This is a genomic window from Sphingobium sp. Leaf26, from assembly GCF_001421665.1.
In the GTDB taxonomy this organism is placed as follows: Bacteria; Pseudomonadota; Alphaproteobacteria; order Sphingomonadales; family Sphingomonadaceae; genus Sphingobium.
Genome location: NZ_LMKV01000033.1, coordinates 1 through 56,990, shown reverse-complemented (window position 1 = coordinate 56,990; position 56,990 = coordinate 1). Strand labels below are relative to the sequence as shown.

Here is a 56,990-nt window from a genome sequence, read left to right as displayed (position 1 = left end):
CACGCCTTCCGTTTACGTCAATGTCAGGGCTTCACAAGTCCCTGCAACACTGCGGCATTGCCGTCCGACGCGACAGGCGTCACGCCGAGCAGCCGCGCCAGCAAGGGATAGACGTCGACATTGGCGAAATTGGGCGAAGGGTGAAATCCGGTATTGAAGGCAGGGCCGTTGGCAATGAACAACGCCTGCATTTCCGGCGCCCGGTCATCCCAGCCATGGTCGCCACCCGTGATGGGTTTCGACGGAGTGGTGCCCTGAAATACCCAGCCGGTTTCCGCGAGGCAGAAATAGGGCGGGATACGGCGATGCGTACCATAATGGAAACGGGCCGGAATTTCGCCCTTGCGCCAGCACTGCATGTGATCGCGCGGCCTGAACAGCGCTGCTTCCAGTGCCTTTTCATGGCCGGGAACAGCGACCAGACTGGCATAGGGGCCGGTTTCGACGGTGCGATAGTCGGCCGGATCGGCGATCTTGTCGATCGCGATCACCCGGTCGTTCGCCTTGGCCGCCATGCCATGATCGGAGACGATGACGATGTTGGCGTTCTGGCCCATCGCCTTCAATCCCGCGATGAGATCGCCGATATGCGCGTCGACGTCGGCCACGGCCTGGGTCGTCTGTGCCGCATCCGGGCCATTGATATGGCCGGCGGTGTCGACTTCATCGAAATAGAGGGTGACAAAGCGCGGCCGGATCGTGGCCGGGCGGCGTAGCACATCCAACACGCCGTTTACCCGTTGCGTCGGACTGACAGCCTCATTGAACTGCGCCCAGTCGCTGGGGCGCGATCCGTTGCTGATCGTGTAGGGCCATTCGGCCGCCCTGGTGCCACCCCATGCGACGTTGGAGCCGGGCCAGAACATGGTCGCAGTGCGGACGCCCTGTTTCTCGGCGGTGATCCAGATCGGTTCGGCCTCGTTCCACCAATAGGGGTCGTCGCTGGCCATGGTGAACTTGTCCTTGGGCCGGCTCTCATCTTCCATATTGTTGGCGACGATGCCGCTGCGATCGGGGCGGTCGCCGGTGACGATCGCCCAGTGATTGGGGAATGTCTTGGTGGGGAAGGACGGGCGCATCGACGCCTCCACCCCAGCCGCCGCCAGCGCGTTGAGATTGGGGGATACGCCGCGGGTCAGGTAATCGGGGCGGAAGCCGTCGATCGACACCAGCAGGGTCACTGGGGCACGGTGCTCTGCCTGCACTTTGGGGGCGGTGCGCTGCGTATCGACGGTAACGCAACCGCTGAGCGTGGTGACGGCGAGAAGGGCGGAGGCGAGATTACGGATCAGCATGGCGACTCTTGTTTTTGCTCTGTGCAATAAAAGTCGCTTAGCAGCGATGCCATGACGGTAAAGTGACGTTTTGGTAGGCTTTATGCCAGTGGCGCGCGCAACGCCATCCAGGCAGCCTTCTTCGCCTCGCGCGACAGGCTGGCATAGGCGCCGCTGGACGAGGGCAGGTCGATCAGCGCCAGCCCCGGCCGGTCGCCCAACTGGCGTCGTCCGTGCAGGGCGGCTGTCTTCCCGTTGAAGCCGATCGCCCTAAGCGCGGGCAGACGATCCACGAACAGCCCCAGGTCGCGCAATTCCGCCCCCTTGATGCTGCTGTCCAGACTGCCGGGCCGCTCCGCGCTTTCGATCACGTCCCACAGGCCGACGCCAAGCGCGCGTAGCCGTTTCAGCCGCATGGCATAGGGCTGGCCGCGCAGGTCTTCATCCAGGACATCGCCCAGCAAGTCCCAGAACGCATTGCCGCGATGGGCATAATATTCGCCCTGCCTGATCGAGGCATCACCGGGCAGGCTACCCAGGATCAGCAGGCGCGTATCTGCGTCGATGCTGGGCGGGAAGGCGGCCTTGCGCTGCGCAGGCATCTGGCCAAGGCGCAGCGCCATCGGCGATCAGACGTTGAAACGGAACAGCATGATGTCGCCGTCCTGCGTTACATATTCCTTGCCTTCGGAGCGCCACTTGCCCGCTTCCTTGGCGCCGGCTTCGCCGTTGAACTGGACATAATCCGCATAGGCCATGGTTTCGGCGCGGATGAAGCCCTTTTCGAAATCGGTGTGGATCGCGCCGGCGGCCTGCGGGGCCTTGCTGCCCCTGGCCACAGTCCAGGCGCGGGCTTCCTTCGGTCCGACGGTGAAGAAGGTGATGAGGCCGAGCAATTCATAGCCGGCCCGGATGATGCGGGCGAGGCCAGCCTCGGTCAGGCCCAGCGCTTCGAGATATTCGGCGCGTTCCTCGACCGGCATGGTGATGAGTTCCGCCTCGATCGCGGCGGAGACGATCACGGCCTTGGCATTTTCGGCCGCCGCCTTCTCGAAAACGCGGGCCGAATGGGCGTTGCCGGTGGCGGCGCTTTCTTCCTCGACATTGCAGACATAGAGGACGGGCTTGGAGGTCAGCAACTGCGCCTGCGCGAAGAGGCGCTCTTCCTCGACATCCTTGGGCACGGTCAGGCGCGCAGGCTTGCCGTCGCGCAGCAGGTCGAGTGCCTGTCCCAGCACGGACGCGGCGGCCTTGGCTTCCTTGTCGCCCTGCGCCGCCTTCTTGGCGAGGTTGGGGACTCGCTTTTCCAGGCTTTCCAGGTCGGCGAGCATCAGTTCGGTTTCGACCGTGTCGGCGTCGGCAATGGGATCGACCTTGCCCTCGACATGGGTGATGTCGCCATCCTCGAAGCAGCGCAGCACATGGACGATCGCATCTGTTTCGCGAATGTTCGCCAGAAACTGGTTGCCCAGCCCTTCGCCCTTTGAAGCACCGCGCACCAGACCGGCGATGTCGACGAAGCTCAACTGCGTTTCGATGATCTTCGCGCTGCCGCCAATCTTGGCGATCGTATCGAGCCGGTCGTCGGGCACGGCAACGCGGCCCTCATTCGGCTCGATCGTGCAGAAGGGATAGTTGGCCGCCTGCGCCGCCTGCGTTTCGGTCAGCGCATTGAACAGGGTGGACTTGCCCACATTGGGGAGGCCGACGATACCGCAACGAAAACCCATTTGACTGCCTTACAAGATCGGAAAGAAGGATTGCCGCGCCGATAGCGCTTTGTGCATGGAAAGGCCAGCCTTGGGCGAAAGCGAGGGTAGGACAAAAGGCGCAGTTGATTGGCGCGGGGGCGATACGACATAGGGAGGATGGCTGGAGGCGATATGGATCAGACGAGCGACACCCACTGGATCGACCAGAATGGTCGTGCATGGAAGAAGCGCCCGGCGCATGAAACCGGCGCGCTGGGCCGCTGTCCGCGTTGTGGCGAGGGGCATATCTTCACCGGATTCCTGACGGTGCGCGACCATTGCGAGGTTTGCGGGCTGGACTACAGCTTTGCCGATCCCGCCGATGGCCCAGCCGTGTTCGTGCAACTCTTTGCCTGCGTGCCGGGCGTCGTCTTCATCGTGATGCTGGAGATCATGGCGCGACCGGGCCTGTGGGTGCATCTGGCGGTGGGCGTGCCCGTGCTCATCCTGACAGCGATCCTGCCGTTGCGCCCGATCAAGGGCTGGCTGATCGCCGCCCAGTTCACCACTCGCGCGCAGGAAGCCGGCACTGCCGCCCTGTGGGCCAAGCTGCATGGCGGCGAACCGCGCGGTTAGGGCTTGGCCCTCACCTTAATTTCGAACAGTTTCGGCCAGTTCTTGCCGGTGATGAAGACGCGGTCCTTTCCCGCATCATAGGCGATGCCGTTGGCGACCGCCTCGCTATCGGTCACGCCGGCGGCCTTGCGCAGGGGGGCAACGTCGATCCAGTCGATCACCGCGCCGGTCGCGGGATCGATGCGGGCGATGCGGGTGTCGTACCAGATATTCGCCCAGATTTCGCCGCGCACATATTCCAGTTCGTTGAGCCGTTCGATTGCGCGACCGTTCCACGTCACGGTGATGCGGCGCTGCTCGGCCAGGCTGTCGGGATCAAGGAACCGCAATTGCGCGGTGCCATCGCTCATGATCAGGCTGCGGCCATCCTGCGTCAGGCCCCAGCCTTCGCCTTCATAGCGAAAATCGGACAGGGGCGTGAAGTCGGTCAGGTTCCAGACGAAACCCCTGCGATGACGCCATGTCAGGCTGACCAGCCGGTCCTTCCAGTTGACGATTCCCTCGCCGAAATAGGGCGGTTCGACTGTCCGGCTTTGCAGCACCTTCCCGGTCTTGAGCGCGACCTTGCGGACTTCGGACTGGCCCTCCAGACCGGTGCTCTCGTAGAGAACGCCGTCGAGATAGAAGAGTCCTTCGGTAAAGGCCTGCGCATCATGGGGATAGGTCTTTACCAACGTCCAGCGCGTGTCGGCGGCGGCGGGCGCACTCAGGGTGAAGGCGCAAAGCAGCGCCAGCGCGATGCGCTTCATTCGGCTGCCTGGCCTTCGATCGCGGTGGCGAGCCACGCAGGCAGGGCGTCATGGTCGATCGAGTCCACACGGTGCAATTCGATCGAGAGGCCAAGGTCGGTCAGGGCGGCGCGCTGGCGCTTCTCATCCGCCTGCGCCAGCGGCACCGCGATGAGCCGCCGGTTCACCTTGTTTCGATAGTGCATGCGGGCGGTATTTTCCTGTCCGACATAGCAGCCCTTGTCATAATCGACGCCGTGCAATTCCTCCGCATTGGTTTCCAGCCAGAGCGTCTGGTCCTGCCCCAGTTCGCCAGCGCCCTCGAACACGCCCAGCGACAGGCGGTGGGCGCGGAAGGCGGCAGAGGCATCGCCATCGGTGACCCGCGCCAGCCAGCGATGGCCTAGCGCGGGGAGGCGGGGGTCTAGCGGGCGGTCAGTTGCTTCGAGCGACCAATGCACCGCCAGATCGTCCTCACGAGCGATCACGGCCTTGCGGCGCAGACGGTAGAGGGTCAGCCTTTTGGCGAGAGCGTCGGCCTGCGTGGCTTCGCAGTCGATCAACACATCGTCGCCGTCTGTCCACAGGATGAAGTCGAACAGCGCCTTGCCCTGCGGCGTCAGCAGCGCGGTCCAGCGCGGCTTTCCCTCCGCCAGTGTCAGGACGTCGCGGGTCAGCAGGCTCTGAAGCAGGGGCCTCACATCTTCGCCGGAAAGTCTCAGGATCGCGCGGTCGGTCAGGGTGGTGCCAGTCATGGCCCCTAAATAGGAGCGCCACGGCATTTAGCCAAGCCTTATGCCGCCGCCATCCGGCTGCGCCGCGCCGTGGCGATACCGTCGCCGGCGAAGAGGAGGAGGCCGATCCAGATCAGGCCGAAACTGGCCATCTGACCGCCGCTCAGTGTCTCGCCGAAGAGCAGCACCCCGCACAGAAACTGGAGCGTGGGGGCGACATATTGCATCAGGCCGAGCGTCGCCATCGGCAGGCGCTGGGCCGCCATGGCGAACAGCACCAGCGGCACGGTGGTTACCGCGCCGGAAATGATGAGCAACGCCGTAGTCGGCCCGTCCTGCCCGAAGCCCGTGCCGCCATGGCTCAATTCCCAGAGGAGATAGGCGATCGCGAGCGGCGTCAGCAGAGCGGTTTCGACGCCCAGACCGGTCATCGGCGCAACCGGCGTCAGCTTGCGCAGCAGGCCGTAGAAAGCGAAGCTGAACGCCAGCGACAGGCTGATCCAGAGCGTCGTCAGCGCCGACGCGGCGAGGATGGCGACGCCGACCGAAGCCACGGCGATCGCCAGCATCTGCGGCCGGCGGAGCTTTTCCTTCAGAACCAGAACGCCCAAAGTCACGTTGACCAGCGGGTTGAGGAAGTAGCCCAGACTGGCGGCAACGATATGGCCTTCATTGACGGCCCAGACATAGGTCAGCCAGTTGATGCCGATCATGATCGCAGACCCCGCGAGCGGCAGGACCAGCCGTCGGTCGCGGAGCGCCGTGACGAAGGCGGGCAACCCCTTGCGCACGGCGACGATGGTCAGGATCAACAGCAGCGACCAGAGGATACGCTGGGTGACGATCTCGACCGGGTCGACATGGTGCAGCAAGCGGAAGAAGAGTGGCAGCAAACCCCACAGGCCATAGGCACCCAGCGCCGCCAACAGTCCCTTACGCGATTCGAGATGATCCTGCGTCAGAAGATACCCCCGCCCAGGAACAGCCGCAGCGCGCCGAAGGCTGCGACGATCAGGCAGAAATTCCGGCCGCCATTCTTTGACGATATCATGCCGATGAGGGCGCCGAACAGGGCCAGCGGGATCAGGATCCAGTTGAGCGCACCCAGAAACGGGAACACCGCCGGGATCATCAGGACGAGGGTGACAAGGCCGATAAAGCCTGACAGGATATTGAGCATGGGCCGACCATGGCCTTTCATCTGTCCCGGATCAAGACAGTGGGACGAGGCCAGTCGATCCTGACTGGCTATCTGCGCAAAAATCGGCAGATTCACCAAAAATCCTAACGCAATATTAACCTCTGTTCTTCAGGGCTTGTTTACGAAGGAGTGAAGGATGGCGCGTTTCCGGTCTGTTGGTATGATGTCCCTGGTTCTGGCGCTGGCCGCCTGTGGCAAGGGGGACAAGGATGCCAGCCTTGCGTCGCTCGACGCGCAACTGACCGACAATGCGACCGATCCGGCGCTGAAGGGCGCGCTGGCCGATCCGATCGTGGTCGATCCGCAACTGGTGGGCCAGTCCAATCGCAATGCCGTGCGCACCGCCGACAGGCCCGCCAATGGCGCGGTGCCGGTGCTGACCGGCGATGCCGGTGCGGCGCAGGCGGAGGCGGTGAAGCTGGCCGGGGGCAAGTTGCTGAGCGCACCGGCCGCGACGCAGGGGGAGGCGCTGGCATCCACCGTGACGCTCGGCGCGGTCGCGCGCGATGGCGCTGGCAAGGGCAATTGCGCCAAGAAGCTGAATTACGGCATGGAATGGGCGCAGCGGCTGCCCGAACCTTTCACTCTCTATCCCGGCGCGCAACTGACCGAGGCTGCTGGGGCGCAGGCTGACGGTTGCACGTTGCGCGCGGCCAGTTTCGTGACGCCGGCGCCGCGGCAGGGCGTGATGGACTATTATTACACGCTGGCGCGCCGCGCCGGCTATGATGGCGAGCATAAGGTGATGGGCGGCGACCATGTGCTGGGCGGGACGCGCGGCGCCGATGGCAGCGCCTATTTCATCCTCTTCACCGATGCGCCGGGCGGTAAGACCAGCGTGGACATCATCGCCGACAATGGGCGCTAAGCCGGTTTTGCGACAGCGAGTTGGACAGTTGTTACGCATCAAGCGATTTTAAGTCGCTGTAATGTTTGTGTTTTTCTCCGCCTTTGCGTGACGTTGTCGCGCTGGCATCCTATTTGTCTTTACAATCAATCACTTGCCGCTGGTCAGTGGCGGAAGAACAGCGTGACCGACGCGACATGGTTGATGCGCGTGTTGCCGGCGCGCTGGTTCACCAACTGGTTCAGATAGCCGACCTCCAGCGTCGATGCGCCGGGCAGGCCGATCTCTGCGCCGATGAAGCTGCGGAGCTGGTCGAAGCCGGCGCGGGCGCCCCAATCGGTGTCGTCGAGCGCGGCGAACCCTTCCGCATAGACCAGCGCATTGACGGCGTCACTGCCGGGCTTGAGCGGCTTTTCGTAGCGCAGCATCTCGCGCAGGCGCCAGCCCATGTCGTCACCATCGGAGCGCCAGCGCTGTTCCAGCCGGGTGCGGGACGACAGTTCGCCGCCCCATGGCTTGCCCAGCGTCCAGTTCAATTGCTGAAAGCTGCGTTCTTCATTGAGATCCTTGCCGCCTTCGATCGGCACGACGACATGGGCATAGCCCTGATAGACGGTCATGGTGGGCGACAGTTTCCAGCCCAGCGCGCCACGGAACAGCGACTGGTCCACCCGCGACATGCCGTCGCCGATGCGCGGCTGGATTTCCGCGAAATAGACCAGTTCGTCCTTGATCGAGCCCATGGCGGTCAGGTTGAGCCAGAATTGTTCGTCTTCGCGGGTCGCCGCATCGGCCGGGCTGGAGGCAACGGCAAGGCAAGCGGACAGGCAAAGGGCAAGACGGCGCATGATGGTCCCTGAAACAGAAGAGGGGGGCAGGCAGCCGGTATCCGGCTTGCTGCCCCCTTAATGCGCGCGCATTGCTATCCTGTGTCCCGACCGTGAGTTTGTGTCCGGCACGACCATGGTTTGCGCCGGACCTTGGAGAAGGTCAGGTGATGACGCTGGGCTTGTCCATGCCGGTATGGCCGCTGATGTCGGCGACCTCCTGCGCGGCGGCGATGAGCGGGGCAAGGGCGTCGCCTGTCTCCAGCCCAAGATCGCCGTCCGGTCCAACGTAACGCTCGATATAGACGCGCAGGGTCGCCCCCTCCGTGCCGGTGCCCGACAGGCGGAACACGACGCGCGATCCATCCTCGAAAAGGATGCGGATGCCCTGATTGCGGCTGACCGACTGGTCGGTGGGATCGGTGTAGGCGAAATCGTCGGCGCTCTTTACCGTGCCGCCGCTGTTGCTGGTGCCCGGCAGGGTGGCAAGGCTGTCGCGCAGCGCCGCCATCAGCGTGTCGGCCCGGTCCTTGGCGATCGCCTCATAATCATGGCGGGCATAATAGTTGCGGCCATAGGTCGCCCAATGGTCGGTCATGATGGCGGCTACGCTCTGCTGGCGCACGGCCAGGATGTTGAGCCAGAGCAGCACCGCCCAGATGCCGTCCTTTTCGCGGACATGGTCCGATCCGGTGCCGGCGCTTTCCTCGCCGCAGATGGTCGCCATGCCGGCGTCGAGCAGGTTGCCGAAGAATTTCCAGCCGGTCGGCGTCTCATAGAGCGGAACGCCCAGCTTTTCCGCGACCCGGTCGGCCGCGCCGCTGGTCGGCATGGAACGGGCGATGCCCTTGAGGCCGCCCTTATAGCCCGGCGCCAGATGCGCATTGGCCGCCAGCACAGCGAGCGAGTCCGACGGCGTCACATAGCTGTGCCGGCCGATGATGAGGTTGCGGTCGCCATCGCCATCCGACGCAGCGCCGAAATCGGGCGCGTCGGCGGCCATCATCCGGTCATATAATTGCTTGGCGTGGACCAGATTGGGGTCGGGATGGTGATGGCCGAAATCGGGCAGGGGGGTGCCGTTCATCACCGTGCCGGCGGGGGCGCCCAGGCGGCGCTCGAAAATTTCCACCGCATAGGGGCCGGTGACGGCGCTCATGCTGTCGAAGGCAAGAGTGAAGCCGCCGGCGATCTGCGCACGGATGGCAGGAAAATCGAACAGGCTTTCCATCAGGTCGGCGTAGAGCGCGACGGGATCGACCACCTCGACGGTCATGGCGGCCAACTGGGCCGTGCCGATCATGTCGATGTCCACATCGGCGGCTTCGAGGATCTTGTAGCTGTCGATCACCAGCGATCGCGCGGCGATGGCATCGGTCACCTTTTCCGGTGCCGGGCCGCCATTGCCGATATTATATTTGATGCCGAAATCTTCGTCCGGGCCGCCGGGATTGTGGCTGGCCGACAGGATGAGGCCGCCGAACGCGCCGGAGGAGCGAATGAGGTGTGAGGCGGCGGGGGTGGAGAGGATGCCGCCCTGGCCCACGAGCACGCGGCCAAAGCCGTTGGCGGCAGCCATCTTGATGACGATCTGGATGACTTCGCGGTTCAGATAGCGACCGTCTCCGCCGACCACCAGCGTCTGGCCGGCAAAGCCGTCGAGGCTGTCGAACACCGACTGCACGAAATTTTCCGCATAATGGGGCTGCTGGAAAACCCGGACCTTCTTGCGCAGGCCGGACGTGCCGGGCTTCTGGTCGTTGAACGGCATCGTGGAAACGGTCTGAATCACCCAAAATCCCCTGAACTGTATTTCAGCGGCCTTATGGCCCGGCAATGTCGCCATGCGCAATCAGGTTGCGATATCCTGGCGGGGGAATGTCGGCGTGTATCGACCGGCAGCCGTAACCGGTTGTGCCCCGGCGACGGCCGGGGGCCGGTTCCGGTGTCTCGACTGGACCCCGGCCTTCGCCGGGGAACAGCATGACTATCGCGATGAGGCATTGTCATCGCGCTTGGGTAGACGATGTTTCAGCAGTTCAATCCGCCAGCCGCAGCGCCACTTCGTTCATGAAGCGGACGTCGTCATTCTTCGCCAGCCATTCGGCCTCCGCGCCGATCGCGCCGAGCATGTCGGCCAGCGCGTCCATCTCGCTCTTGGCATAGTTGCCCAGCACATAGCCATGGACCTTGTCCTTATGGCCCGGATGACCGATGCCGATGCGGACGCGGCGGAAATCATTGCCGATATGGGCGTCGGTGGAGCGCAGGCCATTATGCCCTGCATTGCCGCCGCCGCGCTTGACCTTCACCTTCATCGGGACAAGGTCGAGTTCGTCGTGGAAGACCGTCACATCCTGCGGCGTCAGTTTGTAGAAGCGCATCGCCTCGCCGATCGAGCGGCCGCTTTCGTTCATGAAGGTCGCGGGCTTGAGCAGGATGACCTTGTCCGTGCCGATCCGCCCTTCCTGAACCCAGCCCTGAAACTGCTTTTTCGCTGGGGAGAAGCGATACATATCCGCGATCAGGTCCGCGACCATGAAGCCGACATTGTGCCGGTGCATCGCATATTGCTGCCCCGGATTGCCCAGGCCCGCCCAGATTTGCATCAATATCCTCCAGAAAAGCAAAACCCCGTTCGCCCTGAGCCTGTCGAAGGGCCTTTCTGCTTCCAAGTAGGGAAGGAGCAGGCTTCGACAGGCTCAGCCCGAACGGGGTTGAGCCAATAGCGTATCGCTCGAAAGGCTTATTCGCCTTCGGCAGCTTCCTCGGCATCCGCTTCGCCTTCGGCGCTCTTGAGAGCCGACGGGGCGACGACGGTCGCGATCGAGAAATCGGTGTCGGCATGCAGGGCCTTGCTGCCCTTGGGCAGGGTCACGGCGCTGATGTGCAGCGAATCGCCGACTTCCAGGCCGGTCAGGTCGACCACGACTTCTTCGGGAATGTTGGCGGCGTCGACTTCCAGTTCGATGTCGTGCGCCACGACGTTCAGCACGCCGCCCTTCTTCAGGCCCGGCGATGCGTCTTCATTTTCGAAGCGCACCGGCACATGGACGTGAACGGTGGCATGTTCCGAAACGCGCAGGAAATCGGCGTGCAGCGGACGGTCACTGACGGGGTGGAAGGCCACGTCCTTGGCGAGCGTGCGGACTTTCTTGCCGCCGACTTCGACCATGATGACCGAATTGAAGAAGTGGCCGGTGCCGAGCTGCTTGTTGAGGAGCTTTTCCTCGACATGGATCGACAGGGGTTCTTCGTTCATTCCATAGATGACGGCGGGTACGCGGCCCTCACGGCGGAGGGCGCGGGAGGCTCCCTTGCCTGCCCGATCGCGTGCCTCGGCCGACAGCGTAAGCTGCTCGCTCATAGCGTGTCTCCAAAAGCAAAATTGATGTACGTTCCCGCCACGCCTCCAGGGATGACCATCGCGGGAAGGCGGGCCTTTAGCAGAAAAGGGCGGGAATGCAAGGGTGGGGCTATATCGAATTTAGCAGTCGAAGGCCTCCCATGGCTTCTTCTTCCCTTCGTAAGTTTATCCAATTCCGTTCGCGACATGAGCGAACCGCAGGAAGGCAATTTTCTAGGATCGTCACGGTCACGATTTTCTCCGCCTCGTAGGCGGAACCTAATTCGGTATGAATCTGCCTATACCGCTTGTTCGGATTTCCGTGCCATGGCAGCCCCTCGATCATACGACGAACATTGTTCGGATATGCTGCAATGCGTGACTCAAGCTTGTTTGCTTTACCAACATAAAGACCGACGCCTTCGATGCGCCATTCGTAAATTCCCGCTCCATTCAAATCAAATGAAGACGGATTTACCATTTTGTACCAGCCAGACCTTAGCCTCAACGGCATCTTACTGCACCCGCGTTACAGTAAATCCCTTGGCCTTCAGCAATTCGATCAGGTTTTCCCGGCCGGTCAGGTGCCCCGCGCCCACCGCGATGAAGGGCTTGCCCTGCATCGGTTCGATCGCCTTCGCCCAGTCGCGGTTGCGGGCGACCAGCACGGCTTCCTCGACCACCGGGTCGGGCTGCTCGCCATTCTGGTCTTCCTTCGCGATCGCCTCCATGTCGCCCTTGCCCCACGCGGTGAGGATGCGGTCGTACAGCGCCTTCATCCCCTTGGCTTCATGGATGGTCTGCACCAGCAGCGCCGATTGCGCGCTTTCCGGGAGGGTGTCGAACGCCGCGAACTGCCGCTCCACCGTCTCCAGCCCGCCGATCGGCTTGCCGGCCTTCTTGTACGCGGCGATCAGTACCGGCTCCACGCCGTCGCTCTGGCTGACGCCCAGATCCTGCTGGCTGGCGGCGGACAGCAGCATCGCAGCGGCCCAGCTTTCATAGCCGGACAGAAGCTGGCTGTTCGTGCCGCCATCGGCCAGAGCCTTGCCCAGCGCCGTCTTCTCGTCATCGGGCACGCGCTTTTCCAGCGGCGGCAGGTTGGGGCTGCGGCCCATCTTCTCGAACAGGGCAAGCGTCTTCTGTTCGTCCTGCAAGTCGGCCGCTTCCAGGACCAGCCGGTCGGATGCGCCCATGGCGTCCCTGATCGCCGGCGTCTCCCACGCCAGCCCCTTGGGCAGGACATGGATGGTGCCGAACAGCCAGCCGTCGAAGGCGCCGCGCTGGACCTGCCACAAAGCGGGGCCGCCCTCGACCTTGGCCACGGGCTTGCTGTCCTGTCCGCAGGCCGCGACCAGCGTCAGCGCGAACAACGCCAGCAGGCGGGTCAGGATAGGCTTCATGGCTTGACCTCCTGGAGGCGGCTGGCGCGGATGCCCAGCGCCTTGAGTTGCTCCTGTACGCTGCCCTTGCCGGCCAGATGGCCCGCGCCGACTGCGACGAAGACGGTGCCCGGCTGAGCAAGGCGGGCCTTGATCCACTTGGCCCAATTGGCGTTGCGGCCGGTCAGCAGCACTTGCGCCAGTTCCGGCGTCGCTTCCAGCGACTCGTTCATGGACTTTGCGAGTTTGTCGGGCTGACCCGCCTGCCAGTGGCGCAGCAGGTCGCCAAATTCCTTTTCCATGTCGGGCAGGCCATCGACCGTGGCATTGAGGAACTGCACTTGCTGTTCCATCGGCAGGCTGGCGAAGAAGCCCACCTGCTGCTCCACCGTCTCCAGCGCATCGACTGTCTTGCCCGCGCCGGTGGCGGCGCTGCGCAGGATTTTCTCCGCGCCCAGGTCATTCTTGTAGCCCAGCTTCTCCAGCGGCGCGACCGACAGGGCCAGACCGCTCATCCACGGATTGAACATGTCGAACGGCCGCCAGGGCAAGCTGTTCGCTTCCATCGCGGCCTGATATTTGACGCGCGCTTCGGGCGTCAGTCGATCGGACAGCTTCACCCCGTCCTTCGCCATCGCCATGCCGGCCATGGTTGCGCCGATCGCGTTTGGATTGTCCGGCTCGATGATTTCCAGCACCAGCGTGTCGGACCGGTCGAAGGCGCGCTTCACGTCGCCATGGAACCAGTCGATATCCGGTTTCATCACATGGACGGTGCCGAACAGATAGATGGTGGTATCGGCATCCTTCACCGCCCACAGCGCCGGGGTGGCGGTGACGGGGGACGCCGGGGCAGGGCGGGCCTGCGCACCGGCGCCGACCAGGAGCAGGGCGGCCGCGAAGGTGCGGGCGATGGAGCGGAATAGGGTCATGCCCCTTCAATGGGGAGGGCGCGGCGCAAGGGCAAGCCGCTTAACCCTGTTTGCCGCAGCCATACCCTTGACCGTTTCGACCCCATGCGCCAATGCGCGGCAGAATATCGCCATAGCTTATATATAAGGGACTATCCGTGGCCGAAGGCAAAGTGCTTTCCTTCCAGGACTTGATCCTGACCCTGCATGCCTATTGGGGGAAGCAGGGCTGCGTCATTCTCCAGCCGCTTGACATGGAAGTCGGTGCGGGCACCTTCCACCCCGCGACCACGCTGCGTGCGTTGGGGCCGAACGCCTGGAACGCCGCCTATGTCCAGCCCAGCCGCCGGCCCACGGACGGCCGCTATGGCGAAAACCCCAACCGGCTCCAGCATTATTACCAGTATCAGGTGATCATGAAGCCGTCGCCGGCGAACCTTCAGGAACTGTATCTGGGGTCGCTGGTCGAAATCGGCATCGACCCGCTGGTCCATGACATCCGCTTTGTCGAGGATGACTGGGAAAGCCCGACGCTGGGCGCCTGGGGGCTGGGCTGGGAAGTGTGGTGCGACGGCATGGAAGTCACGCAATTCACCTATTTCCAGCAGATGGGCGGATATGACTGCAAGCCGGTCGCGGGCGAACTGACCTACGGGCTTGAGCGCCTCGCCATGTATATTCAGGGCGTCGACAGCGTCTATGACCTGAAATTCAACGATGCCGGCGTCACCTATGGCGACGTCTTCCTCGAAAATGAGCGGCAGATGTCGAAATGGAATTTCGAGGTCGCCGACACCGAAAAGCTGTTCCGCTGGTTCAAGGATTGCCGCGCGGAATATGAGCAGTGCATCGCCAATGGCGTGCCGCTCGCCGCATTCGAGCAGGCGATCAAGGCGTCGCACACCTTCAACCTGTTGCAGGCGCGCGGCGTGATCTCCGTGCAGGAACGCGCCAGCTATATGGGCCAGGTGCGCGACATGGCGAAGGGCAGTTGCGAGGCGTGGATGGACGTGAACGGGTGGGCCGCGTGAGCGCACAATCCGTCCTGCCCCGATCCCCGTTCGTGCTGAACTTGTCGAAGCAAGTACGCAACGACTCCTCCTCTCGCGCCCTTCGACAGGCTCAGGGCGAACGGACTATGGTACTGACCCATGACTGATTTCCTCCTTGAAATTCGCTGCGAAGAAATTCCGGCGCGGATGCAGTTGAAGGCTTCCGACGACCTTGCCCGCCTGTTTACCGAAGAACTGGCGAAGGCCGGGTTGACGCCTGCCGCCATCGACAGTTTCGTGACGCCGCGCCGGCTGGCGCTGATCGCGCGTGGCCTGCCGCTGGAAACCGCAGCCGTCAGCGAAGAGTTTAAAGGCCCGCGCACCAGCGCCCCGGCGCAGGCGCTGGACGGGTTCCTGCGCAAGACCGGCCTCCGCCAAGATCAGTTGGAAGATCGCGACGGCGTCTGGTTCGCCGTGGTGAGCAAGCCGGGCCGTGCCACCGCCGATGTGCTGGCGCAGGCCGTCCAGGCCGTCATCCGCGCCTTCCCCTGGCCCAAGTCCATGCGTTGGGGCGCGGCCAGCCAGACGACCGAAAGCCTGCGCTGGGTGCGGCAGCTCAAGGGCATCGTCGCGATCCTGGGCGAAGACCTTGTCGCTATCGAGATCGAGGGCGTGCGGTCCGGCTATGCCACGCTCGGCCATCGCTTCCACCATGCCGGCGAGATCACCATCGGCGGCGCGCATGATTATGTCGAGAAGTTGCGCGCTTGCCATGTGATCGTCAGCCATCAGGAGCGGCAGGCGATCATCGCGGCAAAGGCGGACGAAGCCGCTGCCGCGCACGGCTACAGCGTGATCGAGGATAAGGGGCTGATCGCGGAAAATGCGGGGCTGACCGAATGGCCGGTGCCGCTGCTGGGCGATTTCGACCCGGCCTTCCTTGAGGTGCCGCCTGAAGTCATTCAGCTAACCCTGCGGATCAACCAGAAATATTTCGTGCTGCGGGATGGTGAGGGCAAGCTGGCGCCCGCCTTCATCTGCACCGCCAATATCGAGGCGAAGGATGGCGGCGCTGCGATCATCGCCGGCAACCGCAAGGTGCTGGCCGCACGGTTGAGCGACGCCCGCTTCTTCTGGGAGCAGGACCGCAAGACGGCGCTGGAAGACCATGCGAAGAAGCTGGAGCGGATTACGTTCCATGAGAAGCTGGGCACGGTTGCGGACAAGGTCGAGCGGGTTGTTAAGCTGACGCAGTGGCTTGTGGAGCAGGGGATCGTTCAGCCTGAGGAAAATACTCCGCAGGCTGAAACAGCACTTTTTAACGATGCTTCGAATGCGGCTCGTCTGGCCAAGGCGGACCTCGTCACCGAAATGGTCGGCGAGTTTCCTGAGTTACAGGGCGTGATGGGCGGCTATTACGCCCGCGCGGAAGGCCTGCCCGATGCGGTGGCCGACGCCATCCGCGACCATTACAAGCCGGTCGGGCAGGGCGATGACGTGCCGACCGCGCCGGTGACGGTGGCGGTGAGTTTGGCGGACAAGCTGGATACGCTTGCCTCGTTCTTCGCTGTCAATGAAAAGCCGACTGGCTCCCGCGATCCATTTGCATTGCGACGGGCTTGCCTGGGCGTTCTCGAAGTTATCTTCGCGAATGGACTGCGTTTGCGATTGGCCCCAACATTGCTGCAATCAGCTTGGCCTGCTGCTTGGGCAGGTATTTTAGCAGACACTGAAGCCAGCACGTCAAGTGTGTTGAAATTGCTGGGAGACATGCGGACCGACGACATGCTGCCCAAATCGTTGGCAGATGAGGTTCTTCTAAGTGTCCCTCTCGCACTTCAGACTCACTCGACGACCATTGTTGATACAGCGATGGCTGCTGTCGAGCAGTTAAAGGCATTCTTCGCCGACCGCTTAAAAGTCCAGCAGCGCGAAGCCGGCGTCCGTCACGACCTGATCGACGCGGTGTTTGCTCTCGGTGGCGAGGATGATCTCGTTCGGCTGCTCGCGCGCGTTCATGCGTTGCAGTCGTTCGTCGCGACCGACGACGGCACCAACCTGCTCGCCGGTTACAAGCGCGCGGCGAATATCCTCAAGAAAGAAGGCGTCGATACGGCGGAGGCGATTTCGCTGTCCTACACGCCCGAACCCGCCGAAGCTGACCTGCTCGCCGCGCTCGATGCGGCAGAGCCGCGGGCGGCGCAGGCTGTCGCGGCCGAGGATTTCGAGGGCGCCATGGCGGCGCTCGCGACGCTCCGCGCGCCAATCGACGCCTTTTTTGAAACCGTCACCGTCAATGACGCCGATCCGGCGAAGCGCACGACTCGCCTCGCGCTGCTGGCGCGGGTGCGTGCTGCGGTGCACAACGTGGCGGACTTTTCGAAAATTACCGGATAAGGACATTAAATTCCGAAACGTACGGGAAATATGCGAAGTTAAGCGCGTTATTTCCTATTCTATTCTATCATAGGTCGCTATTTGCGACACTATTATTGCAATGCACAATTCACGGCAATCAGTGCAGGGAGAGCCGGATTTATGGTTACGACACAAGAGGTCATCATGAACAGCAGCGCGACCCGTTATGTCTATCGTTTCGGCGGCGGCGTCGATGATGGCGGGCAGGGCGACCGCAATCTGCTGGGCGGCAAGGGCGCCAATCTGGACGGCATGGCCGCGATCGGCCTGCCGGTGCCGCCGGGCTTCACCATCACCACGGACATGTGCACCCGCTATTATGTCGATGGCGGCCAGTATCCCGAAAGCCTGAACGCAGAAGTCGCCAGCGGCATCGCCCATATCGAAGGTATCACTGGCAAGCGTTTCGGAAACCCCGCCGATCCGCTGCTGGTGTCGGTCCGGTCGGGTGCGCGCGCGTCGATGCCGGGCATGATGGACACGGTGCTGAACCTTGGCCTCAACGACGAAACCGTCATCGGCCTGGCGAACACGTCGGGCGACGAGCGTTTCGCCTGGGACAGCTATCGCCGTTTCATCCAGATGTATTCGGACGTCGTGCTGGAACTGGACCATGGCGCGTTCGAGGAAGCGCTGGAGATCGCCAAGGAAGATAATGGCTATACGCTCGATACTGAGCTGACCGCCGACGACTGGAAGGGTCTGGTCGCTGAATATAAGGCGCTGGTTCTCAAGCTGTGGAACAAGCCTTTCCCGCAGGATGTGCATGACCAGTTGTGGGGCGCGATCTCGGCCGTGTTCGGATCGTGGCAGTCGGAGCGGGCGAAGGTCTATCGCCGCCTGAACAATATCCCCGGCGAATGGGGCACCGCCGTCAACGTGCAGGCGATGGTGTTCGGCAATATGGGCGAAACGTCGGCGACGGGCGTGGCGTTCACCCGCGATCCTTCGACCGGCGAAAACGCCTATTATGGCGAATATCTGATCAATGCGCAGGGTGAGGACGTCGTCGCCGGCATCCGCACGCCGCAATATCTGACCAAGGCCGCGCGCGAGCGGGCCGGGGCCAAGCCGCTGTCGATGGAAGAGGCGATGCCCGAAACCTATGCCGAACTGGCGAAGGTGTTCGAAATCCTCGAAACCCATTATCGCGACATGCAGGACATCGAGTTCACGGTGCAGCAGGGCAAGCTGTGGATGCTGCAAACCCGTTCGGGCAAGCGCACCGCCAAGGCCGCGTTGAAGATGGCCGTGGATATGGCGTCGGAAGGCCTGATCACCGAAGAAGAAGCCGTCGCCCGCGTCGATCCCGCCGCGCTCGACCAGTTGCTGCACCCGACGCTCGATCCCAAAGCGCCCCGCGATGTGCTGACCAAGGGCCTGCCGGCTTCGCCGGGCGCTGCATCGGGCCTGATCGTGTTCGACGCCGACACCGCCGAGCGTCGCGCCGAACTGGGTGATGCGGTCATCCTGGTCCGCGTCGAAACATCGCCGGAAGATATTCACGGCATGCACGCGGCCAAGGGCATCCTGACCGCGCGCGGCGGTATGACCAGCCATGCCGCCGTGGTGGCGCGTGGCATGGGCCGACCCTGCGTGTCCGGCGCGGGTGGCCTGTCGATCGACAATGCCAGCAAGATATTGAAGATCGCTGGCCGCGAGTTGAAGGAAGGGGATATCCTGACCATCGACGGATCGACCGGCGAAGTCATGGCGGGCGAAGTGCCGACCGTGCAGCCAGAACTGGCCGGCGATTTCGGCGTGCTGATGGTGTGGGCCGACAAGGTCCGCCGCCTGAAGGTCCGCGCCAATGCCGAAACGCCGCAGGACTGCAAGGTCGCGCGGGAGTTCGGCGCGGAAGGCGTGGGACTTTGCCGCACCGAACATATGTTCTTCGACGCGGCGCGCATCACCGCCGTGCGCGAGATGATCCTGGCCGACAGCGAGAAGGGTCGCCGCGCCGCGCTCGACAAGCTGCTGCCCGAACAGCGGGACGATTTCGCGCAGATCTTCATGGTGATGGCCGGCCTGCCCGTGACCATCCGCCTGCTCGATCCGCCGCTGCACGAATTCCTGCCGCATGGCGAAGCCGAATTCGAGGAAGTGGCCAAGGCTGCGGGCGTCGGTGTCGAGGCGCTCAAGCGTCGTGCCGCCGAACTGCATGAGTTCAACCCGATGCTGGGCCATCGCGGTTGCCGGCTGGGCGTGACCTATCCCGAAATCTACGAGATGCAGGCCCGCGCCATCTTCGAGGCGGCGCTGATCGTGAAGGCGCGGGGCGGGGATGCACCGATCCCCGAAGTCATGATCCCGCTGGTCGCGACGAAGAAGGAACTGGAGTTGATGAAGGCGATCGTCGATCGCGTCGCGGCCGAAGTGTTCGAGGAGCAGGGCAGCAGCGTCGACTATCTGGTCGGCACGATGATCGAACTGCCGCGCGCCGCGCTGAAGGCTGGCGAGATCGCCGAAGTGGGCGAATTCTTCTCCTTCGGCACCAACGACCTGACCCAGACGACCATCGGCATCAGCCGCGACGACGCCGGCCGCTTCCTGACGCAATATGTGGACAAGGGCATCTTCGCCCGCGATCCCTTCGTCAGCATCGACGTGGAGGGCGTGGGCGAACTGATCGAACTGGCGGCGGAACGGGGTCGTAAGACGCGCCCCGGCATCAAGCTGGGCATCTGCGGCGAACATGGCGGCGATCCGGCCTCGATCGCCTTCTGCGAGCAGACCGGCCTCGATTATGTCTCGGCATCGCCCTATCGCGTGCCGATCGCCCGACTGGCCGCGGCGCAGGCGGCGCTGGCGAAGAAGTGACAGGAAAAGGGCGGGGCATCAAACCCCGCCCTTTCTATTTTTGCCGGTTTGTTCCTGGCGGCGGGCGTTTAGCCGAACAGGCCGCGCTTTTTACCATGGGCCAGATCATCGGCCTGCTGGCGCCAATTTTCATGGCCGATCGTACCCGGCTTCAGGCCCAGCCGCGCCTCCAGCGTCGCTTCCTGCTCGGCGTTGAGCGCGGCGATCTGGCCGTAGCGATGATAGCCCGCCTCGTTCAGCGCCACTTCCTGCGCCTGGCTGATGCCGCTGATACGGCTCAGGTCATCGCGGCCGTGGACTGCGCCGGCCACGGCCGTAGCGGTGCCGGGGCCGATCGGCCCGGCCGACTGCCGTTCCAGTTCCGCGATCCGGCTATTGGAAGCCTCGATCCGCGCATCGCGATCCTTGATCGCGTGCCGATGGGCAATCTGCTCGTCGCGCCATAGCTGGCGATATTTGCCGCGACCGCTCATCATCAGGCCCAGCAGCCAGCCAATCACCAATGCAATCAGCAGCAGCGCTGCCTCGTTCAGATTGAAGCTCATCATCGAATCCTCCTGACCGCCTCAACGAAAAACGGGGGCTAAAAGTTGCCGGGACATAAAAGTGGGGGAAAGGCGAAAAAGGGGCTTGCCCAATCCGCTAAGCGCTTCTATCTGCGCCTCTCCAACGCACCCGTAGCTCAGCTGGATAGAGCATCAGACTACGAATCTGAGGGTCGGACGTTCGAATCGTTCCGGGTGCACCATTGGAAATATCGTGATAGGTCAGGGCTTCAAGCTTTTGCCTTTGCAGTGAAAAGTGCACCCGTAGCTCAGCTGGATAGAGCATCAGACTACGAATCTGAGGGTCGGACGTTCGAATCGTTCCGGGTGCACCATTCTCCTTCATGTGGGAAAAAATCAGGTGGCGAGAGCCGCCTTTTTCTTTGCCTTTACGTCATCGCGAGAGCGATCAGCGCATCGATATCGACATGGGTTTCGAGCAGCGCCGCCACCTCATCCAGCGCATCCTCGACCGACCGGTCATAGTCAGCACCAGCCGATTGCCCGCCCAGCCGCCGAAGCAAGGCGTCGCGCAGGTTCGTGCTGCCCAGCAGGCCATGGACATAGCTGCCCATCACACGGCCATCGCGACTGACCGCTCCGTCCCGCCGTGCGCCGTCGAGCAGGGCGAAGGGACGTGCGCAATCCGGGCCGGTCGTGACGCCCATGTGCATTTCATAACCGCCAAAATCAGCGTCCAGTGCGCGGCCCCGCACTCGCTTCAGCCTTTTGCCTTCTGTCAGGCGGGTTTCAACGCCGAGCAGGCCCAGGCCCGCGACCGATCCTGCTGGCCCTTCCAGCCCGTCCGGGTCGGCAATCGTCCGCCCCAGCATCTGATAACCGCCGCACAGGCCAAGCACGGCCCCGCCGCGCCGGTGATGGGCGCGAATGTCGATATCCCAGCCCTGCGCCACCAGCGCGCGCATGTCGGCGATCGTCGCTTTCGATCCCGGCAGGATCACAAGCGCGGCATTACCCGGAAGCGGCTGGCCGGGGCCGATCATGCGCAGATCGACGCCGGGTTCCAGCTTGAGCGGATCGAGATCATCGAAATTGGAGATGCGCGGCAGCACCGGGCAGGCGACGACGAGCGGCGCGGCGGCGGAGACACTGCGCCGTTCCAGCACGACCGCATCCTCGCTGGGCAGGCGGGCTACGGCGGTCAGCCATGGGACTACGCCAAAACCGCGCCAGCCCGAAAGCACCTCTATCTGACGATAGCCATCCTCGAACAGGGCCGGATCGCCACGGAATTTGTTGATCAGGAAGCCGCGGATCATGGCTGCGTCGTCGGGGTCGATCACGGTCCGCGTGCCGACGACTGCGGCGATCACGCCGCCCCGGTCGATATCGCCGACCAGAATGACAGGGACGTTGGCGGCGCGGGCAAAGCCCATATTGGCAATATCGCCGCCGCGCAGATTGATTTCTGCGGGCGATCCCGCACCTTCGACCACGACGATGTCGCACTGGTCGCGCAGTCGGTCATAGCTTTCCAGTACGGCGCCCAGCAACTGCCCCCGCGCGCTGCGGAAATTGCCGGAACCCAGCGCGCCACGCACCTGTCCATGCACGATCAGTTGCGATGTGCTGTCGGCCTGGGGCTTGAGCAGTACCGGGTTCATGTCCGTGTGCGGCGCCACGCCACAGGCGATAGCCTGCAAGGCTTGTGCCCGGCCGATCTCCCCTCCATCGCTGGTGACGGCGGCGTTGTTCGACATATTCTGTGGTTTGAACGGGCGCACCGCATAGCCCCGGCGCCTGAGCGCGCGGCATAGCCCCGCCACCAGCACCGATTTGCCGACGTCCGATCCGGTTCCCTGCAACATGATAGCGCCCATGGATCGCTCCTGAAGGGGCGGTGGCGCGATAGCAAGAGGATCAGGCGACGATTGCCGCGATACCGCAGCGGCGCTGGTGCACCCGGACCTCCGCCGACCCGACCCGGACGCCCAGCGTGGCGGTGACGCTGTTGATGATGCCGTCCAGCAATGGCGCGGTCGTGCCCAGCACGGTGCCGACCAGCGGGCTCAAGGGGCTGTTGCTGACGGTCAGGCCCAGCAGCGACACCTGAACCTGCGTCTGCCGCGTCAGGCTGGCGGCGATCCCCTGGGTCAGATCCTGGGTGCTGACGGTCTTGGCCTGCTGCGCGCTGATTTCGGTGGGGGAGAAATGGACGTTATGGGTCTGGGTACCGCCCAGACTGATATGGGCATAGCCGGTGACCCGCGTACCCAAAGCCTGTGCCAGCAGCGCGGCGCGGGGATTGGCCGGGACGGAGAAGTTGGTGAGGGCGTTCAAGTCTATGTCGCCCAGCGCCACGGAACCGACCGATGGCGTGACCGCCAGCGTGACGCCGCCATTATCCCCGCACTGGATGTCGGACAGACGCGCTTCGGCCGCTGCCAGTTCGATATAGAGAGGGATACGCACCGATGCGATGCCCGACAGGGCGGAGGCGACCGTGCTTTCCAGATAGATGCGGGTTTGAGCCGTGCGCAGCACCACGTCGCGCTTGGCGGTGACGCTGATCAGCGGGGAGCGGGTCTGGCCCTCGCCCGTCACCAGCATCAGCCGCGTGCTGGCGAGGCCCGGCACGGCGATGCGCAAGTCCATGGGGATGCTGGTGCCCGATGACGGGCTGAGCACCATGCGCAGCATGGAAAAGGCATCGAGCAGGATATTGGGCTGGCCGCTGGCATTGGCGGCGCTGCGCATCGGGCCAAGGTCGATCATGTCGCTGAGGCGCACGGACCGGCCCGGTATGCGGCCCGCCAATGCCATCAGCGTATGGGCAGCGGTGCCGTTGCCGGCATTGTCGGCCATCGCGCCGAGCAGGTCGGACAGGGGGATCTCCTGATCGAACAGGGCGCCATAGGCTTCATCGTCGCGACCGGTCCGTACGCGCAAGGCATCGGCGACGCCCAGCAGGTCGAGATTGGCGCTGACCAGCCCATCATAGTCCATCACCGAGAGGTTGAGTTCGGTTCCCGCCAGATCGGACAGCAGCATATTGGGCAGGCCGCCGCTCAACGATGCAAGACCAGTGCCCAGGGAGAAGGCGGCTGCGTCGGTTCGCGCGGCGGTGGCGCGGGCGCTCAGGTCAATACCATCCCGCCCGACCAGCAGCCGGCCGAAAAAGAGCGGAGTGCGACGGCGCAGTTCGATCCGCGTTGCGCCGCCGGCCGGATCATTGGCGCGGAAACGTTGCTCGGCCGGCACGGATGGATCGGCGGCATAGCTGCCCGTATCGATCGTGGCGAGGGCGACCCCGTTGACGCCGCTCCGGTCGATCAGTTGTTCCGCAGCGCTGCGGCCGCTTGTCGCTGCGGCGAGGGCAGCAGCGTCCGCCACACCCTGCAACTGGCGCCGGGCGAGATACACCGACCCCAGATCGACCGCCACGGTGGCTGCCCCGGCCAGCATGAACAGCGATCCGGCCAGGATCAGGGTGACGCCGCCGCGCCGATCGCGCGCCAACGCCCTGAGGCGGCGAAGGCGGATCATTGGCCGGCGACCCGCACGACCGCACTGCGTTCCAGCGTGCTGGCGGGCAGCGGCACCGGGATGGCGGCGAACAGGGGCGCGTTGGTCAGATCATAGCGCAGCGTGACCCTGTAATAGCCGCTGCTCTCGCCCGTGGTGACGCCGATCGTCTGGGCAGAGGGCGCGGGGAAGGCGGCACGGGCGGCAACGACGCTCTGGTCGACCAGGCTGCGGCGCTCGGTCGTGGTCAGTCCGGCGACCGAAGCGCGGGCGGCGTCGTTTGCCGCCTGTTGCAGGCTATGCGCGGTCATGAACCAACTGCCATAGCCCAATATGCCCATCAGCAGCAGGATCATCACCGGCAAGGCGAAGGCTGCTTCGATCAGGCTGCTGCCGGCCTGATGACGGAGGAGCCGGATCAGCAGCCAGCGCGGTTGGGCGGAGGAGCGGGCGTTATCGTATGACATGACGGCGATGCTATGGCTCGCTGGTCAATATCCTGTTGGTTTGCCGCATTTGCACTTCACACATTTTACACAGGCATTGGCGGCCTCCGACGTATGAAAATTCAGCCTTTTCGGCAAAGCTTACCGAAACCCTCCGCGCATCCTCTAATATGGATGTTGTTGATGCAAATTCAGCCGCCGGTTGTAGGGGTCACGACGATCACAGCGCCTTCCGTGCCATAAATGCCCTGCAGTCGTGCGATGGCCGCGTCGATGGGTACGAACGACCCGTCGTTGGACAGGAACTGCGTCGCGAAGCGCATGTCGCCGCCGCCACGCAGCACCCACTCCATCTGTTCGCGGAAATGAGGGCGGGCGGGCAGCGCGACCAAGTCGGCAACCGGCACATTAGCCAGTCGATCGGCGGTCAGGCCAACCATCGCACAGAAACTGTCGTTCACCACATCGATGAAGCCGCGCATCGATACCCGCACATAACCGACGCCGCCGTGGACGCCCATCGCCTTGAGGATCGCCGATTTGACGTCGGCCAGCCGGTGACGCTGCATGTCAGCCGTGATGTCCCGCAACAGCAGCGCTACGCCGCCGGAAAACGGGAACGTCTGGACATGCAGCCATACATCGTCGCGAAAGGGAGACGGAATATCGGCCCCGCTCGCTTCGCCCGAAGCCAGGCTATGGCGAATATGCGCCTCCATCAATGTCCCGGAAAGTTCGGGAAAGGCATCCCACAATCTCTGTTCTTCCAGATGCCGGTCCAAGCGCTTGGCCATCGCCAGCGCGACGCCATTGACATATTCGACGGATAAGTCGGCGCGACACACGATCAGACCCTGGTTCATCCGTGTGGCGAGTTCGAATAGACGATCGGTCGTCTTTGCGCCGTCATCTTCGGTCGCCATCGCACGAAAGCGATCCAATCCCATGAATATATGGGTTTCCCGGCCATGATGGGTCACCATCACCGGCTCGCGCGATCCGACGTCACGCCAATGGGCGAAATTGCGCACCAGTTCAGCAGCGGACACGCTACGCCTGCGTCGATCATCCATCATCCACCTCCGGTCCGATATCGTGAACGCAGTCATGATAAACCAGAACAGAAGATAGATGTCGTCAATTTAGATCGGTAACGGAACGAATTTTGGTCCTATATCCCGCGCTGATAATCCAGCGCGTCGAGGATCTTGCCGCCCGCCATGAAGACGGCGCCCGAACAGGCCAGTGCGAGCAGATGGCCGCCGGTGCCGGGATATTGCTGCATATAGACATGGCCGCGCTCGGCCGCGCCCAGCGCCAGCGCGTAGATCACCAGAAACGCTTCGAACTTGGTCTTGATGATGAAGAGGCTCTTGATCCGTTCCATGTCATCCTGTCCGGCTTGCCCCGCCGTCAGGGAGACAAGTCGCCCGACAGCTGCAAATGGTCAACAAGAGTTAACCATGATTGTTCGATCCGGGCAATCAGCCGTGTGTCGCTCAAATCCTGGGGTTCTATGGATTCTGGCCAATATTGGGACAGGATTTGCGCAATATCGTCCAGCCGTGCCTCGTCCACCAGGAAGCGGGGGTCGATGTCGGCGGGATCGGCGACGACGCGCAGGCGCAGGCAGGCAGGGCCACCGCCATTGGCCATGGATTGCCGCACATCGACCGGCACCAACCGGCGGATCGGGCCGTTGCCGGCGATCATCTGCTCCAGCCAACTCCAGACAGTTGGCGTCTCCTGCGCCTCGGACGGCAGGATCAGGGCCATGCCGCCGCCATCGGGCAGGGTGACGAGTTGCGCGTTGAACAGATAGGATCTGATCGCGTCGGCAAGGCTGACGGCGCTGGCCGGCACCTCGACAATCTCGACGCATGGCAGGGCGGCGCGCAGGTCGGCGTAGAAGGCCTCCTTGTCGGCGAAGGCCTGCTCATGGGTGAAGAGCACATGTTCGTTGGCAACCGCTACGACGTCGTTGTGGAAGGCGCCGGCGGCGATCGCCGCTTCGGACTGCTCCACGAACAGGGTGCGGGCGGGATCGAGGCCATGGTTGCGGGCGATCGCCTTGCTCGCCTCGACATGCTGGCGGGCCGGGAAGGCACCGCCTGATCGGCCATAGACGAACACCTCGACGCCGGCCTCGCCATGGCTCTGCGCCAGCCGCATATGATTGGCTGCGCCCTCGTCACCGAAGGGGGCCGGGATCGGATCATGCACGGCAAAGGCACGGCTGTCGGAAAAGGCAATGCGCAACTGCGCCAGCGTCTGCGGCCATTCATGGCTGCGATGCGGCATGGTGACGAGATTGGCCACGGTCAGGTGGATGCGCCCGTCCGCCGTATCGCTGGCCGGCGAGACGGTCGCGGCATTGGCCGCCCACATGGAGGAGGCGGACATGGCCGCCGCCCTGATATGCGGCTCTGCATTGCCGACATCGGTGCCCAGCTTCGTCAGCCACGCGACGTCGGGCCGCCATTGCGGCAGGAAGATGCCCTGGGTCAGGCCGAGGCGGATGTTGCCGCGCATCTTCTCCAGACCTTGCAGCGCCGCCGCGCGCGGGTGCGATACCGCGCCGGCATTGCGCGAGGAGGCAAGGTTGCCGAGGCTGAGCCCGGCATAATTGTGGCTGGGACCGATGATCCCGTCGAAATTGATTTCCCTGACGCTCATGCCCGCCCCGCCATGGTGAAGGAACCGCCGATGTCGAGGCCAAGCCGTGCTGCGCTGGCGGCGTCGAGCGACACGGCGCCCTTGTCGTCCTGCAACACGAAGCCCCAGGTGCAGCGATAGTCGGCCAGCCGGCCAGTCGCGATCAGCATCTTGTCCCCGCCCTTGTCATGGGTGGCGGACAGGGTGACGTCGCGCGCGCCGGCGATGGTCCGTAACTGGTCGATCTGCCCCACCATGGTCGGGCCGCCGTCGAAAATATCGACATAGCCGGCATTGTCGAAGCCCTCCGTCTCCAGCATCCGCATCGCCGCGCGGCCATTGGGATGGGGCAGGCCGATGACGGCGCGGGCACTGTCGGTCAGCATGGCGGTATAGATCGGCGTCTTGGGCATCAGGTCCGCGATGAACTGGTTGCCGTTGACCGCATTGAATTCGTCCGCCTCCTGAAAATTCATGCCGAAGAAGCGCCCGGCCAGGCCATCCCAGAAGGGCGACCCGCCCGCTTCGTCGATGACACCGCGCAGTTCGGCCAGCACCTTGTCGCCGAAGCGGCTACGATGGGCGCGGATATAGAGATAGCGGCTGCGCGCGAGCAAAAGCCCCAGCCCCTCCGCCCGCTCACGCGGATGCAGGAACAGGCCGCCGACCTCCGCCGATCCTTCCAGATCGGTGGTCAGCGACAGCATCTGCGCGCGGAAGGTGCGGCCCAGTTCCCGGCTATGCTGGGTCAGCACGCCCAGACGATAGCTGTAGAAGGGCCAGCTTTGCCCCACGGTGGAAAAAATCTGGCACGTGCCGCGCACCTGCCCCGTTTCGACATTTTCCAGCACCATGACGATCAGCTCGTCTTCTATGCCGTCGCCTTCGCGCGCCAGTGCCTTTTCGGTGCGTTCCAGCTTGGCGGCCAGCGCGGTGCGATCAGGCGGCAGGTTGGTAAAGCCACCGCCGGTCAGCTTGGCCATTTCATAGAGCGTTTGCAGATCGTCCGCGCGCGCGATGCGCATGATGAAGCTCAAGCGGTCATCCCCTCTGTCTGATTATGTCCTGGTATGAATTGCCCCTGCGCGATGCGCCATAGCGCCAGCGCCGACAATCGTGCCCGTTCGGGCAGGCTGTCGGTCAGCAGAAATTCGGAATCGCTATGGATGCTGCCGCCGCGCACACCCATGGTATCGACCACCGGCACGCCGCAGGCCGCGATATTGTTGCCGTCGCACACGCCGCCGGTATCGCGCCAGCCGATGCTGAGGCCCAGGTCCGCGCCGCATTGGCGGACCAGCCCGAACAGCGCCTGCGCCTTGCCATCCATCGGTTTGGGCGGACGGCCGAAGCTGCCGTGCAGATGCAGGCTGACGTCATGGTCGCGCGCGACATTGGCCATGGCTCCGTCGATCAGGGCGCGAGCGGCGATCTCGTCCGCTGGCGTGCGAGGTCGGAAATTGACGCGCAGCACCGCATGGTCGGGCACGACATTATTGGGGCTGCCGCCGTCGATCTTCGCGGGATTACAGGAGAAGCCGGAGCCGCTGCCCGCCTTCAGCCGCAGCGCCAGGTCGGCGGCTGCCAGTAGCGCGTTGCGGCCATCATCGGGATTGCGGCCGGCATGGGCGCTGAGGCCGGTGACGATGATCGAAAAATTGCCGCTTCCGGCCCGTGCACCGGCAAGGGTGCCGTCCGGCAGGGCGGAGGGTTCGTAAGTGAAGGCGGCGAGCTTGTCGGCCGCTGCTGTCCTGAGCAGCGGGGCGGAGGAGGCGCTGCCCACTTCCTCGTCGCTGTTGATGATGACGTCGTAGCCGAGCGTCGCCACCGCCTCCGATTGCTCGATCGCGGCCAGTGCCGCCAGCATGACGGCGATCCCGCCCTTCATGTCGGCGACGCCGGGACCGTTCAATATGCCCGGTTCCAGCCAGCGCTGATCCTGAAAGGCATGATCGACGGGAAAGACCGTGTCCATATGGCCGGTCAGCAACAGCCGGATCGGGGCTTCGGGCCGGACCGTCAGGTGAAGATGCCGGCCATGGACGATCGGCTGGACGTGGCCGTCCGGCGTAACGCTGTCGACCGGGGCCGGATCGATCAGGCGCAGGTCGCCTGGCAGGATGGAGAAAGCGTCCGCCAGCATATCCGCCATGCGGGCAAGGCCGGCCAGATTGCGCGATCCGCTGTTGATCGCCGCCCAGGCCTGCGTCTGCGCCAGCATCGGCGCGGCGGCCGCGCGGTCGAGCAACCTTTGTTCCTGCGATGAAAAATCCCTCATCCGCTCTGGTCTATCAGAGCGCCGGGCCTCTCTCCACCCCCGCAATAAAATTGCGTGGCTTAGAAATCATAAGTCAGGGTCAGGCGGCTCAGCGTGTCGAGGTCGCGGGTCGTCAACAATGTCTCCGACTCATATTGGATATTATAGGAAAAGGCCGCTGAGAGCCGCGTGCTGACCTTTGTTTCGACCGAGGACAGGGCGTTGAGCGTGTAGACGTCGCTTTCAGCATAGCCGGACGCGGTCTGCTTGAACGTCACCGTCGGGGTGGCCCGCCAAGCCAGCGCCATAGACCCGCGAACGCCCAGTTTCGTTTCCCGGTCGCCGATCATATATTTGGCATGACGCACCGACGGACCGATATCGGCGGACAGATCGACCGGCTTGCTGACGATCAGCTTGTAACCGACGCCGACCGAAGCGGTGTAGCGTTCGTCATAGCCGATCGAGGTATCGCGCTCGAACTGGGCGAGGCCATAGGCGAAGCCGCGCGGGTCGAATTCGTAGCGCGGCTCATAGCCGGCGAAATAGCGTTCGCGCGAGGTGACGCCATTGGCGCGGCGATAATCGGCGGCGGCCGTCAGTTTGTGCGACCATTGCAGGCCGGCGCGGGTCGCCGTGGCCGATGCGCTGATGCCCAGTTCGCTGGTGGAACCGGTGGAGCGGAAGCCGCCGGCCTCGACACGGCCGGTCCATAGCTCGTTGAAGCGTGCTTCGCGAATCACCGTGTCATGCGTGGCCTTGGTCCGTTCCTTCCAGCTATTCACCATGCGCTGGATTTCGTCGGCCGATGCTGGATTGGTCTGCTTGGCGATCTTGGACACTGTGGCAATGTCGGTTTCATTGCCGTTGGCGATCGCCGCTTCCATCATCTCGCGCACGGCGGGCGGTAGCAGGGCCGATTCGGCTGCCTGCGCGGCGGCAGGCAGGGCAGCGATCAGTAACGACAAGGGTATTAGACGGGCATGCATAGGCCCGTCATAAACAAGCGACAGCAGATTTTAAGCCCCCAAAATGCTCATCCGGTCAGATAAGCGCCCGGAACTCCTGCAATATGTCGCGGTACAGCTTGCGCTTGAAGGGCACGATCAGGTCCGGCAGCGTGTCGGGCGCCGTCCAGCGCCATTCCCGAAACTCGGGATGTCTTGTCTGGATATTGACGTCGCTATCCTGGCCGATGAAGCGGGCCAGGAACCAGAACTGACGCTGGCCGCGATATTTGCCGCCCCACAGCTTGCCCACCAGTTCAGGCGGCAGATCATAGAAATGCTCGTCCTTGGCGGTGGCGATGATCTCGACCAGATCGCTGCGGATGCCGGTTTCTTCCTCCAGTTCGCGCAACGCGGCGGCCTTTGCCTCCTCGCCCTCGTCAATGCCGCCCTGTGGCATCTGCCAGGCTTCGACGACATTATCGAGCCGCTGGCCGACGAACACTTTGCCATCCATATTCACGAGCATGATGCCGACGCATGGCCGGTATCCCGTTTCCTGTTCGTTCGGCATGGAAGCCATGATTTCCCCAAAGACATAGTAGCGGCGGTTCCCTGTCCCCTGAAAGACCGCCGTCGCGCCGCACATCGGCGTGAATTGTAGAATAGGCACGGGGAGCCTTCGCGTCCATCTAGCGAATCGTCTGTCCTTCGTTTTGCGACGAAATGTTGCCGGCATATCGTAAAGCAAGATGCCCCAATGGCCGCTTGGAACCCCGTGCCACGGGGCGCATTGCCTGTTCCATGTCTCAACCCGTCCTGCTCTGGCTCCGCCAGGATCTTCGTCTGTCCGATCAGGCCGCCCTGGCCGCCGCCATCAGCGAAGGGCCGGTCATTCCCGTCTATGTGCTGGACGATGACAGTCCGCGCCAATGGGCGATGGGCGGTGCGGCGCGCTGGTGGCTGCACCATAGCCTGACCCGTCTGGACGAAAGCCTGCGGGACAAGGGATCGAGGCTGATCCTGCGGCGGGGCAAGAGCGCGGATATGTTGGCGGCGATCGCGCGGGAGGTGGGCGCGTCGCGGGTCCATGCGCTGCATCATTATGAACCCTGGTGGCGCAATGCGGAAAAAGCGGTGGCCAAGCTGCTGGACCTGTGTCTGCATGACGGCGCCCTGCTGTTGCCGCCGGGCGCGGTGCGGACGGGAACAGGTGGCATGTATCGCATCTATACGCCTTTCGCCCGCGCGGTGATGGCGCATATGCCGCCTTCGCCGCCGCATCCGGCGCCCGCGGATATTCCGGCGCCAGCGACGTGGCCGAAGAGCGAAGCGCTGGCGGACTGGTCGCTCCTGCCGGAAGAGCCGGACTGGGCGAAGGGCTTTGCCGACGACTGGACGCCGGGCGAGAAAGGCGCGCGGGCCAATGTGGCCAATTTCCTGGACGAGATTGGCGACTATCCCACCGCCCGTAATCTGCCGTCTGTTGAGGGGACGTCGCGCCTGTCCCCCCATCTCCACTTTGGCGAAGTGTCGCCTGCCCATGTCTGGCACCGGGTGGAAGGTTCAGGTCATGATGCAACTATATTCCTCAAGGAACTGATCTGGCGGGATTATGCCCATGTGCAGATTTGCGAACTGCCGACCTACGGATCGGCCAATGCGCGGTCGGATTTCGATCGGCTGAACTGGCGCGACCTGCGGGAGGCGGGCGCGGATTTCACCGCCTGGAAAACGGGTCGCACCGGCTATCCGATCGTCGATGCCGGCATGCGGCAACTTTGGGCCACGGGATGGATGCATAACCGAGTGCGCATGATTGCCGCCAGCTTCCTGATCAAGCATCTGCTGATCGACTGGCGACATGGCGCGCGCTGGTTCTGGGACACGCTGGTCGATGCCGATTATGCCAATAATAGCGTCAACTGGCAGTGGGTGGCGGGGAGCGGTGTCGACGCCAACCTCTTCACCCGCATCATGGCGCCGCTGACGCAATCGGAGAAATTCGACGCAGCCGGCTATATTCGGGAGTGGGTGCCCGAACTGACGGACCTGCCGGACGACGCCATTCACGATCCCGACGCGCATGATGTGCGGCCGTCCAGCTACCCGGCCAAGATCATCGGCCATCGCGAAGGGCGGGAACGCGCGCTGGAGGCCTATCGCCGCAGCAAGGGATGATTGCAGCCGCCGCCGGCTTGCGGCAGGATTGGCGTCATGAATGCAACCGACCCCCGGCGCGGCAGGCGCGCGCTATCCGTGCGACGGCCTCCTCGATCAGGTGCGCCACGACTATCGTCACGGCTTCTGGCGCCGCTTTTCCACCGGTTGCTGGATCGCATCGACCTGGGGTTGGAGCAGGGTTCGCTGGAAGCGGCGTTGCCGGACGGTACGCGCCGCCTGCTGGGCGGCCGGGCACCGGGACCGCAATGCGAGGTGGACCTGCAAAGCTGGCGCGCGCTGGTGCGACTGGCGGTCGGCGGATCGGCCGGCTGGTATCGTGCCTGGGCGGCGGGGGAGTGGAGCAGTCCCGATCCCGTGCCGCTCTTCGCCCTGTTCATGCACAACGCTGTTGCACTGGGACAGGTGGCGCGTCCCCGTGGGCCGGGACGCTGGATCGGCCGGGCGGCGCATTGGGCACGCCGCAACAGCCGCACCGGATCGCGCCACAACATCGCCTATCATTATGATCTGGGGAATGATTTCTACAGCCTGTGGCTAGATAGAAATATGTATTATTCCAGCGCTTTGTTCATTGATCCTGATGATCCATTGGAAGATTTTGAGGAGGCCCAAAGGCGCAAGGTCGATGTGATCCTCGACCGGCTGGATCTCCGCGACGGCGCTTCGCTGCTGGAAATCGGCTGCGGCTGGGGCGGGCTTGCGGAGCAGGCGATGGAGCGCGCCACCATCGTCTATAGCGGACTGACCCTGTCCAGCGAGCAGGCCGATTATGCCCGCGACCGGCTGGGATCGGGCGCGCAGATATTGCTGACCGATTATCGCGACGCGCAGGGTCAATATGATGCGATCGCCAGTGTCGAGATGGTGGAGGCCGTCGGACAGCGCTACTGGCCGGATTATGTCGCGGCGATCCATCGCCTGCTAAAGCCCGGCGGCAAGGCGGCAATCCAATATATATTGATCGACGATGCCGTCTTCGAATCCTACGCGCGCGGCGCGGATTTCATTCAGACCTATATCTTCCCCGGCGGCATGCTGATGTCGGAAAGCCGCTTTCGCATGCTGGCGCAGGAGGCCGGGCTGGAATGGTGCGATGGTCATCGTTTTGGCCTGGATTATGCCGAGACGCTGCGCCGTTGGCGGGTGAAGTTCGATCAGGCGATTGAGGAGGGCCAGCTACCCGCCAGTTTCGACCAGCATTTCGTGGCGTTATGGCGCTATTATCTGATGTATTGCGAAGGTGGCTTTCGCGGCGGCGGCATCGACGTTGCGCAAGTGACGCTGGCCAAGCCCGCCTGAGCCGTCAGCCTTCGACGCGCATCCGGTACCCGGTCGGCGCGTCCGACGTCACCAGATCAAGGATGGCCCGGCCGACCACGTCCGGTCCCTTCAGGCTTGCCGGATCTTCGCCGGGGAAGGCGCGGGCGCGCATCGCCGTGCGGGTCGCGCCGGGATCGACGATATGGGTACGGATGGCGGAGATATTCTTCACCTCCTCCCCATAGGCACCGACCAACGTCTCCAGCGCCGCCTTCGACGCACCATAGGCGCCCCAATAGGCGCGCGGTGCAGCCACGGAGGACGTCAGCGCCACGACCCGCGCATCGCCGCTCGCGCGCAGCATGAGGTCGAACGCGGCGATCAGCGCCTGCGGCGCGGCGATGTTGAGGGTGAGCAGGCGCGCGAATTCCTTGGCGTCGATCGACGGCACGGCCGCCAGCGATCCGAGCGTCGCGGCGTTGAGCACCAATATGTCGAGCGCCCGCCAGCGCCCGCCGATGGCCTGCGCCAGCCGGCCGATGCTTTCCCCATCGGTGAGGTCGAGCGGCGCGATCGTCGCACTGCCGCCAGCCTGGTGAATGCGGTCCTCCACGTCCTCCAGGCCGCCGCCGGTCCGGGCGGTCAGCACGACATGCGCCCCGGCAGCAGCCAGCACCTCCGCCGTGGCGGCACCGATGCCGCGGCTCGCGCCGGTGACGAGGGCCAGTTTGCCGGAAAGCGGTAGGTCGGACATGATTTTCCTGTCATTCCGGGCAGGGCCGGAATCGCTGGGATGGGTGAGGGAAGCGAAAAGGGCAGCCCCCTTGGAAAGGGCCGCCCTTATGACGTCAGACGACGCGCTCGGCCAGCAATTCCAACTGGTTGGTCGTTACCACATCGTCCTGATCGGTCAGGGTGGTGGGATAGTCGCCGGTGAAGCAGGCATCGCAATATTGCGGACGGATATCCGCGCGCTTCGCTTCGCCCAGCGCCTTGTACAGGCCGTCGATCGAGATGAAGGACAGGCTGTCGGCGTGGATGAAATCCTGCATCCCGCCCACATCGAGCTTGTGCGCCAGCAATTTGGTGCGTTCCGGCGTATCGACGCCATAAAAGCAGCTATGCTTGGTCGGCGGCGATGCGATGCGCATATGCACTTCGGCCGCGCCGGCTTCGCGCATCATCTGCACGATCTTGAGCGAGGTGGTGCCGCGCACGATCGAATCGTCGATCAGCACGATCTTCTTGCCTTCGATCAGCGCGCGGTTGGCGTTGTGCTTCAACTTTACGCCCAGATGGCGGACCTTGTCGCCCGGCTGGATGAAGGTACGGCCGATATAGTGCGAGCGGATGATGCCGAGTTCGAACGGAATGCCCGATTGCTGCGCGTAACCGATCGCCGCCGGGACGCCGCTGTCGGGCACCGGGATGACATAGTCGGCATCGACCGGATTTTCGATCGCCAACTGCGCGCCGATCGCCTTGCGGACCGAATAGACGCTGGAATTGTCGATGATCGAATCGGGTCGGCTGAAATAGACATGTTCGAAGATGCAGGGACGGGCATGCGTTTCACCGAAGGGGCGGTGCGAGCGGATATTGCCGTCATTGGTGACGATCACCAGTTCGCCCGGATCGATGGTGCGGACATAGTCGGCGCCGACCACATCCAGCGCCACCGTTTCCGACGCGAAGATGGTCGAATCGCCCAGCTTGCCCATGACCAGTGGCCGGATGCCCAGCGGGTCGCGGCAGGCGATCATACCTTCAGGCGTCATCACGATCAGTGAATAGGCGCCCTCGACCTGCTTGAGCGCATCGATGAACTTGTCGAGCAGCGTCCGATAGCTGGAGGTCGCCACCAGATGGATGATGACTTCCGTATCGGACGTCGACTGGAAGATGGAGCCGCGACGAATCAGTTCGCGACGTACCTTCATGGCGTTGGAGATATTGCCATTATGGGCAATAGCGAACCCGCCCGAGTTCAGCTCTGCATAGAGCGGCTGGACGTTGCGCAGAGAGGTCTCACCGGTGGTGGAATAGCGCACATGACCGCAGGCGGCATCGCCGGGCAGGCCACGAATCACCTCGTCCCGGTCGAAATTGCCCGCCACATGGCCCATCGCCCGGTGGGTATGGAAATCATGCCCGTCCCAACTGGTGATGCCTGCGGCTTCCTGCCCGCGATGTTGCAGGGCGTGAAGACCGAGCGCGACCATGGCAGACGCCGTGTCCGCACCGGAAACGCCGAAAATGCCACATTCCTCGCGCAACTTGTCGTCGTCGAAGGGGTTTGTCGTAAACATGGGTGTGAGCGGTTCCATAGCCGTTCCTGACAATCCCAAGATGCGACCGGGATTGCCTCTTGGTCGCGCATATAGGCGCTCCCACCCGGTTTGTCGCCCTCCTGTAACAAAAAAGCGTGGCGAGGCGAGGCAACGCTGCGTTTCCTGACTCGGAGCATCGGCAAAATGCCCTACTGGCGCTGGTCCGTCGGCCCGGCTACAGACGCAATCCTGATGCATCGTTTCGCCAATCCCGCCCGCTTCCTGAAGATCGCGCGTCCGCTGACGGGATGGCTGTTCTGGCCGGGCCTGCTGCTGTTGCTTTCGGGGGCCGCCGTCGGCCTGTTCGTGACGCCTGCCGATTATCTTCAGGGGCAGACGGTGCGGATACTCTATATACATGTGCCCGCCGCCTGGCTGGGCATGGGCGGCTGGAGCGGCATCGCGATCGCGGCGCTGATGCAACTGGTCTGGCGTCATCCACTGGCCGCCATCGCCGGCCGCGCCATTGCCGCGCCGGGCGCGCTTTTCACCGCCATCTGCCTCATGACCGGCTCGATATGGGGCCGGCCTACCTGGGGCACATGGTGGGAATGGGACGGGCGGATGACGTCGATGCTGGTCCTTTTCTTCCTCTATCTGGGCTATATCGCGCTCGCCAATGCCAGCGCGCGGCAGGGTCAGCAGGGCGGGGTCAGCAATGTCACGGCTATTTTCGGGTTGGTGGGCGCGGTCAATATCCCGATCATCAACCGGTCGGTGGTGTGGTGGAACAGCCTGCACCAGGGGCCGTCGATCACGCTGCGCGGGTCGAGCATCGACGGATCGTTGCTCTGGCCGCTGGGCTTCACATTATTGGGTTTCAGCCTGTTGTTCGGCGCGATCGTACTGATGCGGATGCGGGCGATACTGGCGCAAAATAAGGTCGAGGCGCGGATGCAGCGCTTGGCAAGAGGGTAGGATGATGAACCAATGGGCTTTCGTGATTGCCGCTTATGCGGTGACGCTGGCCGGTACCGCACTCGTCAGCCTGATGAGCTGGCGTGGCATGCGCAGTGCGGAGCGCCGGGCCGATCAATTGTCGGATCGCGGGTGAAGGCCGGATCATGAAGGCCAAGCATCAAAGGCTGATACTGGCGCTGGCGGCGCTGGTGGCGCTGGTCGGTGCCGGCTTGCTCGCGGCGTCCGCATTGAAGGACGAGGCGGCCTATTTCTATGCGCCGAACGACGTGAAGACCAAGGGGGTGGAACCTGGCAAGCCGATTCGTCTGGGCGGCATGGTGGTCAGGAATAGCCTGAAGCGGGCGGCCGACGGCGTGACCATCCATTTCGATGTCACCGACGGCAAGGCGACCGTGCCCGCCAGGTTCAGCGGCATCGCGCCCGACCTGTTCAAGGAAGGCGGTGGTGTCGTGGCGGAAGGAGCGTTCGACGCGAAAGGCATGTTCATCGCCACCAACCTGCTGGCCAAGCATGATGAACGCTACATGCCCCGTGAACTGGAAGGCATGACCTATAATGAGACGACGCATGAGATGAAGGCGGAGAAGTGACGATGGGTTTTTCTCCGCACCGTGATCCCGGCGAAGGCAGGGAACGCAATGCCTTCCTTTCTCCATGCCCGAAGAAAAGAGAGGCCAGCCTCCGCTGGCATGACGAATATATATCCGGGATGATCGGCGCATGATCGCGGAAACCGGCCTCGCCGCGCTGTGGCTCGCGGCTGCGCTGGCGCTGTTGCAACTTGTGCTGGCCTTTGCGGGCCTGAAGGGGAACAAGCCCGAACTGCTTAATGCGGTGCGACCGGCGGCGGTGGCGCAGGGCGTATTGACGGCGATCGCTTTTGCGGCGCTGGTCACCTTGTTCATGCGGTCCGACATGTCGGTGCTGCTGGTCGCCACCAACAGCCATTCGATGAAGCCCTGGCTCTACAAATTCGCGGGCACATGGGGCAATCATGAAGGGTCCATGTTGCTGTGGGTCACGGTCATGGGCGTGGCGGGCGCCGCCGTTGCCCTGTTCGAGCGAGCCTTGCAGCGCAACGCGCATATGGCGACGCTGGGCGGACAGGCCGCCATTTCGCTCGGCTTTTATGCGTTTCTGCTCTTTTCCTCCAATCCCTTCGCGCGCATCGCGGAGCCACCAGCGGACGGGCAGGGGCTTAATCCGCTGCTCCAGGACCCCGGCCTGGCCTTCCACCCGCCGACGCTCTATCTGGGCTATGTCGGCCTGTCGGTGGCCTTTTCCTTCGCCATTGGCGCGCTGCTGACGCGGCAGGTGGACGCGGCCTTTGCCCGCGCGATGCGGCCATGGGTGCTGGCGGCGTGGGTGCTGCTGACGCTCGGCATCACCGCCGGCAGCTATTGGGCCTATTATGAACTGGGCTGGGGCGGCTGGTGGTTCTGGGATCCGGTCGAGAATGCTTCGCTCATGCCGTGGCTGGCGGCGACCGCCTTGCTGCATAGCGTAACCGTGCTGGCGACCCGAGACGCGCTGAGGGCCTGGACGATCATGCTGGCGGTGGTCGCCTTCTCCATGTCGATGGTTGGCACCTTCCTGGTTCGGTCGGGCATTTTGACCAGCGTTCATGCCTTCGCCGTCGACCCTGAACGGGGCAGTTTCATTCTGGCGCTGCTGGCCCTGTATATCGGCGGGGCATTGGCGCTGTTCGGCTGGCGGATCGGGTCCGTGCGGGAAGGCGCGCCGTTCGAACTGGTCAGTCGCGAAACCATGCTGGTGGTCAACAACCTGCTGCTGACGGTCATATTGGGGCTGGTGCTGATCGGCACGCTCTACCCGCTGATGACCGAGGCCTTCGGCCATAAGGTTTCGGTGGGGGCACCCTATTTCGACCGGATTGCCGGGCCGATCGCGCTGGCACTGATGGTCGCGATGGCGGCCGGACCGCTCACGCGTTGGCGAAAGGATCAGGGGCGGGCGGTTGGAAAACGTTTGCTATTGCCGCTGGCCATAGCATTTTTGGTGTCCATCTCGCTGTCTCTTTTCGCCTGGGGTCGCATCGGCATCCTGCCATTTCTGGGCCTCGTCATTGCGGTCGCGGTCGGCGTTGCCAGTCTGGCGCCGCTGTGGAAGCGCAAGCTGTTGCGCACCCCGCTCTTCACTTATGGCATGGTGGTCGCGCATCTGGGCTGTGCCGTCAGCCTGGCCGGCATGGCCTGCGACTCGGCCTTTACGGTAGAGAAGCTGGTGGCGGCGCGGCCCGGCGATGTGATCCAGACGGCGGGCTGGTCGATCCGTTTCCGCCAGATTACGCCGATCGCCGGCGACAATTGGACCGCGTTGCAGGCCGACATGGATGCCAGTCGGGGCAGTTCTTCGGTGCGGATCCAGCCGCAGTCGCGCTTCTTTGCTTCCCCGCCTACCACGACGAGCGAAGCCGCGCTGCTGACCCGCTGGGACGGGCAGCTTTATGTGGTGCTGGGCGAAGAGGTCGAGGGCAGCCGTTGGCAGTTGCGCATCTGGTGGAAGCCGTTCGTGACCCTGATCTGGCTGGGCGGCATCATGATCGCGCTGGGCGGCGCGCTGGCGCTGATCGGCCGGGAGCGGCGCGGCTGGCTCCTGAAATGGCGAGCCCGCAACGCAAGGATGGAAGGGGGCGAGGCATGAGGACGCTGTTGATCTGGCTGCCGCTTGTCCTGTTCCTGGGCTTTGTCGGCCTGTTCGCGAGCGGCCTGTTCAAGCCCGACGACCGGGTCATCCATTCGCGGCTGGTGGGGCAACCGCTGCCAGCCTTCACCCTGCCGGCTGCGGCCAGCGACCGGCCGGCACTCGCAAGCGCGCAATTCGCGACCGGGAAGCCGCGCCTGCTGAACATCTTTGCGAGCTGGTGCGTACCCTGCGCGGCCGAAGCGCCGCAGTTGATGGCGCTCAAGCAAGCGGGCGTAGAGATCGACGCGATCGCCATTCGCGATGCCCGGCCCGATGTCGACGGCTTCCTCCAGCGTTATGGCAATCCCTATGCGCGGATCGGCCTCGACGCCCGCAGTGCGGTGCAGATGGCGCTTGGGTCGTCCGGTGTACCGGAAACCTTCGTGATCGATGGCAAGGGGCGCATCGCCTATCAGCATATCGGCGATATCCGCGCCGATGACGTGCCGATGATCCTCGACCGGCTGAAGGACGCGCGATGAAGCTGATCCTTGCTCTTTTATGCGCGCTGCTTGCGGTGCCCGCCACGGCGCAGACCGCCTTGCCGCCAGCGCCATGGGCCGACCGGCAGATCCCCGATGCGGCGCAGGAACGCAAGGCGAAAGCGCTGATGGAAACCATCCGTTGCCTCACCTGCCAGAGCCAGTCTATCGCCGATTCGGGCGCCAGCATGGCCGGCGACATGCGATCGCAGATCCGCGAGCGCATCATGGCCGGTGAACAACCCGAGGCGATTCGGAACTGGCTGATCGCCCGCTATGGCGACTGGGTCAGCTATGAGCCGACCGCCGCGCCGATCCTTTGGCCGCTCTGGGCAGCGCCGATCCTGCTGCTGGGGCTGGGCTTGTTGTTGCTGCGCGGACGGATCAAGCGGAGGACGCGCGCATGACTGGCTGGTTCCTTGCCTTCGCCCTGGCGGCGATCGCCTTCGTCGCGTTGCTGCTGATCGGGCGTATTCCGCGATCGACGCGGGAAATCAGCGCGGCCGCGCTGCTGCTGGGGCTGGCGGGCTATGCCTGGCAGGGCAATCCGGGGCTGGCCGGGGCGCCGCGCATAGCCAGGGAAACAGCGGGCGAGAAGTTCGACGAACATCTCGCGGAGCGCCGGCGCGGTCTGGCCGAGCGATTCGGCCCGGCGGCGCAGTGGATGATGCTGTCCGACGGGCTGGCGCGACAGGGCAAGACGAAGGAGGCGGCCAATGTGCTGTTGTCGGGACTGCGCGCCAAGCCGGACGACGCCAATTTGTGGCTGGGCCTGGGCAATGCGCTGATCGCCCATGCCGACGGCGTGGTGTCACCCGGTGCGGACTTTGCCTATCGCCGCGCGCTGGCGCTCGACCCGGAAGGGCCAGCGCCGCGCTACTTCTACGGCCTGGCGCTGGTCCGCAACGGGCAGTTGCAGGCTGCCCGCGACCTGTGGAAGCCCTTGGCGGACAGCGCGCCGGCCGGCAGTCAGGTGAAGGCGGAACTGGACGCCAGCATCGCACGGATCGACGCCATGCTGACCGCTGACGCACCGCCGGCCCAATGACGCAGTGCAGCGTTCGCATTGCGCGCTCACCGGAGCCGTGATAGGGCGCGGCGGTTTACAGGGGTCTTGCGGGCTATTCCGCCACTCGCCCCCTATTGGGTGTCGATACGAGCATGATCCTTCATGGCTGACCTCCTTCCCGTTACCGCTGCGGATTCCCATGAGGAAGAAGGCGGTCATGGACATGCACGGCAAAAGGCGACGGTAAAGCTGGTCGTGGGCGCAATCGGTATCGTCTTCGGCGATATCGGCACCAGCCCGCTCTATGCCTTTCGCGAAACCTTCCATGGGCATCATCACCTGACGCTGGACCCGGACCATATATTGGGCGTCATCAGCCTGATGTTCTGGTCGATGATGCTGGTGGTGACGCTGAAATATGTCAGCATCATCATGCGGGCCGATAACAAGGGCGAGGGCGGCAGCCTGGCGCTGCTGGCGTTGATCAACGGCCAGACCAAGACACAGCGCTGGTCGCGCGGCATCGTGCTGCTGGGGGTGTTCGCGACGGCGCTGTTCTACGGCGACTCGATGATTACGCCGGCCGTGTCGGTGCTGTCGGCGGTGGAGGGCCTGACCGTCTATAATCCGGCGCTGGCGCCCGCGATCCTGCCGATCGCGGTCATCATCCTGCTCGGCCTGTTCTGGATACAGGGTCTTGGGACGAACCGGGTCGCGGCATTCTTTGGCCCGATCATGCTGATCTATTTCATCACGATCGCGGCGCTGGGCGTGATCTCGATCATCAAGACGCCGGGCATCCTCTATGCCTTCAACCCCTATTGGGCGGTGATGTTCTTCGTCACCGACCCGTTGCCGGCATTTCTGGCGCTGGGTTCGGTGGTGCTGGCGGTGACGGGGGCCGAGGCGCTCTATGCCGATATGGGGCATTTCGGGCGCAATCCGATCCGTGTGTCCTGGCTTGCCTTCGTTCTGCCGGCGCTGATGCTGAACTATATGGGACAGGGCGCGCTGCTGTTCCGGGAAGGCGCGGCAGCGCTGCACAGCCCCTTCTACAACCTCGCCCCGCAATGGGGACAATTGCCGCTGATCGTGCTGGCGACGCTGGCTGCGATCATCGCGTCGCAGGCCGTGATATCGGGTGCTTTCTCCGTCACGCAGCAGGCGATCCAGCTTGGTTTCATGCCGCGCCTGCGGATCGAGCATACCAGCGCGTCGACCGCCGGGCAGATCTATATCCCCCTGATCAACTGGGGGCTGATGGTGATGGTCATCCTTCTGGTGCTGGTGTTCCAGACATCGTCCAACCTGACCGCCGCCTACGGCATTGCGGTTACGGGCGCGATGTTCATCGACAATGTGCTGCTGACGGTCGTGCTGTACCGCCTGTGGCACTGGAAATGGTATTATGCCGCCCCTGTGCTCACCATATTCTATCTGGTCGATGGCGCCTATCTGGCGGCCAACCTGACCAAGGTGCCGGATGGCGGCTGGTTCCCGCTGCTGATCGGCTTCATCATCTTCACGTTGCTGACCACCTGGTCGCGCGGGCGCCGGCTGGTGCAGGATCGACTGCGCGAGGCCGCCATGCCGATCCCGGTGTTCGTGGCGTCCGCCGCCAACAGCGCGGTGCGCGTGCCGGGCACGGCCGTGTTCATGACCTCCACGCCTGACGGTGTTCCCCATGCGCTGCTTCACAATCTGAAGCATAACAAGGTGCTGCATGAGCGGGTCATCCTGCTGACGGTCAAGATCAAGAATGTGCCGTTTGTCGAGGATGACGGGCGGTGCAAGCTGGAGGATCTGGGGCGAGGCTTCTTCCGCATGGTGCTGCAATATGGCTTCATGCAGGAACCGGACGTGCCGGCCGCGCTCAAGAATGTGACCGGCTGTGGTCAGGCGTTCAAGATGATGGACACCAGCTTCTTCCTCGCGCGCCAGACGCTGCTCCCGTCGGCCAAGCCGGGGATGCCGCTGTGGCGGGAGAAGATCTTCGCCTGGATGCTGCGCAACGCGGAAAGCGCGATGGAGTTTTTCCGCCTGCCCACCAACCGGGTGGTGGAACTGGGCAGTCAGGTCGAAATCTGACGCTTGCCGACAGAGCAGCAAAAAAGGGCGCGGACCTTGCGGTGCGCGCCCTTCTTAATTGCACCGATGCCGTGATCAGGCGGCGTCGCGGTCCTTGTTGATGTCGATAAGCTGACCGCCGTTGACGGCGATCTTCTTGGGCTTCATCGCTTCGGGCACTTCGCGGACCAGTTCGATGGTCAGCAGGCCATCGGCAAGGTCGGCCTTTTCGACGCGGACGAAATCGGCGAGTTCGAAACGGCGCTCGAAACTGCGGTTGGCGATGCCGACATGGAGGAATTTGGACCGATCCGCCGACGGAGCGTCATCCTTGCGCCCGATGACCTGGAGCAGGTTCTGCTGGGCGGTGATGTCGATTTCCTCCGGCCGGAAGCCGGCGACGGCCAGCGTCACGCGATAACGGTCTTCCGACAGGCGTTCGATGTTGAAGGGCGGATAATTGTCGCCCTGCGCCAGACGGGCGTTGTTTTCGATCAGGTCGAACAGACGATCGAAGCCGACGGTGGAGCGGCGATAGGGGGTGAGGTCGAAACCACGCATTGTCATAATCTCCCAAAGAGCAAAATGAACAGGCCGGACCCGGTAGTGGCATCCGGCGATGATAGGTCCGGCCCCATGCGGCGGCTGGACGAGCATGGATATGGTCGCGTCGCAGGCAGTTTCAAGAGCGGTCGCGATGTTGGAAAATGCCAGCTTAACTTCGCATATTTCCCGCAGGTCTCGACGTTAAGTTGCGCGTTCCCGATCCTATCGAAAAGTCGTCACCTTTTTACAGGGCGGCACAGGAACAGTCATAAAGATGCAAGAAAAGAGCGGGATAGGACAGGATAAATAAAAAGCACCCGGATCATGTTTTCATGATCCGGGTGCTTAATGGACGATTGCTCGTCTCCCCCTTGGCCTGCCTCGACCGCTTCTCAGCCCCCTAAGCTCGAAGCGGGATGCAGTATCCCTGAACCACGGCCTTTTACCTGTGCTTCCGAAGCCTTGCTATGACTGGAGCAGGCCGCTGTCACTTGCAAAATCGGGCCACTGTGATTTTCGGTCCGGCCCTGTGGCGGCGATGCAACAATCGGGCAATGCTTGCCGTTATGCCGGCTGATCCCTAGACCCGGCCTTAAACCATCATCGAAGGGCCGTCCGCGCCACATGATTCTATCCCGTTACGAACGCATGATCGCCAAGCGCTACCTGCTGCCGGGCAAGGGCGAGGGGTTCATCTTCCTCGTTGCCGGCATCAGCCTGGTCGCGGTCATGCTGGGTGTCGCCGCGCTCATCATCGTCATGAGCGTCATGAACGGCTTTCGCGCCGAGCTGTTCGACAAGATCGTCGGCCTGAACGGCCATGCCGTGGTGCAGGGCTATGGCGGGCGACTGCCCGACTGGCAGTCGATCCTGAAGGAGGCCAAGGCCACGCCGGGCGTCACCAGCGCCACGCCGATGATCGACCAGCCGCTGCTCGCGACCTTCGACGGGCGGGTGGAGGCGATTTTGGTGCGCGGCATGACCGTGCCTGATATCCGCAGCAACAAGACGTTGAAGAGCAAGATACTGGCCGGCAATATGAACAATCTGGTCGCCAATGGCGGCAAGATCGGCGTCGGGTCGCGGCTGGCGGAAAATCTGGGTATCCAACTGGGCGACAGCCTGACCATCATCAATCCCGCCGGCCGCTCCACGCCGTTCGGCACGGTGCCGCGGCAGGTTGCCTATCAGGTCGCCGCCATCTTCGAGGTCGGCGTCTACGACTATGACAAGGCGATGGTCGTGATGCCGATGGAGGATGCGCAGACATTGCTGTTGCTGGGCGACAAGGTCGGCATGATCGAGATCGAGACGGTCGATGCCGACAAGGTGGGCCAGATATTGGAACCGCTGGCCGGCAAGGTCGCAGGCCGGGCCGTCGTGACCGACTGGCGGCAGATGAACGCATCGCTGTTCGAGGCGCTGGCGGTGGAGCGGGTGGCGATGTTCGTCGTCCTGTCCATCATCGTGCTGGTGGCGGTGTTCAACATCCTGTCCTCGCTCATCATGCTGGTGCGCGCCAAGACGCGGGACATCGCGATCCTGCGGACGATGGGCGCGAGCCGGGTCGGGTTGGTGAAGATTTTCATGACGGTCGGCGTGACGATCGGTACGCTGGGCATGGTGACCGGCATGATCGTCGGTTTCACCTTCCTTTTTTTCCGCCAGAGTGTCGTGAATTTCGTCCAGTTGGTGACCGGGCAGAATTTGTGGGATCCCACTATCCGCTTCCTGACCGAGCTGCCGTCCAAACCTGACCCGGTCGAAATCGTCACCATTTGCAGCATGGCGCTGGTGTTCAGCTTCCTTGCCACGCTGTATCCGGCCTTCAAGGCCGCCAACACCGATCCCGTGCAGGTGCTGCGCTATGAATGATATCCTCAAGGTCACGGGCCTCGCCCGCAGCTTCAAGCAGGGCGGCGTCACCATCGACGTATTGCGTGGCGTGGACCTGAACGTCGGGCCGGGCGAGATCGTGGCCCTGCTGGGGCCTTCGGGTTCGGGCAAGTCCACCCTGTTGCAGGCGGTCGGCCTGCTGGAGGGCGGGTTCGACGGGTCGATTCGCATCGCCGGCGAGGAAGCGGCGAAGCTGGACAATGACGGGCGTACCCGCCTGCGCCGTGATGCGCTGGGCTTCGTCTATCAGTTCCATCATCTGTTGCCCGATTTCAACGCGACCGAAAATGTGATCCTGCCGCAGGTAATCCGCGACGCGGAGATGCCGGCGGCCAAGGCGCGGGCGGAGTCGCTGCTGACGTCATTGGGGCTGGGCCATCGGCTGGACCATCGGCCGAGCCAGTTGTCGGGCGGGGAGCAGCAGCGCGTGGCCGTGGCGCGAGCGCTGGCCAATCGGCCGGCGCTGGTGCTGGCGGACGAGCCGACCGGCAATCTGGACGAGCGGACCGCGGACGTAGTGCTGGCCGAGTTCCTGCGGTTGGTGCGCGAGGAAGGATCGGCTGCGCTGGTCGCGACTCATAATGAACGGCTGGCGCAGAAAATGGACCGGGTCGTCCGGCTGCATGAAGGGGTGCTGGAGAGCGCCTAGAGCATCGTGCGGAAAAGTGGGAACCGGTTTTTCGCTCAAAAGGATGCGAAAACAAAGAACCAGAGCCCGCGACCTGCGTCGGATTTGACGCAGCGCGCTCTAGGCTGCGGCCGAGGCACCATCGCGGACGGTGGCGACCAGCACGCGATCGCGCCCTTCCGCCTTGGCGCGGAGCAAGGCGGCGTCGGCGGTCTGGAGCAGGCGGTCGGCGCGTCCGTGATCGGGGAAGGTCGCCAGGCCGAAGCTGGCGGTGATCGCCCCCAGTTCCCGGCCGCGATGTTCGATCCGCAAATCCTGAATGCGGCGCTGTATCTGGATGGCGCGGCCGAGCGCCTGATCGAGGCTGAACCCCGGCATCAGGATAACGAATTCCTCGCCACCCAGACGGAAGGCGTGGCCATTTTCCCGTAGCGTATCGGCCAGCACGGTGCCGACCGCGCGCAGCACGGCATCGCCGGCATCATGGCCGAAACTGTCGTTGAACCGCTTGAAATGGTCGATGTCGACCATCAGGCAAGAAAGCGGCGAATGGTTGCGTTCGGCTTCGCTGACCAGCGTCTGGTTCAATATGTCGAACTGGCGGCGATTGGGCAGGCCGGTCAGCGCGTCGGCCATGGCCATGTCGCGCAGTACGTCGCGCAGGCGCAGGTTGGCGAGGGCCAGTCCGATATTTTCGGCCAGCATCTCCAGATATTGGCCGGTTCGTTCCAGATTGTTGGCGCTGGCCTGCGCCGGCTCTTCATAATAGAGCAGGCCGATGCTCTCGCCCTGCGCCGCGAGGGGAATGCAGATGGTGCTGACCGAGCCGGTGCCGCCCAGATGATCGCAGGGAATGTCGACCATGTCACCGATCGGTCGATGGGTCTGGCCCCGGCGCAGCGCCCAGCAGGCCGAGGGCGGAAATTCCGTGCGCGACCAGGCCGGTGAGAGCCAGTCGCAGGCCTGGGTCATCGCGTTGCGGCGATTGTCGTGGATATAGAGGCGACCGGGAAAATCGGGTGCAATTTCGGGAGCGAAGCGGCGGACGACCTCCACCAGGTCGGACACGCTGTCGCAGCCCTGCAAGCGCTGGGTGAGGCGGGACAGAAGATCGCGCATGGTGCGGTCGGTATCGCGCTCCTGCTCCAGCCGCTGCCGCTCCAGTCCGTTTTCGCGGAAGACGCGGATCGCCTGCGCCATGTCGCCAATCTCGTCGACATGGGCGCTATCGGGCGGGATCGCATCCCAGTCCTGCGCGGCGAGGCGGGTGACGACGTCGCTGAGGCGCACGACCGGATGCAGGATACGCTGCTTCAGCACGAAATAGAGGACGCACAGGAACAGCAGGGCGGTGATGCCGAGCATGACTTCCGACATGGTGCGCCATTGGCGGGCGGTGTCGGTTGCGCGGGTCACGACATGGTCGGTGCGCTGGTCCAGCATATATTGGAATTTGCCCACCTGCGCGGCGACGCGGTCCAGCTCGCGGCCATATTCGTCGCCGAACAGGATCGTGCGCCCGGTCTTGTCGTCGCCCGATTGTGCGGCGCGCAGAGCGGCGTCCTGTTCATCGGCCAGCGCGTCGGACCAGTGGAGGGCCTGCCCCAGCGCGGTCAGTTCAGCTTCATTGGCGCCGGCGTCGCGCAGATGGGCGATGCGCTGTTCAACCGAACGCAGCGCCTCCTTTTCGCGGCGATAGGCGATCAGATGGCTGGGATCGCCGCTGATGACGAAGCCGCGCGCCTGTTCGGTGAGGCGATAGACATCCTCCTCCAGCGTGGCGGTGGCCTGATCGAAGGTGGCGCGCTGGGCGACGGCGGCGCGCTCCTGCTCTTCCGCGCCGGATGCCATCAACATCGTGGCCCCCGAGGCGAGGGTCAGGGCGACGGTGGCCCCATAGGCCCAGTTGGTAATGGTGGACAGACGCATGATGCGGGCGAGCCTAATGCGGACAAGTTGGCATTGGGTTAAGGATATCGACCGTCGGGGATGTTGGCCGACCGCTTTACCCACAGATTTCGTCGTGCGGGGGGTGGGCCGAATCGCGCGGCATCCCTAGATTGGGCGGATGCCTCATGCTCCTTTCGTTCCGCTGCGCGTTTTTTCCTCCTTCACCATGCTGGAAGGGGCGATCGATCCCAAGAAGATCGCCAAGCAGGCCAAGGCTTTGGGCTTCCCGGCCGCCGCGATAACGGACCGGAACGGACTGTATGGCTCCATGGCCTTTTCCGATGGATGCAAGGATGAGGGCGTGCAGCCGATCATCGGCGCGATGCTGGGGATATTGCGGCCGGGGCGGCCCGCCAACGCGCCGCCGGTGCATGACTGGATCGCGCTCTATGCGCAGAATGCGGGCGGATACGACAATATCTGTGCGCTCGTGTCGATGGCGCATCTGGACCGGCCGGTCGAGGAAGTGCCGCATGTGACGATCGAGGCACTGGAGGGACGGACCGACGGCGTCATCGCGCTGACGGCGGGGGGCGAGGGTGCGCTGGCGCGGTTGTTTGCGGAGGATCAGCCCGACGCGGCGGTCGCCTATGTCGAGCGGCTGGAGGCGCTGTTCCCGGACCGGCTTTATGTGGAAATCTGCAGGCGGCTGGACCCGGTAGAGGGGAAGGCCGAGCCGCAACTGCTCGACCTGGCCTATGATCGCGGGCTGCCGCTGGTGGCGACCAACCCGACCTGCTTTGCAGAGCCGCATTTCCACGAGGCGCATGACGTGATGCTGTGTATCGCCGACAGCGCCTATGTCGAGACGCCCGATCGTCGCACCAGTTCGCCCGATGCGTGGATGAAGCCGGTGGGCGAAATGAAGCGGCTGTTCGAGGATCTGCCAGAAGCGCTGGCCAACACGCTGGTCGTCGCGCAGCGCTGCGCCATTGCCGCGCCCAAGCGCAAGCCGATCCTGCCGAGCCTGGCCGGCGATATCGAGGGCGAGGCGACGATGCTGCGCGATCAGGCGACGGTCGGGCTGGAGGCGCGGCTGGCCAAGGCGGGGATCATCGGGGAAGAGGTGCGCAAGCCCTATTTCGACCGGCTGAAGTTCGAGACGGACATCATCATCCAGATGGGCTTTCCCGGCTACTTCCTGATCGTGGCCGACTTCATCAAATGGGCGAAGGATCATGATATTCCGGTGGGTCCGGGGCGTGGATCGGGCGCGGGGTCGCTGGTCGCATGGGCGTTGACGATTACGGACCTTGATCCATTGCAGCTTGGATTGCTGTTCGAGCGCTTCCTGAACCCGGAACGTGTGTCGATGCCCGATTTCGACATCGATTTCTGCGAAACGCGGCGGGGCGAGGTGATCCGGTACGTCCAGAATAAATATGGCGCGGACCATGTGGCGCAGATCATCACATTCGGTAAGCTGAAGGCCCGCGCGGTGTTGAAGGACACAGGCCGCGTGCTCCAGATGAGCTATGGGCAGGTGGACCGGCTCGCCAAGCTGGTGCCCAATCATCCGACCGATCCGTGGACGCTGGAACGATCGCTGAACGGGGTGGCCGAGTTTCGCGCGGAATATGACAATGACAATCAGGTCCGCCGGCTGATCGATTATGCGATGAAACTGGAGGGCTTCCCGCGCCATAGTTCCACGCACGCGGCGGGGGTGGTGATCGGCGACCGGCCGTTGCAGCAACTGGTGCCGCTCTATCGCGATCCGCGATCGGACATGCCGGTGACGCAGTTCGACATGAAATATGTCGAAGGCGCCGGATTGGTGAAGTTCGACTTTCTGGGTCTGAAGACCCTGTCCGTGTTGCAGAAAGCGGTGCAGTTACTGGCCGGGCGCGGTGTGCATGTCGATCTCGACACGCTGGCCTGGGATGATGAGGCGGTGTACGAACTGCTTCAGCGCGGCGACACGGTGGGCGTGTTCCAGCTTGAATCGGAAGGCATGCGCAAGACGCTGGCCGCGGTTCGCCCGACCAATTTCGGCGACATCATCGCGCTGGTGTCGCTCTATCGCCCCGGCCCGATGGACAATATCCCGATGTTCGGGCGTCGTAAGAACGGGCAGGAAGAGATTGAATATCCGCATATTTTGCTGAAGCCGATCCTGGAAGAGACGTACGGCATCTTCGTCTATCAGGAACAGGTGATGCAGGCGGCGCAGATCCTTGCGGGCTACAGCCTTGGTGACGCCGATCTTCTGCGCCGGGCCATGGGCAAGAAGGTGAAGGCGGAGATGGACGCGCAGCGTTCCCGCTTCGTAGAGGGCTGCGCGCGCAGCGACATCAAGCCGGCCAAGGCGAACGAACTGTTCGACTTGATCGACAAATTCGCGGGCTATGGTTTCAACAAATCACACGCGGCGGCGTATGCGCTGCTCGCCTATCAGACGGCGTGGTTGAAAGCGCATTATCCGGCGGAATTCTACGCCGGGTCGATGGCCTTCGACATCCATCTGACCGAAAAGCTGACCGTGTTCGTGGACGATATGCGGCGCATGGGGCTGGGCTGTCTGGCGCCCGACCTCAACCGCAGCGAGGCGGACTTTACCGTCGAGGCGCTGCCTTATGAAGGCGAGGACAAGCGGCTGGGCTTTGCCGTGCGCTATGCGCTGGGCGGGCTGAAGGGCGTAGGCGAGAAGGCGATGGAGCAGCTTGTCGAGGAACGCGACAAGGGCGGTGCGTTTAAGTCGCTGGACGACTTTGCCGACCGGATCGAGCCGCGGATGCTTAATCGGCGGCAACTGGAAAGTCTGGCGGCGGCGGGGGCGTTTGACGGCATCCATGCCGATCGCGCGGGCGTCCATGCGGCGGCGGAAACGATCCTGTCAGTGGCTTCCAGCAATGCGCAGGCGCGAGAAAGCGGGCAGGGCGGCCTGTTCGGCGACGCTGAGACGCCACATGCCGATGTGCGCATTCCGCCGCATCAGGCCTGGACCGTGGCGGATCGCATGGCGCAGGAAAAGGAGGCGTTCGGCTTCTATTTTTCCGCCCACCCGGTCGATCGCTACAAGCATCTGGCCGATGCGCGCGGCGCAAAAAGCTATGGCATGGTGTGCCAGTCGCCCATGCCCGCGCCCAATGCCGAAGGGCGGTCGATGACGATCATGGCCGCGATGGTCGAGGATGTGCGCTGGCGCGAGACGAAGCGCGGGGCGCGTTATGCCAACGCCACCTTCTCCGACCAGAGCGGGCAGTTTCAGGCCAGCTGCTTCGACGAAGAAGCGTGCAAGGCGATCGAGGAATTGTCGAAGGACGGCGATTGTGCGCTGCTGATCGTGGAACTGGATCGGCTGCCGGGCGAGGAAACGCCGCGCGTCACGGTGCGCGGAGCCGAGCCGTTTCGCGCGATCGCGAGCGCGTCACGCATGGCACTGACGGTCGATATCGACACGGTGCAGGCGGTCGAGGCGCTGGCGAAGCTGCTGGCGGGCGCCGGTGGCGGGCGCAGCGAGGTGTTCTTGCGGGCGCCGGTGGGCGACGGACGGGCGGCGCGGCTGTTCCTGGGCGATCAATATAGTCTGGGCGCGGATCAGGTGGATGCGATCGCGACGATCAGGGGGCTGAGCGTGCACAGCTTCGCGCGGATGGATGTGAAGGCTGACGGGTACAAGACGCGGACGCGACGGTCGGGCATGCGGTTGGTGGGGTGATGGACGAGCCGCGAAAGGGCTGGGCCTATTGCAGACGATCCCGCGCGGTGTCGCACGACGCCGGGCCGGTGGAAGCGCCGGCTTTTCGGTCCGATAACGACCTGCATCAATGGCGTTACGAATGGGGTTGGATGGCGGCGGCAGGATCGGCGACGATCACAGCCTTCGCAGCATGGGACGTGTCGCTCCATTTCTGGCCGTTGCTTCCGGTGCCGGTGATCGGCGTGTTTCTGTTATCTCGATGGCACGCGCGGAACTATCGACGTCGGGGCAAGCGTTTCAGCCATTATGAGGACGATCGTCTGAGCCGTTAGTTTGGTTTTGCGCATTGCGGAGTTTCGCTGCTCATGTCACCTACAAGCAATGATCGACATTTCCTATACCATCGTTATTTGCTGCCTTGCTGCGTCAGTGTTGGCCATTCGATTTTTGCCTAATGATCCATTATTTTTTCGAATTATACCGCTGATGCTTATCGTTCCCGCAATATATTTCGGATTCAATAGATTTGAAATTCATTTGCCTAAATATGTAAACTTTGCTGCTTCCATGTTGGCAGCATCTGTTTTGATTGTTGACGGTTTTCTAAAATTTAATAGCAGTCGCTCTTCAAAAAGAGATGGATAGCTATTCCACAATGTAGACCTTTCAACTGATCGATTTTCTCTCAAAACAACCGCATCTGCGTGCCGTCGGGTGGGCGGAACAGATCTGTGCGCAGGGTCAGGCGGTCGGCACCCATCCCGGCGCGTTTGCGGGCCTTGAGGAAGCGGGTGCGGATGAGGTCGGCCCAGACGCCCTGACCGCGCATGCGGGTGCCGAAATTCGGATCATTGTCCCGCCCGCCGCGCAGGTCGCGGATGATGGCCATCACCTTGCCGGCGCGATCGGGATAATGGGCCTCCAGCCAGGCGCGGAAGAGCGGGGCGACCTCGTGCGGCAGGCGGACGGGGATATAGGTGACTTCGCGGGCGCCCGCCTGCGCGACGCGGGCCACCAGCGCTTCGATCTCATGGTCGGTGATGGCGGGGATGATGGGAGATATGCTGGCGGTGACGGGCACGCCGGCCTCGGCCAGTTTGCGGATGGCCTCCACCCGGCGGAGCGGATGCGGCGCGCGGGGTTCCAGCGTGCGGGCGACAGCGGGGTCGAGGCTGGTGACGGAGAGGACGACGGCGACCAGCCGGTCCCGCGCCAGATCGGCCAGCAGGTCGATGTCGTGCAGGATGCGGTCGGACTTGGTGGTGATGTAGGTCGGATGGCGGGTTTCGACCATGATCTCCAATATGGAGCGGGTGATGCCCCAGTCCTTTTCGATCGGCTGATAGGGATCGGTGTTGGTGCCCATGGCGATCGGGGCGACGACATAGGCTTTCTTCGACAGTTCGGCGCGGAGCAGTTTCGCGGCGTCGGGCTTGGCGAAGAGCTTCGTTTCGAAATCGAGGCCGGGCGAGAGGTCGTGATAGGCATGGGAGGGCCGGGCGAAGCAGTAGATGCAGCCATGTTCGCAACCCCGATAGGCGTTGATCGACTGGCTGAAGCCGATGTCGGGGCTGGCGTTGCGGGTGAGGATGGTGCGGGGATGTTCGACCGTGACTTGCGTCCGGGTACGGGCGACGGGGCCGTCAATGTCCGTGATCGCGTCGAGCCAGTCACCGTCCGCTTCGCGTCGGGGCAGGTTGAAGCGGCGGCTGTCACCGTTGAGTGTTGCGCCCCTGCCTTTCTCGATAGCCATGGGACATGAGAACATATTGGGAACAAGATGTCAAAGTGAGACAGCGAGTTAGACACATGAATCGCCATGTCATTTTCATTAGTTAGCTAACTAATGTAATCATGTCAGTATTTTTTAAGCATTCTTCGATCCGCCATTTCGACGTCTCTTGACGGCTGCTCAGGACGAGCGGCGGTGGAAGCGTTCCGTCCTAACGCTCGGTCAGGCGGGGCATGAGTTCCACGAAATTGCAGGGGCGGAAGCGGCTGTCCAACTGGGTGACGAGGATGCCGTCCCAGGCGTCCTTCACCGCGCCGGTGGAGCCGGGCAGCGCGAAGATATAGGTGCCGCGCGCGACGCAGGCGGTGGCGCGGGACTGGATGGTGGAGGTGCCGATGCTCTGATAGCTGAGCCAGCGGAACAGTTCGCCGAAACCGGGGATTTCCTTGTCCTGCACCTGGGCCAGCGCTTCGGGCGTGACGTCGCGGCCGGTGACGCCCGTGCCACCAGTGGTCAGGATGACGTCGATTTCGGGGTCGTCGATCCAGGCGTGGAGGCGCGCGACGATGGCGGAGCGGTCGTCGCGCTCGATATAGCGGGCGGCGAGGATATGGCCGGCACCCTCCAGCCGCTCGACCAGCGCGTCGCCGGAGCGATCCTCGGCCAGGCCGCGCGTGTCGGAGACGGTGAGGACGGCGATGCGAACCGGGATGAAAGCCCGGCTCTGGTCAATCGGCATCAGTCCGATCCGCCGCCCATATCGGCGCGGCCGTCAGCCTTGCTGAGGCGAACCAGCTTCACGCCCTTGGCATTGGGGAAGGTCGGCCACAGGCCCTGCGCCATGCCGGTCAGGCAATCGGCGCTGCCCTTCGCCTGGATCTGGTACATCCAGTAATTGCGCATGACGATGTTCACATAGGCGCGGGTTTCATAATAGGGCAGCGATTCCATGAAGAGCAGCGGATCGCCCTTGTCATGGACCTGCGTGTTCCAGCGGCCGACCGGGAGCGGCCCGGCGTTATAGGCGGCCATCACCTTGGGCAGCAGGCCGCCGGTGGCGCTCATGTCGCGCAGGGTTTCCAGGTACCGCTGGCCGTATTCCATGTTGGTCGACGGCACGAACAGTTGCGATGCCGAGGCCAGGCCCATGTCGCCGCCTGTGCCGGGCATCACCTGCATCAGGCCGCGCGCACCCGCGCTGCTGACGACATCGGAGCGGAAGCCCGATTCCTGAAGCGTGTGGGCGTAGATGAGCGAGGGATCGACGCGCCAGCCGCCATCGGGACGCCAGTCCGGCGCGGGGAAGCGGGCGAAGCTGTCGGGCTGCTTGCCGGCCGGGCCGTTATGGGCGAGCCAGAGCTGGGTGGCGGGCAGGTTGAGCGCGCTGGCGAGGCGCAGCAGCGCATCATATTGATCGCTGCCGCCGATCCTGGCCTGATAGCGGATGAGTTCATCGGCCTTGGCGTTGTCGCCGATCGCGGACAGGGCAATGGCGGCGCGGGCATTGGGGCTGTTCTTGAGCTTCTGCCATTCCAGCGCGCCGAAACGGCTGCCGACCGGCGCGCCGCCGAGCGGCAGGCCGAGCGATTCGCGGGCGAGCAGGCCGTAGAAGGTTTCGTCCGAGCGGGCGGCCTGCTTGAGATAAGCGGCGACCTTTTCCGCTTCGCCGCAGACCATGTACGCGCGCGAGGCCCAATAGGCGCCGGCCGAGCGCATGTCGGCATCCCCGGCGAGGCCGGCGACATTGGCGAAGGCGGGGGCGGCGGTGCGGCAGTCATTCTGGCGCCATGCGGCGAGGCCGGTGGTCCAGTGCGCCTGCACGGTCCAGTCGCCGCCGGTGCGGGTTTCCAGCGCGCGGGCGGCCATGCGGCGGGCGTTGGTGTCGTCATTTTCGATATAATAGGCCCAGGCGACGCGCTGGCGCACTTCGGTCAGGCCTTCATTGGTGAGGCCCGCCTCGCCGGTGCCGAGCAGCCCTTCGGCGCCGATCGGGTCGTCATTCTTGACATAGGTCTGGATCTGGCCGGCGAGCGCCTGTGCGGCGACATCGGTCTTCACGGCGGCGACATATTGACGGCGGGGGGCTGCACCCAGCCAGACCATCTTCTGGATCTGCGGCAGGGCGGGGAGGATGGTGGCGCCCCGGCGTTGCGCCAGACGGGAAAGCTGGTCGGCCTTGGGCAGCCAGGCGGCCTTGTTGATGAGGTCGAGCAGGTCGAACAGTTCGACGCGCGGCGACCCCTTGGCCAGAAAAAGTTCGGACAGCGCCAGCGGGCGGACGGCATCCTGGCTGTCGAGCGCGGCGATCATTGCCCTGGCATCGACCCATTGCTGGGCGGCGATGGCGGAGAAGATGGCGCGGTAGCGTGCCTTGTCGCCGTCGCTCAGTTGCAGCGGGGAGGCTTCGGTGGAGAGGGTGGTCGGCAGGACCGGAGTGGTTTCGGCCCTGGCAGGCAGTGCGGCGGTGAGGCCCATTGCGATGAGGGCAAGACGGGAGATTTGGGTCGCGGCGCGAATCACGGACGGGCTTCCTCGATCAGGCTTTGCAAAGTGCGCCAGCATTCCGCCTTGGCCGCAGGCTGGGTCAGCAGCAGCCGGGGGTGAAATGTGGCGATGGCGGGCACATTGCCGCCATCATGGTTAAAGTCGCGTAAACCGCTGGCGGCGGCCTGCGCGTGTGGGCCGTCGCTGGTCGGAAGCAGCGCACGGATCGTCCGGTCGCCCAGCAGCAGCAGGCGGCGCGGCTGGGCCAGCGCGACATGGGTGCGCATGCGATCGGCGGCGGTGGCGAGGTCCGACGCTTCCACCATGCCGCCGGGCGGGCGGGCGGTGAAGAGCGAAGCGAGATGGATGGCGTCCCGATCAAGGCCGATGGCCCTGAGCATGGCGTCGAACAACAGGCCGGCGCGATCGGCGAGCAGGCGGCCTTCGGACAGATCGGCAGGGTCCGGCAGGTCGGTGACGACCATCAGCGCGGCCTGCGCCTTGCCGACCGGCGCAATCTGTGTGCCGGCCCAGCGCCTTTCAGGCTGGGCGGGATCATCGGCGAGCCAGGCAAGGAACGATTCGAGCGTACGGGGTTTATCTATGGCGGGTGCCACGGACATGGCGTCCGGCGCAGCGACAGGGTGGGCAGGAGCGGGGCGCAGCCAGTTGACCGGCGCTTCGGTTACGGCGCCATCCACTCCGGCCAGTTGCCACCATGCCAGATAGGCATCGGCGGATACTGCCGCATCATCTTGCAATAATCCCCGCATCGTCGCCTGTTAGGGCCAGAGGTTGACGACCGGGTCAAGCTGCTTCATCGCCATGGGTGGTAAACGGTTGGAGTAACACGGCGATTGGAAAAGATGGGGCGCGACCCTGCCGACGCCGAAATGGAGGGATGAATGAGCGAACGGGAATCGATGCCCTATGACATCGTGATCGTGGGTGGTGGGCCTGCGGGTTTGTCGGCGGCGATCCGGTGCAAGCAGTTGGCGGAGGCTGCGGG

52 protein-coding genes and 2 tRNA genes are annotated in these 56,990 nt (G+C 63.7%); 22 read left to right on the top strand and 32 right to left on the bottom strand.

Going from position 1 to position 56,990, the window contains the following annotated elements:
• Positions 1–23: 23 nt before the first annotated feature.
• The 3 genes from ASE85_RS21575 to ychF all read right to left on the bottom strand — a co-directional run bounded on the left by ASE85_RS21575 (position 24) and on the right by ychF (position 3,004).
• The gene (locus tag ASE85_RS21575; RefSeq protein ID WP_056693839.1) at positions 24–1,295 is read right to left on the bottom strand and encodes an alkaline phosphatase family protein; all 1,272 of its coding nucleotides are present in this window, start codon (positions 1,293–1,295) and stop codon (positions 24–26) included.
• Positions 1,296–1,375: 80 nt separating this feature from the next.
• Positions 1,376–1,897, bottom strand: a complete 522-nt coding sequence (locus ASE85_RS21570; protein ID WP_056693836.1) for a DNA-deoxyinosine glycosylase — start codon at positions 1,895–1,897, stop codon at positions 1,376–1,378.
• 6 nt (positions 1,898–1,903) lie between these two features.
• On the bottom strand, positions 1,904–3,004 hold the full coding sequence (ychF, locus tag ASE85_RS21565) for a redox-regulated ATPase YchF (RefSeq protein WP_056693833.1): 1,101 nt from the start codon (positions 3,002–3,004) through the stop codon (positions 1,904–1,906).
• A gap of 153 nt (positions 3,005–3,157) precedes the next feature.
• Between ychF and ASE85_RS21560 the strand changes: the two genes are divergently transcribed.
• Positions 3,158–3,601, top strand: coding sequence for a DUF983 domain-containing protein (locus ASE85_RS21560; protein ID WP_156358468.1), 444 nt, complete (start codon positions 3,158–3,160; stop codon positions 3,599–3,601).
• Here the strand turns inward: ASE85_RS21560 and ASE85_RS21555 are convergent.
• The 4 genes from ASE85_RS21555 to ASE85_RS21540 are packed head-to-tail and all read right to left on the bottom strand — an operon-like array spanning position 3,598 to position 6,243.
• A complete protein-coding gene (locus ASE85_RS21555; RefSeq protein WP_056693830.1) occupies positions 3,598–4,350 on the bottom strand; it encodes a glutaminyl-peptide cyclotransferase in 753 nt (250 codons plus the stop codon). The two genes, ASE85_RS21560 and ASE85_RS21555, sit on opposite strands and share 4 nt — an antisense overlap.
• Positions 4,347–5,084, bottom strand: a complete 738-nt coding sequence (gene ygfZ / locus ASE85_RS21550; protein ID WP_056693823.1) for a CAF17-like 4Fe-4S cluster assembly/insertion protein YgfZ — start codon at positions 5,082–5,084, stop codon at positions 4,347–4,349. Before ygfZ ends, ASE85_RS21555 begins: the two co-directional genes overlap by 4 nt.
• 38 nt (positions 5,085–5,122) lie before the next feature.
• Complete coding sequence (rarD, locus tag ASE85_RS21545) at positions 5,123–5,989, bottom strand: EamA family transporter RarD (protein WP_268795151.1); 867 nt, start codon at positions 5,987–5,989, stop codon at positions 5,123–5,125.
• A gap of 32 nt (positions 5,990–6,021) precedes the next feature.
• Positions 6,022–6,243, bottom strand: coding sequence for a hypothetical protein (locus tag ASE85_RS21540; RefSeq protein WP_056693820.1), 222 nt, complete (start codon positions 6,241–6,243; stop codon positions 6,022–6,024).
• Positions 6,244–6,400: 157 nt separating this feature from the next.
• Between ASE85_RS21540 and ASE85_RS21535 the strand changes: the two genes are divergently transcribed.
• Positions 6,401–7,132 (top strand): hypothetical protein, encoded by a 732-nt coding sequence (locus ASE85_RS21535; protein WP_056693815.1) that lies wholly within the window; start codon positions 6,401–6,403, stop codon positions 7,130–7,132.
• Positions 7,133–7,275: 143 nt separating this feature from the next.
• Here the strand turns inward: ASE85_RS21535 and ASE85_RS21530 are convergent, their stop codons facing one another.
• The 6 genes from ASE85_RS21530 to ASE85_RS21505 form a co-directional block, all read right to left on the bottom strand.
• Positions 7,276–7,959: a DUF2490 domain-containing protein gene (locus tag ASE85_RS21530; protein WP_056693811.1), complete on the bottom strand. Its 684-nt coding sequence runs from the start codon at positions 7,957–7,959 to the stop codon at positions 7,276–7,278.
• A 142-nt stretch (positions 7,960–8,101) separates the two neighbouring features.
• Positions 8,102–9,730: an alpha-D-glucose phosphate-specific phosphoglucomutase gene (locus ASE85_RS21525; RefSeq protein WP_056694147.1), complete on the bottom strand. Its 1,629-nt coding sequence runs from the start codon at positions 9,728–9,730 to the stop codon at positions 8,102–8,104.
• Positions 9,731–9,977: 247 nt separating this feature from the next.
• The gene (gene pth, locus ASE85_RS21520) at positions 9,978–10,547 is read right to left on the bottom strand and encodes an aminoacyl-tRNA hydrolase (RefSeq protein ID WP_056693808.1); all 570 of its coding nucleotides are present in this window, start codon (positions 10,545–10,547) and stop codon (positions 9,978–9,980) included.
• Between the two features lie 137 nt (positions 10,548–10,684).
• A complete protein-coding gene (locus ASE85_RS21515; protein WP_056693805.1) occupies positions 10,685–11,305 on the bottom strand; it encodes a 50S ribosomal protein L25/general stress protein Ctc in 621 nt (206 codons plus the stop codon).
• Between the two features lie 494 nt (positions 11,306–11,799).
• Positions 11,800–12,687, bottom strand: a complete 888-nt coding sequence (locus tag ASE85_RS21510) for a TraB/GumN family protein (RefSeq protein WP_056693801.1) — start codon at positions 12,685–12,687, stop codon at positions 11,800–11,802.
• Positions 12,684–13,598, bottom strand: a complete 915-nt coding sequence (locus ASE85_RS21505; protein WP_056693799.1) for a TraB/GumN family protein — start codon at positions 13,596–13,598, stop codon at positions 12,684–12,686. The genes ASE85_RS21510 and ASE85_RS21505 overlap by 4 nt, the downstream gene beginning before the upstream one ends.
• 137 nt (positions 13,599–13,735) lie before the next feature.
• On the opposite strand from ASE85_RS21505, the gene ASE85_RS21500 reads away from it, so the two are divergent.
• The 3 genes from ASE85_RS21500 (at position 13,736) to ppdK (ending at position 19,807) form a co-directional block, all read left to right on the top strand.
• Positions 13,736–14,608, top strand: a complete 873-nt coding sequence (locus ASE85_RS21500; RefSeq protein WP_056693796.1) for a glycine--tRNA ligase subunit alpha — start codon at positions 13,736–13,738, stop codon at positions 14,606–14,608.
• A 120-nt stretch (positions 14,609–14,728) separates the two neighbouring features.
• Positions 14,729–16,966 carry a glycine--tRNA ligase subunit beta gene (gene glyS, locus ASE85_RS21495; protein ID WP_056693792.1) on the top strand — a complete coding sequence of 746 codons (2,238 nt, stop codon included), beginning with the start codon at positions 14,729–14,731 and terminating at the stop codon, positions 16,964–16,966.
• A gap of 141 nt (positions 16,967–17,107) precedes the next feature.
• Positions 17,108–19,807, top strand: a complete 2,700-nt coding sequence (gene ppdK / locus ASE85_RS21490; protein ID WP_056693789.1) for a pyruvate, phosphate dikinase — start codon at positions 17,108–17,110, stop codon at positions 19,805–19,807.
• A 68-nt stretch (positions 19,808–19,875) separates the two neighbouring features.
• On the opposite strand, the gene ASE85_RS21485 is transcribed toward ppdK, so the two are convergent.
• On the bottom strand, positions 19,876–20,352 hold the full coding sequence (locus tag ASE85_RS21485) for a hypothetical protein (RefSeq protein ID WP_056694146.1): 477 nt from the start codon (positions 20,350–20,352) through the stop codon (positions 19,876–19,878).
• Between the two features lie 126 nt (positions 20,353–20,478).
• Between ASE85_RS21485 and ASE85_RS21480 the strand changes: the two genes are divergently transcribed.
• A tRNA-Arg gene (locus ASE85_RS21480) sits at positions 20,479–20,555 on the top strand.
• Positions 20,556–20,610: 55 nt separating this feature from the next.
• Positions 20,611–20,687: transfer RNA gene (locus ASE85_RS21475), tRNA-Arg, on the top strand.
• A gap of 54 nt (positions 20,688–20,741) precedes the next feature.
• Here the strand turns inward: ASE85_RS21475 and ASE85_RS21470 are convergent.
• The 10 genes from ASE85_RS21470 to ASE85_RS21425 form a co-directional block, all read right to left on the bottom strand.
• Entirely contained in the window at positions 20,742–22,193 is a 1,452-nt protein-coding gene (locus tag ASE85_RS21470; RefSeq protein WP_056693787.1) for a cobyric acid synthase, read from the bottom strand.
• Positions 22,194–22,233: 40 nt separating this feature from the next.
• Positions 22,234–23,859 carry a pilus assembly protein TadG-related protein gene (locus ASE85_RS21465; RefSeq protein WP_056693784.1) on the bottom strand — a complete coding sequence of 542 codons (1,626 nt, stop codon included), beginning with the start codon at positions 23,857–23,859 and terminating at the stop codon, positions 22,234–22,236.
• Positions 23,856–24,305: a TadE/TadG family type IV pilus assembly protein gene (locus ASE85_RS21460; RefSeq protein WP_056693780.1), complete on the bottom strand. Its 450-nt coding sequence runs from the start codon at positions 24,303–24,305 to the stop codon at positions 23,856–23,858. Before ASE85_RS21460 ends, ASE85_RS21465 begins: the two co-directional genes overlap by 4 nt.
• A 170-nt stretch (positions 24,306–24,475) precedes the next feature.
• Positions 24,476–25,333 (bottom strand): PAS domain-containing protein, encoded by an 858-nt coding sequence (locus ASE85_RS21455; RefSeq protein ID WP_235523658.1) that lies wholly within the window; start codon positions 25,331–25,333, stop codon positions 24,476–24,478.
• A 122-nt stretch (positions 25,334–25,455) separates the two neighbouring features.
• Positions 25,456–25,671 (bottom strand): hypothetical protein, encoded by a 216-nt coding sequence (locus ASE85_RS21450; RefSeq protein ID WP_056693773.1) that lies wholly within the window; start codon positions 25,669–25,671, stop codon positions 25,456–25,458.
• A gap of 26 nt (positions 25,672–25,697) precedes the next feature.
• Positions 25,698–26,960: an N-succinylarginine dihydrolase gene (locus ASE85_RS21445; protein WP_056693770.1), complete on the bottom strand. Its 1,263-nt coding sequence runs from the start codon at positions 26,958–26,960 to the stop codon at positions 25,698–25,700.
• The gene (locus tag ASE85_RS21440; RefSeq protein WP_056693767.1) at positions 26,957–27,976 is read right to left on the bottom strand and encodes an arginine N-succinyltransferase; all 1,020 of its coding nucleotides are present in this window, start codon (positions 27,974–27,976) and stop codon (positions 26,957–26,959) included. Before ASE85_RS21440 ends, ASE85_RS21445 begins: the two co-directional genes overlap by 4 nt.
• Complete coding sequence (locus ASE85_RS21435; RefSeq protein ID WP_056693764.1) at positions 27,973–29,217, bottom strand: hydrolase; 1,245 nt, start codon at positions 29,215–29,217, stop codon at positions 27,973–27,975. Before ASE85_RS21435 ends, ASE85_RS21440 begins: the two co-directional genes overlap by 4 nt.
• A 59-nt stretch (positions 29,218–29,276) precedes the next feature.
• Positions 29,277–30,185: a DUF481 domain-containing protein gene (locus tag ASE85_RS21430; RefSeq protein ID WP_082462970.1), complete on the bottom strand. Its 909-nt coding sequence runs from the start codon at positions 30,183–30,185 to the stop codon at positions 29,277–29,279.
• A 55-nt stretch (positions 30,186–30,240) separates the two neighbouring features.
• Positions 30,241–30,726, bottom strand: coding sequence for an RNA pyrophosphohydrolase (locus ASE85_RS21425; RefSeq protein ID WP_056694140.1), 486 nt, complete (start codon positions 30,724–30,726; stop codon positions 30,241–30,243).
• Positions 30,727–30,947: 221 nt separating this feature from the next.
• Here ASE85_RS21425 and ASE85_RS21420 point away from each other — a divergent pair, with 221 nt between their 5' ends.
• The gene (locus ASE85_RS21420) at positions 30,948–32,324 is read left to right on the top strand and encodes a cryptochrome/photolyase family protein (RefSeq protein ID WP_056693760.1); all 1,377 of its coding nucleotides are present in this window, start codon (positions 30,948–30,950) and stop codon (positions 32,322–32,324) included.
• Between the two features lie 36 nt (positions 32,325–32,360).
• Positions 32,361–33,626, top strand: a complete 1,266-nt coding sequence (locus ASE85_RS21415; RefSeq protein ID WP_056693757.1) for an SAM-dependent methyltransferase — start codon at positions 32,361–32,363, stop codon at positions 33,624–33,626.
• A 4-nt stretch (positions 33,627–33,630) separates the two neighbouring features.
• On the opposite strand, the gene ASE85_RS21410 is transcribed toward ASE85_RS21415, so the two are convergent.
• Complete coding sequence (locus tag ASE85_RS21410) at positions 33,631–34,341, bottom strand: SDR family NAD(P)-dependent oxidoreductase (RefSeq protein ID WP_056693756.1); 711 nt, start codon at positions 34,339–34,341, stop codon at positions 33,631–33,633.
• A 94-nt stretch (positions 34,342–34,435) separates the two neighbouring features.
• Entirely contained in the window at positions 34,436–35,914 is a 1,479-nt protein-coding gene (purF, locus tag ASE85_RS21405) for an amidophosphoribosyltransferase (protein ID WP_056693753.1), read from the bottom strand.
• A 195-nt stretch (positions 35,915–36,109) separates the two neighbouring features.
• Between purF and ccmC the strand changes: the two genes are divergently transcribed.
• The 8 genes from ccmC to ASE85_RS21370 all read left to right on the top strand — a co-directional run bounded on the left by ccmC (position 36,110) and on the right by ASE85_RS21370 (position 43,123).
• Positions 36,110–36,835: a heme ABC transporter permease CcmC gene (gene ccmC / locus ASE85_RS21400; protein WP_056694135.1), complete on the top strand. Its 726-nt coding sequence runs from the start codon at positions 36,110–36,112 to the stop codon at positions 36,833–36,835.
• Between the two features lies 1 nt (position 36,836).
• Complete coding sequence (locus ASE85_RS24260; RefSeq protein WP_268795154.1) at positions 36,837–36,971, top strand: hypothetical protein; 135 nt, start codon at positions 36,837–36,839, stop codon at positions 36,969–36,971.
• 10 nt (positions 36,972–36,981) lie between these two features.
• On the top strand, positions 36,982–37,428 hold the full coding sequence (ccmE, locus tag ASE85_RS21395; RefSeq protein ID WP_056693750.1) for a cytochrome c maturation protein CcmE: 447 nt from the start codon (positions 36,982–36,984) through the stop codon (positions 37,426–37,428).
• Between the two features lie 130 nt (positions 37,429–37,558).
• On the top strand, positions 37,559–39,502 hold the full coding sequence (locus tag ASE85_RS21390; protein WP_056693748.1) for a heme lyase CcmF/NrfE family subunit: 1,944 nt from the start codon (positions 37,559–37,561) through the stop codon (positions 39,500–39,502).
• On the top strand, positions 39,499–40,026 hold the full coding sequence (locus ASE85_RS21385) for a redoxin family protein (protein ID WP_156358466.1): 528 nt from the start codon (positions 39,499–39,501) through the stop codon (positions 40,024–40,026). Before ASE85_RS21390 ends, ASE85_RS21385 begins: the two co-directional genes overlap by 4 nt.
• Positions 40,023–40,433 carry a cytochrome c-type biogenesis protein gene (locus tag ASE85_RS21380; protein WP_056693742.1) on the top strand — a complete coding sequence of 137 codons (411 nt, stop codon included), beginning with the start codon at positions 40,023–40,025 and terminating at the stop codon, positions 40,431–40,433. Before ASE85_RS21385 ends, ASE85_RS21380 begins: the two co-directional genes overlap by 4 nt.
• The gene (locus ASE85_RS21375) at positions 40,430–41,074 is read left to right on the top strand and encodes a tetratricopeptide repeat protein (protein WP_056693739.1); all 645 of its coding nucleotides are present in this window, start codon (positions 40,430–40,432) and stop codon (positions 41,072–41,074) included. The genes ASE85_RS21380 and ASE85_RS21375 overlap by 4 nt, the downstream gene beginning before the upstream one ends.
• A 123-nt stretch (positions 41,075–41,197) precedes the next feature.
• Positions 41,198–43,123: a potassium transporter Kup gene (locus ASE85_RS21370; RefSeq protein WP_056693736.1), complete on the top strand. Its 1,926-nt coding sequence runs from the start codon at positions 41,198–41,200 to the stop codon at positions 43,121–43,123.
• A 75-nt stretch (positions 43,124–43,198) separates the two neighbouring features.
• Here the strand turns inward: ASE85_RS21370 and ASE85_RS21365 are convergent, their stop codons facing one another.
• On the bottom strand, positions 43,199–43,669 hold the full coding sequence (locus ASE85_RS21365; protein ID WP_200928430.1) for an Hsp20 family protein: 471 nt from the start codon (positions 43,667–43,669) through the stop codon (positions 43,199–43,201).
• 603 nt (positions 43,670–44,272) lie between these two features.
• Here ASE85_RS21365 and ASE85_RS21360 point away from each other — a divergent pair.
• Both ASE85_RS21360 and ASE85_RS21355 read left to right on the top strand, forming a co-directional pair.
• Complete coding sequence (locus tag ASE85_RS21360) at positions 44,273–45,523, top strand: lipoprotein-releasing ABC transporter permease subunit (protein WP_056693730.1); 1,251 nt, start codon at positions 44,273–44,275, stop codon at positions 45,521–45,523.
• The gene (locus ASE85_RS21355) at positions 45,516–46,193 is read left to right on the top strand and encodes an ABC transporter ATP-binding protein (RefSeq protein WP_056693728.1); all 678 of its coding nucleotides are present in this window, start codon (positions 45,516–45,518) and stop codon (positions 46,191–46,193) included. The genes ASE85_RS21360 and ASE85_RS21355 overlap by 8 nt, the downstream gene beginning before the upstream one ends.
• A 99-nt stretch (positions 46,194–46,292) precedes the next feature.
• Here the strand turns inward: ASE85_RS21355 and ASE85_RS21350 are convergent, their stop codons facing one another.
• On the bottom strand, positions 46,293–48,101 hold the full coding sequence (locus ASE85_RS21350; RefSeq protein ID WP_056693726.1) for a diguanylate cyclase: 1,809 nt from the start codon (positions 48,099–48,101) through the stop codon (positions 46,293–46,295).
• 139 nt (positions 48,102–48,240) lie between these two features.
• Between ASE85_RS21350 and dnaE the strand changes: the two genes are divergently transcribed.
• Positions 48,241–51,783, top strand: a complete 3,543-nt coding sequence (gene dnaE / locus ASE85_RS21345; RefSeq protein WP_056693724.1) for a DNA polymerase III subunit alpha — start codon at positions 48,241–48,243, stop codon at positions 51,781–51,783.
• A complete protein-coding gene (locus ASE85_RS21340) occupies positions 51,783–52,097 on the top strand; it encodes a hypothetical protein (protein WP_056693721.1) in 315 nt (104 codons plus the stop codon). Before dnaE ends, ASE85_RS21340 begins: the two co-directional genes overlap by 1 nt.
• Positions 52,098–52,450: 353 nt before the next feature.
• Here ASE85_RS21340 and ASE85_RS21335 read toward each other — a convergent pair whose 3' ends face one another.
• From ASE85_RS21335 to ASE85_RS21320, 4 genes are all read right to left on the bottom strand, one after another.
• Positions 52,451–53,518, bottom strand: coding sequence for a PA0069 family radical SAM protein (locus tag ASE85_RS21335; RefSeq protein WP_056693719.1), 1,068 nt, complete (start codon positions 53,516–53,518; stop codon positions 52,451–52,453).
• Positions 53,519–53,708: 190 nt separating this feature from the next.
• On the bottom strand, positions 53,709–54,236 hold the full coding sequence (moaB, locus tag ASE85_RS21330; RefSeq protein ID WP_056693716.1) for a molybdenum cofactor biosynthesis protein B: 528 nt from the start codon (positions 54,234–54,236) through the stop codon (positions 53,709–53,711).
• Entirely contained in the window at positions 54,236–56,017 is a 1,782-nt protein-coding gene (locus ASE85_RS21325) for a lytic transglycosylase domain-containing protein (protein WP_056693713.1), read from the bottom strand. The genes moaB and ASE85_RS21325 overlap by 1 nt, the downstream gene beginning before the upstream one ends.
• Positions 56,014–56,754, bottom strand: a complete 741-nt coding sequence (locus ASE85_RS21320; protein ID WP_056693710.1) for a uracil-DNA glycosylase family protein — start codon at positions 56,752–56,754, stop codon at positions 56,014–56,016. Before ASE85_RS21320 ends, ASE85_RS21325 begins: the two co-directional genes overlap by 4 nt.
• A gap of 132 nt (positions 56,755–56,886) precedes the next feature.
• Here ASE85_RS21320 and ASE85_RS23270 point away from each other — a divergent pair.
• A partial coding sequence (locus ASE85_RS23270; protein ID WP_156358464.1) for an FAD-binding protein occupies positions 56,887–56,990 on the top strand: 104 nt, incomplete at its 3' end.

Coding starts and splice junctions, on each gene's coding strand:
- ASE85_RS21575 (WP_056693839.1), bottom strand. CDS start 1,295: ATGCTGATCCGTAATCTCGCCTCCGCCCTTCTCGCCGTCACCACGCTC.
- ASE85_RS21570 (WP_056693836.1), bottom strand. CDS start 1,897: ATGGCGCTGCGCCTTGGCCAGATGCCTGCGCAGCGCAAGGCCGCCTTC.
- ychF (WP_056693833.1), bottom strand. CDS start 3,004: ATGGGTTTTCGTTGCGGTATCGTCGGCCTCCCCAATGTGGGCAAGTCC.
- ASE85_RS21560 (WP_156358468.1), top strand. CDS start 3,158: ATGGATCAGACGAGCGACACCCACTGGATCGACCAGAATGGTCGTGCA.
- ASE85_RS21555 (WP_056693830.1), bottom strand. CDS start 4,350: ATGAAGCGCATCGCGCTGGCGCTGCTTTGCGCCTTCACCCTGAGTGCG.
- ygfZ (WP_056693823.1), bottom strand. CDS start 5,084: ATGACTGGCACCACCCTGACCGACCGCGCGATCCTGAGACTTTCCGGC.
- ASE85_RS21540 (WP_056693820.1), bottom strand. CDS start 6,243: ATGCTCAATATCCTGTCAGGCTTTATCGGCCTTGTCACCCTCGTCCTG.
- ASE85_RS21535 (WP_056693815.1), top strand. CDS start 6,401: ATGGCGCGTTTCCGGTCTGTTGGTATGATGTCCCTGGTTCTGGCGCTG.
- ASE85_RS21530 (WP_056693811.1), bottom strand. CDS start 7,959: ATGCGCCGTCTTGCCCTTTGCCTGTCCGCTTGCCTTGCCGTTGCCTCC.
- pth (WP_056693808.1), bottom strand. CDS start 10,547: ATGCAAATCTGGGCGGGCCTGGGCAATCCGGGGCAGCAATATGCGATG.
- ASE85_RS21515 (WP_056693805.1), bottom strand. CDS start 11,305: ATGAGCGAGCAGCTTACGCTGTCGGCCGAGGCACGCGATCGGGCAGGC.
- ASE85_RS21510 (WP_056693801.1), bottom strand. CDS start 12,687: ATGAAGCCTATCCTGACCCGCCTGCTGGCGTTGTTCGCGCTGACGCTG.
- ASE85_RS21505 (WP_056693799.1), bottom strand. CDS start 13,598: ATGACCCTATTCCGCTCCATCGCCCGCACCTTCGCGGCCGCCCTGCTC.
- glyS (WP_056693792.1), top strand. CDS start 14,729: ATGACTGATTTCCTCCTTGAAATTCGCTGCGAAGAAATTCCGGCGCGG.
- ppdK (WP_056693789.1), top strand. CDS start 17,108: ATGGTTACGACACAAGAGGTCATCATGAACAGCAGCGCGACCCGTTAT.
- ASE85_RS21485 (WP_056694146.1), bottom strand. CDS start 20,352: ATGAGCTTCAATCTGAACGAGGCAGCGCTGCTGCTGATTGCATTGGTG.
- ASE85_RS21470 (WP_056693787.1), bottom strand. CDS start 22,193: ATGGGCGCTATCATGTTGCAGGGAACCGGATCGGACGTCGGCAAATCG.
- ASE85_RS21465 (WP_056693784.1), bottom strand. CDS start 23,859: ATGATCCGCCTTCGCCGCCTCAGGGCGTTGGCGCGCGATCGGCGCGGC.
- ASE85_RS21460 (WP_056693780.1), bottom strand. CDS start 24,305: ATGTCATACGATAACGCCCGCTCCTCCGCCCAACCGCGCTGGCTGCTG.
- ASE85_RS21450 (WP_056693773.1), bottom strand. CDS start 25,671: ATGGAACGGATCAAGAGCCTCTTCATCATCAAGACCAAGTTCGAAGCG.
- ASE85_RS21445 (WP_056693770.1), bottom strand. CDS start 26,960: ATGAGCGTCAGGGAAATCAATTTCGACGGGATCATCGGTCCCAGCCAC.
- ASE85_RS21435 (WP_056693764.1), bottom strand. CDS start 29,217: ATGAGGGATTTTTCATCGCAGGAACAAAGGTTGCTCGACCGCGCGGCC.
- ASE85_RS21430 (WP_082462970.1), bottom strand. CDS start 30,185: ATGCATGCCCGTCTAATACCCTTGTCGTTACTGATCGCTGCCCTGCCT.
- ASE85_RS21425 (WP_056694140.1), bottom strand. CDS start 30,726: ATGGCTTCCATGCCGAACGAACAGGAAACGGGATACCGGCCATGCGTC.
- ASE85_RS21420 (WP_056693760.1), top strand. CDS start 30,948: ATGTCTCAACCCGTCCTGCTCTGGCTCCGCCAGGATCTTCGTCTGTCC.
- ASE85_RS21415 (WP_056693757.1), top strand. CDS start 32,361: ATGAATGCAACCGACCCCCGGCGCGGCAGGCGCGCGCTATCCGTGCGA.
- ASE85_RS21410 (WP_056693756.1), bottom strand. CDS start 34,341: ATGTCCGACCTACCGCTTTCCGGCAAACTGGCCCTCGTCACCGGCGCG.
- purF (WP_056693753.1), bottom strand. CDS start 35,914: ATGGAACCGCTCACACCCATGTTTACGACAAACCCCTTCGACGACGAC.
- ccmC (WP_056694135.1), top strand. CDS start 36,110: ATGCATCGTTTCGCCAATCCCGCCCGCTTCCTGAAGATCGCGCGTCCG.
- ASE85_RS24260 (WP_268795154.1), top strand. CDS start 36,837: ATGATGAACCAATGGGCTTTCGTGATTGCCGCTTATGCGGTGACGCTG.
- ccmE (WP_056693750.1), top strand. CDS start 36,982: ATGAAGGCCAAGCATCAAAGGCTGATACTGGCGCTGGCGGCGCTGGTG.
- ASE85_RS21390 (WP_056693748.1), top strand. CDS start 37,559: ATGATCGCGGAAACCGGCCTCGCCGCGCTGTGGCTCGCGGCTGCGCTG.
- ASE85_RS21385 (WP_156358466.1), top strand. CDS start 39,499: ATGAGGACGCTGTTGATCTGGCTGCCGCTTGTCCTGTTCCTGGGCTTT.
- ASE85_RS21380 (WP_056693742.1), top strand. CDS start 40,023: ATGAAGCTGATCCTTGCTCTTTTATGCGCGCTGCTTGCGGTGCCCGCC.
- ASE85_RS21375 (WP_056693739.1), top strand. CDS start 40,430: ATGACTGGCTGGTTCCTTGCCTTCGCCCTGGCGGCGATCGCCTTCGTC.
- ASE85_RS21370 (WP_056693736.1), top strand. CDS start 41,198: ATGGCTGACCTCCTTCCCGTTACCGCTGCGGATTCCCATGAGGAAGAA.
- ASE85_RS21365 (WP_200928430.1), bottom strand. CDS start 43,669: ATGACAATGCGTGGTTTCGACCTCACCCCCTATCGCCGCTCCACCGTC.
- ASE85_RS21360 (WP_056693730.1), top strand. CDS start 44,273: ATGATTCTATCCCGTTACGAACGCATGATCGCCAAGCGCTACCTGCTG.
- ASE85_RS21355 (WP_056693728.1), top strand. CDS start 45,516: ATGAATGATATCCTCAAGGTCACGGGCCTCGCCCGCAGCTTCAAGCAG.
- ASE85_RS21350 (WP_056693726.1), bottom strand. CDS start 48,101: ATGCGTCTGTCCACCATTACCAACTGGGCCTATGGGGCCACCGTCGCC.
- dnaE (WP_056693724.1), top strand. CDS start 48,241: ATGCCTCATGCTCCTTTCGTTCCGCTGCGCGTTTTTTCCTCCTTCACC.
- ASE85_RS21340 (WP_056693721.1), top strand. CDS start 51,783: ATGGACGAGCCGCGAAAGGGCTGGGCCTATTGCAGACGATCCCGCGCG.
- ASE85_RS21335 (WP_056693719.1), bottom strand. CDS start 53,518: ATGGCTATCGAGAAAGGCAGGGGCGCAACACTCAACGGTGACAGCCGC.
- moaB (WP_056693716.1), bottom strand. CDS start 54,236: ATGCCGATTGACCAGAGCCGGGCTTTCATCCCGGTTCGCATCGCCGTC.
- ASE85_RS21320 (WP_056693710.1), bottom strand. CDS start 56,754: ATGCGGGGATTATTGCAAGATGATGCGGCAGTATCCGCCGATGCCTAT.